The 56229-nt window shown below is 73.3% G+C and carries 51 protein-coding genes; 20 read left to right on the top strand and 31 right to left on the bottom strand.

Features of this window, described 5'->3' with window-relative positions; genetic code table 11:
• The first annotated feature begins 109 nt into the window (after positions 1-109).
• From ACZ7GJ_RS35975 to ACZ7GJ_RS35965, 3 genes are all read left to right on the top strand, one after another.
• The gene (locus tag ACZ7GJ_RS35975) at positions 110-571 is read left to right on the top strand and encodes a hypothetical protein (RefSeq protein WP_470757930.1); all 462 of its coding nucleotides are present in this window, start codon (positions 110-112) and stop codon (positions 569-571) included.
• A 74-nt stretch (positions 572-645) separates the two neighbouring features.
• Entirely contained in the window at positions 646-1479 is an 834-nt protein-coding gene (locus ACZ7GJ_RS35970) for a MerR family transcriptional regulator (protein WP_470757929.1), read from the top strand.
• 67 nt (positions 1480-1546) lie between these two features.
• Positions 1547-2092, top strand: coding sequence for a P-loop NTPase family protein (locus ACZ7GJ_RS35965; protein WP_470757928.1), 546 nt, complete (start codon positions 1547-1549; stop codon positions 2090-2092).
• Here ACZ7GJ_RS35965 and ACZ7GJ_RS35960 read toward each other — a convergent pair.
• On the bottom strand, positions 2059-2367 hold the full coding sequence (locus ACZ7GJ_RS35960; protein ID WP_470757927.1) for a hypothetical protein: 309 nt from the start codon (positions 2365-2367) through the stop codon (positions 2059-2061). The two genes, ACZ7GJ_RS35965 and ACZ7GJ_RS35960, sit on opposite strands and share 34 nt — an antisense overlap.
• A 117-nt stretch (positions 2368-2484) precedes the next feature.
• Here ACZ7GJ_RS35960 and ACZ7GJ_RS35955 point away from each other — a divergent pair, with 117 nt between their 5' ends.
• The gene (locus ACZ7GJ_RS35955; protein WP_470757926.1) at positions 2485-2943 is read left to right on the top strand and encodes a hypothetical protein; all 459 of its coding nucleotides are present in this window, start codon (positions 2485-2487) and stop codon (positions 2941-2943) included.
• Between the two features lie 116 nt (positions 2944-3059).
• Here ACZ7GJ_RS35955 and ACZ7GJ_RS35950 read toward each other — a convergent pair whose 3' ends face one another.
• A complete protein-coding gene (locus ACZ7GJ_RS35950; protein WP_470757925.1) occupies positions 3060-4052 on the bottom strand; it encodes a helix-turn-helix transcriptional regulator in 993 nt (330 codons plus the stop codon).
• Positions 4053-4166: 114 nt separating this feature from the next.
• Here ACZ7GJ_RS35950 and ACZ7GJ_RS35945 point away from each other — a divergent pair, with 114 nt between their 5' ends.
• Positions 4167-4589 (top strand): DUF3224 domain-containing protein, encoded by a 423-nt coding sequence (locus tag ACZ7GJ_RS35945; protein ID WP_470757924.1) that lies wholly within the window; start codon positions 4167-4169, stop codon positions 4587-4589.
• Between the two features lie 11 nt (positions 4590-4600).
• Here ACZ7GJ_RS35945 and ACZ7GJ_RS35940 read toward each other — a convergent pair whose 3' ends face one another.
• Complete coding sequence (locus ACZ7GJ_RS35940; protein WP_470757922.1) at positions 4601-6568, bottom strand: heavy metal translocating P-type ATPase; 1968 nt, start codon at positions 6566-6568, stop codon at positions 4601-4603.
• A gap of 73 nt (positions 6569-6641) precedes the next feature.
• Between ACZ7GJ_RS35940 and ACZ7GJ_RS35935 the strand changes: the two genes are divergently transcribed.
• A complete protein-coding gene (locus ACZ7GJ_RS35935) occupies positions 6642-6968 on the top strand; it encodes an ArsR/SmtB family transcription factor (protein WP_470757920.1) in 327 nt (108 codons plus the stop codon).
• A gap of 81 nt (positions 6969-7049) precedes the next feature.
• On the opposite strand, the gene ACZ7GJ_RS35930 is transcribed toward ACZ7GJ_RS35935, so the two are convergent.
• Positions 7050-9788, bottom strand: a complete 2739-nt coding sequence (locus tag ACZ7GJ_RS35930; RefSeq protein ID WP_470757918.1) for a DNRLRE domain-containing protein — start codon at positions 9786-9788, stop codon at positions 7050-7052.
• Positions 9789-9992: 204 nt separating this feature from the next.
• On the opposite strand from ACZ7GJ_RS35930, the gene ACZ7GJ_RS35925 reads away from it, so the two are divergent.
• The 5 genes from ACZ7GJ_RS35925 (at position 9993) to ACZ7GJ_RS35905 (ending at position 12511) form a co-directional block, all read left to right on the top strand.
• A complete protein-coding gene (locus ACZ7GJ_RS35925) occupies positions 9993-10418 on the top strand; it encodes a hypothetical protein (protein WP_470757916.1) in 426 nt (141 codons plus the stop codon).
• Complete coding sequence (locus ACZ7GJ_RS35920) at positions 10415-10813, top strand: hypothetical protein (RefSeq protein WP_470757915.1); 399 nt, start codon at positions 10415-10417, stop codon at positions 10811-10813. The genes ACZ7GJ_RS35925 and ACZ7GJ_RS35920 overlap by 4 nt, the downstream gene beginning before the upstream one ends.
• A gap of 179 nt (positions 10814-10992) precedes the next feature.
• Positions 10993-11295, top strand: a complete 303-nt coding sequence (locus tag ACZ7GJ_RS35915; protein WP_470757913.1) for a hypothetical protein — start codon at positions 10993-10995, stop codon at positions 11293-11295.
• 83 nt (positions 11296-11378) lie between these two features.
• Complete coding sequence (locus tag ACZ7GJ_RS35910) at positions 11379-11837, top strand: Crp/Fnr family transcriptional regulator (protein WP_470757911.1); 459 nt, start codon at positions 11379-11381, stop codon at positions 11835-11837.
• Between the two features lie 230 nt (positions 11838-12067).
• Positions 12068-12511, top strand: coding sequence for a subtilase-type protease inhibitor (locus ACZ7GJ_RS35905; RefSeq protein ID WP_470757909.1), 444 nt, complete (start codon positions 12068-12070; stop codon positions 12509-12511).
• A gap of 82 nt (positions 12512-12593) precedes the next feature.
• Here ACZ7GJ_RS35905 and ACZ7GJ_RS35900 read toward each other — a convergent pair whose 3' ends face one another.
• Both ACZ7GJ_RS35900 and ACZ7GJ_RS35895 read right to left on the bottom strand, forming a co-directional pair.
• Positions 12594-13448, bottom strand: coding sequence for a GNAT family N-acetyltransferase (locus ACZ7GJ_RS35900; RefSeq protein ID WP_470757907.1), 855 nt, complete (start codon positions 13446-13448; stop codon positions 12594-12596).
• Between the two features lie 80 nt (positions 13449-13528).
• Positions 13529-13948, bottom strand: a complete 420-nt coding sequence (locus tag ACZ7GJ_RS35895; protein WP_470757905.1) for a hypothetical protein — start codon at positions 13946-13948, stop codon at positions 13529-13531.
• A gap of 126 nt (positions 13949-14074) precedes the next feature.
• Here ACZ7GJ_RS35895 and ACZ7GJ_RS35890 point away from each other — a divergent pair, with 126 nt between their 5' ends.
• Positions 14075-14815, top strand: coding sequence for an SIR2 family NAD-dependent protein deacylase (locus ACZ7GJ_RS35890; RefSeq protein ID WP_470757903.1), 741 nt, complete (start codon positions 14075-14077; stop codon positions 14813-14815).
• Positions 14816-14820: 5 nt separating this feature from the next.
• Here the strand turns inward: ACZ7GJ_RS35890 and ACZ7GJ_RS35885 are convergent, their stop codons facing one another.
• The 9 genes from ACZ7GJ_RS35885 to ACZ7GJ_RS35845 form a co-directional block, all read right to left on the bottom strand.
• Positions 14821-15303, bottom strand: coding sequence for a VOC family protein (locus ACZ7GJ_RS35885; RefSeq protein ID WP_470757901.1), 483 nt, complete (start codon positions 15301-15303; stop codon positions 14821-14823).
• A 117-nt stretch (positions 15304-15420) separates the two neighbouring features.
• On the bottom strand, positions 15421-18996 hold the full coding sequence (locus ACZ7GJ_RS35880; protein ID WP_470757899.1) for a bifunctional glycosyltransferase/CDP-glycerol:glycerophosphate glycerophosphotransferase: 3576 nt from the start codon (positions 18994-18996) through the stop codon (positions 15421-15423).
• Between the two features lie 217 nt (positions 18997-19213).
• A complete protein-coding gene (locus tag ACZ7GJ_RS35875) occupies positions 19214-19588 on the bottom strand; it encodes a hypothetical protein (RefSeq protein WP_470757897.1) in 375 nt (124 codons plus the stop codon).
• A 79-nt stretch (positions 19589-19667) separates the two neighbouring features.
• The gene (locus ACZ7GJ_RS35870) at positions 19668-20087 is read right to left on the bottom strand and encodes a roadblock/LC7 domain-containing protein (RefSeq protein ID WP_470757895.1); all 420 of its coding nucleotides are present in this window, start codon (positions 20085-20087) and stop codon (positions 19668-19670) included.
• A gap of 71 nt (positions 20088-20158) precedes the next feature.
• Complete coding sequence (locus tag ACZ7GJ_RS35865; protein ID WP_470757893.1) at positions 20159-20947, bottom strand: transcriptional regulator; 789 nt, start codon at positions 20945-20947, stop codon at positions 20159-20161.
• Positions 20944-21357: a hypothetical protein gene (locus tag ACZ7GJ_RS35860; protein ID WP_470757891.1), complete on the bottom strand. Its 414-nt coding sequence runs from the start codon at positions 21355-21357 to the stop codon at positions 20944-20946. The genes ACZ7GJ_RS35865 and ACZ7GJ_RS35860 overlap by 4 nt, the downstream gene beginning before the upstream one ends.
• Positions 21358-21517: 160 nt before the next feature.
• On the bottom strand, positions 21518-21772 hold the full coding sequence (locus tag ACZ7GJ_RS35855) for a helix-turn-helix domain-containing protein (protein WP_470757890.1): 255 nt from the start codon (positions 21770-21772) through the stop codon (positions 21518-21520).
• 116 nt (positions 21773-21888) lie between these two features.
• On the bottom strand, positions 21889-22500 hold the full coding sequence (locus tag ACZ7GJ_RS35850) for a DUF6461 domain-containing protein (protein ID WP_470757931.1): 612 nt from the start codon (positions 22498-22500) through the stop codon (positions 21889-21891).
• 54 nt (positions 22501-22554) lie between these two features.
• Positions 22555-23118, bottom strand: a complete 564-nt coding sequence (locus ACZ7GJ_RS35845; RefSeq protein WP_470757888.1) for a TetR/AcrR family transcriptional regulator — start codon at positions 23116-23118, stop codon at positions 22555-22557.
• A gap of 129 nt (positions 23119-23247) precedes the next feature.
• Between ACZ7GJ_RS35845 and ACZ7GJ_RS35840 the strand changes: the two genes are divergently transcribed.
• Complete coding sequence (locus ACZ7GJ_RS35840; protein WP_470757886.1) at positions 23248-24522, top strand: helix-turn-helix domain-containing protein; 1275 nt, start codon at positions 23248-23250, stop codon at positions 24520-24522.
• Here the strand turns inward: ACZ7GJ_RS35840 and ACZ7GJ_RS35835 are convergent.
• The 4 genes from ACZ7GJ_RS35835 to ACZ7GJ_RS35820 form a co-directional block, all read right to left on the bottom strand.
• The gene (locus ACZ7GJ_RS35835) at positions 24425-26380 is read right to left on the bottom strand and encodes an APC family permease (protein ID WP_470757884.1); all 1956 of its coding nucleotides are present in this window, start codon (positions 26378-26380) and stop codon (positions 24425-24427) included. The two genes, ACZ7GJ_RS35840 and ACZ7GJ_RS35835, sit on opposite strands and share 98 nt — an antisense overlap.
• Positions 26381-27928 (bottom strand): helix-turn-helix domain-containing protein, encoded by a 1548-nt coding sequence (locus ACZ7GJ_RS35830; RefSeq protein WP_470757882.1) that lies wholly within the window; start codon positions 27926-27928, stop codon positions 26381-26383.
• 200 nt (positions 27929-28128) lie between these two features.
• Positions 28129-28584, bottom strand: a complete 456-nt coding sequence (locus ACZ7GJ_RS35825; protein ID WP_365916128.1) for a (2Fe-2S)-binding protein — start codon at positions 28582-28584, stop codon at positions 28129-28131.
• Positions 28585-28599: 15 nt separating this feature from the next.
• Positions 28600-30810, bottom strand: coding sequence for a xanthine dehydrogenase family protein molybdopterin-binding subunit (locus ACZ7GJ_RS35820; RefSeq protein ID WP_470757880.1), 2211 nt, complete (start codon positions 30808-30810; stop codon positions 28600-28602).
• 524 nt (positions 30811-31334) lie between these two features.
• Between ACZ7GJ_RS35820 and ACZ7GJ_RS35815 the strand changes: the two genes are divergently transcribed.
• Entirely contained in the window at positions 31335-32759 is a 1425-nt protein-coding gene (locus tag ACZ7GJ_RS35815) for a PP2C family protein-serine/threonine phosphatase (protein WP_470757878.1), read from the top strand.
• Positions 32760-32863: 104 nt separating this feature from the next.
• Here the strand turns inward: ACZ7GJ_RS35815 and ACZ7GJ_RS35810 are convergent, their stop codons facing one another.
• Entirely contained in the window at positions 32864-34354 is a 1491-nt protein-coding gene (locus ACZ7GJ_RS35810) for a DNA-binding protein NsdB (RefSeq protein ID WP_470757876.1), read from the bottom strand.
• Between the two features lie 231 nt (positions 34355-34585).
• Between ACZ7GJ_RS35810 and ACZ7GJ_RS35805 the strand changes: the two genes are divergently transcribed.
• Positions 34586-35710 carry an aminoglycoside phosphotransferase family protein gene (locus tag ACZ7GJ_RS35805; RefSeq protein ID WP_470757874.1) on the top strand — a complete coding sequence of 375 codons (1125 nt, stop codon included), beginning with the start codon at positions 34586-34588 and terminating at the stop codon, positions 35708-35710.
• 180 nt (positions 35711-35890) lie between these two features.
• A complete protein-coding gene (gene kstD, locus ACZ7GJ_RS35800; protein ID WP_470757872.1) occupies positions 35891-37690 on the top strand; it encodes a 3-oxosteroid 1-dehydrogenase in 1800 nt (599 codons plus the stop codon).
• Between the two features lie 17 nt (positions 37691-37707).
• Here kstD and ACZ7GJ_RS35795 read toward each other — a convergent pair whose 3' ends face one another.
• The 10 genes from ACZ7GJ_RS35795 to ACZ7GJ_RS35750 form a co-directional block, all read right to left on the bottom strand.
• Complete coding sequence (locus ACZ7GJ_RS35795) at positions 37708-38208, bottom strand: hypothetical protein (protein WP_150520950.1); 501 nt, start codon at positions 38206-38208, stop codon at positions 37708-37710.
• A 70-nt stretch (positions 38209-38278) separates the two neighbouring features.
• Complete coding sequence (locus tag ACZ7GJ_RS35790) at positions 38279-39112, bottom strand: maleylpyruvate isomerase family mycothiol-dependent enzyme (protein ID WP_470757870.1); 834 nt, start codon at positions 39110-39112, stop codon at positions 38279-38281.
• Between the two features lie 26 nt (positions 39113-39138).
• A complete protein-coding gene (locus tag ACZ7GJ_RS35785) occupies positions 39139-42000 on the bottom strand; it encodes an ATP-binding protein (RefSeq protein ID WP_470757868.1) in 2862 nt (953 codons plus the stop codon).
• A gap of 137 nt (positions 42001-42137) precedes the next feature.
• Positions 42138-42554, bottom strand: coding sequence for an ACT domain-containing protein (locus tag ACZ7GJ_RS35780; RefSeq protein ID WP_470757866.1), 417 nt, complete (start codon positions 42552-42554; stop codon positions 42138-42140).
• A gap of 59 nt (positions 42555-42613) precedes the next feature.
• Positions 42614-43084 carry a hypothetical protein gene (locus ACZ7GJ_RS35775; RefSeq protein WP_470757864.1) on the bottom strand — a complete coding sequence of 157 codons (471 nt, stop codon included), beginning with the start codon at positions 43082-43084 and terminating at the stop codon, positions 42614-42616.
• Positions 43085-43207: 123 nt separating this feature from the next.
• Positions 43208-43447, bottom strand: coding sequence for a DUF397 domain-containing protein (locus ACZ7GJ_RS35770; RefSeq protein WP_470757862.1), 240 nt, complete (start codon positions 43445-43447; stop codon positions 43208-43210).
• A gap of 121 nt (positions 43448-43568) precedes the next feature.
• On the bottom strand, positions 43569-44744 hold the full coding sequence (locus ACZ7GJ_RS35765; RefSeq protein ID WP_470757860.1) for a thiolase domain-containing protein: 1176 nt from the start codon (positions 44742-44744) through the stop codon (positions 43569-43571).
• Complete coding sequence (locus ACZ7GJ_RS35760) at positions 44741-45817, bottom strand: thiolase domain-containing protein (RefSeq protein ID WP_470757858.1); 1077 nt, start codon at positions 45815-45817, stop codon at positions 44741-44743. Before ACZ7GJ_RS35760 ends, ACZ7GJ_RS35765 begins: the two co-directional genes overlap by 4 nt.
• A complete protein-coding gene (locus ACZ7GJ_RS35755) occupies positions 45817-46776 on the bottom strand; it encodes a Zn-ribbon domain-containing OB-fold protein (RefSeq protein ID WP_470757856.1) in 960 nt (319 codons plus the stop codon). The genes ACZ7GJ_RS35760 and ACZ7GJ_RS35755 overlap by 1 nt, the downstream gene beginning before the upstream one ends.
• Positions 46777-46945: 169 nt before the next feature.
• Positions 46946-47746 (bottom strand): crotonase/enoyl-CoA hydratase family protein, encoded by an 801-nt coding sequence (locus tag ACZ7GJ_RS35750; RefSeq protein WP_470757854.1) that lies wholly within the window; start codon positions 47744-47746, stop codon positions 46946-46948.
• A 187-nt stretch (positions 47747-47933) separates the two neighbouring features.
• On the opposite strand from ACZ7GJ_RS35750, the gene ACZ7GJ_RS35745 reads away from it, so the two are divergent.
• The 4 genes from ACZ7GJ_RS35745 to ACZ7GJ_RS35730 all read left to right on the top strand — a co-directional run bounded on the left by ACZ7GJ_RS35745 (position 47934) and on the right by ACZ7GJ_RS35730 (position 54822).
• Entirely contained in the window at positions 47934-49565 is a 1632-nt protein-coding gene (locus ACZ7GJ_RS35745) for an acyl-CoA synthetase (protein ID WP_470757852.1), read from the top strand.
• Between the two features lie 210 nt (positions 49566-49775).
• A complete protein-coding gene (gene paaK / locus ACZ7GJ_RS35740; protein WP_470757850.1) occupies positions 49776-51074 on the top strand; it encodes a phenylacetate--CoA ligase PaaK in 1299 nt (432 codons plus the stop codon).
• A 71-nt stretch (positions 51075-51145) separates the two neighbouring features.
• A complete protein-coding gene (locus tag ACZ7GJ_RS35735; protein WP_470757848.1) occupies positions 51146-52000 on the top strand; it encodes a YhjD/YihY/BrkB family envelope integrity protein in 855 nt (284 codons plus the stop codon).
• A gap of 389 nt (positions 52001-52389) precedes the next feature.
• Complete coding sequence (locus ACZ7GJ_RS35730) at positions 52390-54822, top strand: penicillin acylase family protein (RefSeq protein ID WP_470757846.1); 2433 nt, start codon at positions 52390-52392, stop codon at positions 54820-54822.
• A 66-nt stretch (positions 54823-54888) separates the two neighbouring features.
• Here the strand turns inward: ACZ7GJ_RS35730 and ACZ7GJ_RS35725 are convergent, their stop codons facing one another.
• Complete coding sequence (locus ACZ7GJ_RS35725) at positions 54889-56031, bottom strand: calcium:cation antiporter (RefSeq protein WP_470757844.1); 1143 nt, start codon at positions 56029-56031, stop codon at positions 54889-54891.
• Between the last annotated feature and the right edge of the window lie 198 nt (positions 56032-56229).

Here is a 56229-nt window from a genome sequence, read left to right as displayed (position 1 = left end):
TCCCCCCCCCCCCCCCCCCCCCCCCCCCCCCCCCCCCCCCCCCCCCCCCCCCCCCCCCCCCCCCCCCCCCCCCCCCCCGACCGGTCCGCCCGTACGGCATGGTGGTCGGATGCAGTTGCGCCGGGCCGTGCCCCTCTCCCTCGTCGCGCTCCTCGCGAGCGCCGGCTGCGTTTCGGTCGGCCCGCAGTCGCAGTCTCCCGCCGCCCCCACGCGCGGCCCCGTACCGCGGGCCGGCTCCGCCGAGGCACCCGCGCCGGGGGACGGACCGGCGGCGCTGCCCCTCGGCCGACTGCCGGCGGCCCCGGCCGGGACGGAGCCGGCGGCCGAGGCGAAGCTGGGGACCGGGGCGGAGCCGGCGGCCGACGTGCCCGCCGCGAGGGCGCCCCGGCCGCGTGCCGGACGTCCCGCGAAGCCGGCCGCGCCCCGGCGGGCGCACCCGCCCAAGACCCCGCCCGCCCGCCCCGGCCGCCCGCCGGCCCCGCAGCCGCGCGTGGACGAGCTCTGCGCGGCGGCGGAGGGCGCCGTACCGCCGTCGATCGTGGACCTGTGCATCCGCCAGTTCGGGCGCTGACCTGCGGGAAAGGCCCCATAGGCTGACGGGGGCTTGACTCTCACACTGTGTCAGGGCCTGCACTGGAGGACGTCATGTTCATCATCGGAGACTTCGCCAAGCACGGCCGGGTATCGGTCCGCATGCTGCGTCACTACGACGCGCTCGGACTGCTGCGCCCGGCCCGTGTCGACCCCGCCAGCGGCTACCGCTACTACGAGGCCGAACAGCTCGCCCGCCTCAACCGTGTCATCGCGCTCAAGGAACTCGGCTTCAGCCTGGACCAGGTGGGGTCGATCCTCGACGAGCGGGTGGGCGCGGAGGAGTTGCGCGGCATGCTGCGGCTGCGGCAGGCGGAACTGGAGTCGGCCATGGCCGCCGCGGCGGCCCGGCTGACCCAGGTCGAGACGAGGCTCCGGATCATCGAGAGCGAGGGCACCATGCCTGCTGAGGACATCGTCGTGAAGAGCCTTCCCCCGGTCCGGCTGGCCGAGCTGACCGGAGTCGCCGGGAGTTACGAGCCGCAGGACATCGGCCCGGTCATCGGGCCGCTGTACGACGAGCTGTGCCGCCGCATCGAGGCCGCCGGGGTGGCCCCGACCGGACCGGGCATCGCGTACTACGAGGACGCGGCGGGAGCCGAGCCGGGGTCGGTCCTCGTGCACGCCGGGCTGCCGGTCGCGGACGCCGTACGGGCCGAGTCGCTGGGCGGCGGCGTACGGATCGTCGAGCTGCCCGGGGTCGAGCGGGCCGCGACGGTCGTGCACCGGGGCTCGATGGACTCCGTACTGCCGACCGCCCAAGCCCTCGCGCACTGGATCGACGCGAACGGGGAGCGCTCGGCCGGGTACGCCCGCGAGCTGACCCTGGCCTGCCCGGAGGACCGGGACCAGTGGGTGACGGAGCTCCAGGAGCCGCTCGCCCGCTGAGTTCCGCCGGGTTCCGCGGGGTTCCGCCGAGTTCCGCGGGCGTCGGCCGGCCTCGTAGGATCCGCGGATGCAGCGGGTACTGGTGGTCGGGATCAGCGGAGCCGGGAAGTCCACCCTGGCCCGGGCGTTGGGACGGCGGCTCCGGCTGCCGTACCACGAGATGGACGCCCTCCATTTCACCGGGCCGGGGTGGGCCGTCAACCCGACCTACGCCGAGGACACGGCGCGGATCGCCGGGGCCGACCGGTGGATCCTCGACTCCTTCGGCGCCCCGGCCGTCCGCGACCTGCTGTGGGAGCGCGCCGACACGGTGGTCTGGCTGGACCACCCGCGGCGCGTCGTCATGCGCCGGGTACTGCTCCGCTCGCTGCGCCGGAGCCTGACGCGGGAGCGGCTGTTCGGCGGGAACCGGGAGTCATGGCGGGAGTGGCTGCGCGCCGACCACCCCGTGTGGTGGGCCTGGACGCGGTACGGGTCCCGGCGCGCGGAGATCGCACGGCGGGCCGGGGACGCGCGGTTCGCTCCGCTGACGGTGGTCCGCCTGCGTTCCCCGGGAGCGGCCGACGCCTGGCTCCGGTCTCAGGAGCCGGCGGTGCGGCGGCCGCACACGTAGGCGCAGCGCTGGGCCGTACCGCGGCGGGCCGTGCGCAGCCGGCGCACGGTGGCGTGGCCGCGGCGGCGCCACTCGGCGCGGGGCAGCCCCGCGCGCTGGCCGCCCCCGGTGATCAGGGCGTTGACGGGCGCGTACGGGTCCGCGGCCATCGTCTTCGCGAGCAGGACGCCGACCACGAGCGGGACCAGGGCCACGGCCAGCGCCGAGCCGGCGGTGGTCACGTGCTGCATGCGCGGGCGAGGTGCGGGTGCGGTGCGCACGGCGTCGGAAGTCATGTCCCCATTCGAGCAGCGGCGGCGCGGCGGGGAATCGGGGCGGATACTCAGGCCGTTGGGCGTGGAGTACTCAGACGCGGATCGGGCGGGGACGACAGCGACGGCGAGGTGGCAGCGGTGGCGACGGCACCCGGGCAGGGCTTCGAACCGGCGACGGGTGACGGCCCCGAGCCGCCGGGGTCAGGGCGGGCGGCGGAGCTGCGCACGGCCTACGAGGGGCTGTTGCAGATCCGTCGCCTGGTCAACGCCGGGGCGGACACCCGGGTTCCCGCGCCGTGGGAGTTGCTGCGGATGCCGCGTGCGGTGGCGCTCGTCCTGGAGGCGGCGGGTCTGCCCCCGTCGGCGGTGGACGCGGAGGGCCGCCGGACCCGGACGGGCTACCGGGTGACGGCGAGCCCGTCGGGGGACGGCCGGGTCGAGGTCACCTGGCTCGGCCCGCCGGGCGGCGGCGCGGCCGCGGAGGAGCAGGACCGCCTGACCGCCTGCGCCGCGGCGCTCGAACCACTGGGCTGGGTCTGCCTCCTGTACCGCGGCCCCCGCCGCCGCCGCTTCCTGGAGGTGGAACCGCCCCGCTGACGCCCCGGGCCTCAATTGAACGGGCAATGACAAGCGTCATGGCGGACACCTTCGTTGAACCTCGGGTGGTCGGGCGGCGCCCGTCCGGTGGAACACCGCCCCGGCCCGCGACACCGCTACCGGGTGGTGTCGCGGGCCGGGCCGCGGTAGCGCTCCGCGAGCACTCCCACCGCCTCCGCGAGGGCCGTGCGCAGCTCCGGCGGGTCGAGGACCTCCGCCTCCGTGCCCAGGCGGAGGAGGTCGCAGACCGCGACGTCCTGGGACTCGACGGAGAGTTCCACCCGTACCCAGCCCTCCGCGTCCGTCGGCCCGGCGCCCGCGAGGGCCCGTACGCCCACCGCCCCGAACTGCATCGGCAGCAGGCGCAGGGCGCGCGGGGAGAGGCGTACGACGGCCGTCTGGTGGTGGCGCGCCGCCTCCAGCCGCCGGGCGGACTCCTCCCAGTACGCGGCGAGCGAGAACCCGTCGGGCCGTTCGAAGCCCTCCGCGAGCGCTTCGACGCCCAGGAACCGCCCCACCCGGTACGTACGGACCGCCTCCTGCGCGGCGGGCCGGGCCACGAGGTACCAGATGCCGCCCTTGAGGACGAGGCCGAGCGGGCACAGCTCACGGTGCACCTCGCCGTTCCACCGGCGGTAGTGGGTGCGGAGCCTGCGCTGGTCCCAGACGGCCCGGGCCACCTGCGCGAGGTACGGAACGGGGTCGGCCTCCCGGAACCAGGCGGTGGCGTCCAGGTGGAAGCGGTCCTGGAGCTGCCGGGCCCGGTCGGCGAGTTCCGCGGGCAGCGCGGCCTGGAGCTTGAGCTGGGCGGCGGCCAGGTCGCCGCCGAGGCCGAGGTCCGCGGCGGGTCCCGGGGCGCCGGCGAGGAAGAGGGAGCCTGCCTGGGCGTCGGTGAGGCCGGTGAGACGGGTGCGGTAACCGTCCATCAGCCGGTACCCGCCGGCCGGTCCGCGGTCGGCGTGGACCGGAACCCCGGAGGCGCCGAGGGCTTCGACGTCCCGGTAGACGGTGCGGACGGACACCTCCAGCTCGGCGGCGAGCTCGGGGGCGGTCATCCGGCCGCGGTTCTGCAGCAGCAGGAGCAGGGAGAGGAGCCGGTCGGCGCGCATGGCGCCATTGTGCGGGGTCGCCCGCCGGTACCTGACAGCAGGTGTCAGGTATGCCGGACAGGGTGTTCCCGGGCGGGGCGGACAGCCACCCCGCCGCGAACCAGGAGGCCCACGATGCCCAGTCCCGCAAACCCCGCGAACCCCGCCGGCGGCCGTTTCACGTACAGCAACTGGGAGGAGCGGCCGGTCGGCCCCGCCGAGGGCTTCCCGCGCCTGGCCCGCGCCACGGTCACGAACGCCTTCGCCGGGGTCGTCACGGCCCCCGCGACGACCTGCGACTACACGATCACCTACTGCGCCCGGAACGTCGGGTCCTTCGCCGGGATGGAGCTGCTGTCCGGCAGCGTCGACGGCCGCAAGGGCACCTTCGTACTGGAGGAGCGCGGGACCTTCGACGCCTCCGGCACCGACTGCCGCTTCGAGGTGGTGCCCGGTTCCGGCACCGGAGACCTGACGGGCCTTTCGGGATCCGGTTCCTTCAGGGCCCGTCACGGCGAAGCCTCCGTCGAGTACGCCTTCACGTACGAACTGCGCTGAGTGCCCCCGGCTCAGTCCGGGTGGCGCAGCAGCCGCAGGGCGTTGGCGACGACCAGGAGGGTCGAGCCCTCGTGGACCAGGACCGCCGGGCCGATGCCCAGGCCGAGGACGGTGGCCGGGACGAGGACGGCGACGATGCCGAGGCTCAGCCAGAGGTTCTGGCGGATCACCCGGCTCGCGCGGCGGCTGAGGCCGGTGATGAAGGGGAGGCGGCGCAGGTCGTCGGACATCAGGGCGATGTCCGCCGTCTCCAGGGCCACCGCCGAGCCGGCCGCGCCCATCGCCACGCCGACGGTGGCTCCTGCCATGGCCGGGGCGTCGTTGACCCCGTCGCCGATCATGGCCGTACGGGCGGTGCGGCGCAGCCGGGTCACCTCGGCGACCTTGTCCTGCGGCATGAGGCCGCCGCGGACCTCGTCCATGCCGACGGCACGGCCGACCGCGTCGGCGACGCGCTGGTCGTCGCCGGACAGCATCACGGTCCGGGCCACACCGAGCCGGCGCAGGGCCGCCACGGTGTCCGCGGCCTCCGGGCGCGGGGCGTCCATCAGGCCCAGGGTGCCGAGCCAGCGGTCGCCGCGGCGCACGAGCATGGTGGTGCGGCCGGTGCGCGCGAGTTCTTCCGTACGGTCGCGCAGTGCGGCCGGGACGGGCGGTCCCGCGAGGGAGTCGGCGTAGGACAGGCTGCCGATGTGGACGCTCTCCCCGTCGACTTCGGCGAGGATCCCGCGGCCGATGACGGCCCGCAGGTTCCCGGCCTCCGGCGTCGGGGCGCCCGCCAGGAGCCCGGCGCCGTCGCGGACCACGGCCTGCGCGAGCGGGTGGTCGCTGAGCCGCTGCGCGGCGACGGCGGTGCTCAGCAGTTCCTCGCGTCCGCTGCCGTCGGCCGGCTCGATCTCGGTGAGGCGCGGGCGCCCCTCGGTCAGGGTGCCCGTCTTGTCGAAGGCGACGGTCCGCAGGCGGCCGAACTCCTCCAGCGGCGCCCCGCCCTTGACCAGCACTCCCCCGCGGGCGGCGCGGCCCACCGCGCTGAGTACGGCGGCCGGGGTGGCGATGGCGAGGGCGCACGGGCTGGCGGCCACGAGGACGGCCATGGCGCGGTAGAAGGTGTCGGTGAAGGGCTCGCCGGTGAGCGCGCCGAAGGCGAGCAGGGCGGCGGCGAGCACGAGCACACCCGGTACGAAGAACTTCTGGAAGCGGTCGGTGAACCGCTGGGTCGGCGAGGTGCGCTCCTCGGCGTCCTGGACCATCCGGACCACCCTGGCCAGCGTGTTGTCCCCGGCGAGCCGCGTGACGACCACGTCGAGGGCGCCGGCGCCGTTGACGGTGCCGGCATAGACCCGGCTGCCCGGGTCCACGCCCGCCGGGTCCGCGAGGGCGGCGGCCGGGTCCGCGACCGGCGTCTTGTCGGCGGGCACGCTCTCGCCGGTGATGGGGGCCTGGTCCACGCTGCTGCCGCCCTCGGTGACGAATCCGTCGGCCGGGACGCGGGCGTGCGGGCGGACCAGCACGGTGTCGCCCACGGTCAGCTGCTCGACGGGCACCTCGGCCGGGGCTCCGGAGCCGCGCCGCACGAGTGCGGTGCGCGGGGCCAGCTCGGCGAGGGCCTCGATGGAGCGCCGGGCGCGGCCCATCGCGTACCCCTCCAGGGCATGGCCGAGGCTGAACAGGACGAGGAGTACGGCGCCCTCCTCCCAGCGGCCGATCGCGGCGGCGCCGGCCGCGGCGACGAGCATCAGGAAGTCGACCTGGAAGCGTCCCCGGCGCACGGTGGCGACGGCCTCGCGGAGGGTGAAGAACCCGCCGAAGGCGTACGCCGCCATGAAGAGGGCCTGCGGGACGGGCCCGCCGCGGCCGGTCAGCTGGAGGGTCAGACCCGTGAGGTAGACGGTGAGGGCGAGCAGGGCGCTGACCAGCTCCGCGCGCTCGCCGAGGATTCCGCTGGGGCGGCCGCCTTCGCGGCCCTTCTCCGTAGCCATGACATCAATATATCAGCATGTTGAAATATATGAACCTGTACACGTCCTGATCTGCTGACTTATGGTGGTGACCATGGATTCCCAGGCCGCCCAGCCGCCCCTTCTCGACGAAACCGAGGCGACCGCCGTCGCGGAGGTCATGCAGGGCCTCGCCTCGCCCGCCCGGATCCGCATCCTGGCGCGCCTGCTGCACGGCCCCTGTTCGGTCGGCGTGTTGGCCGAGGCCCTCGGCCTGGGCCAGCCCACGGTCTCCAACCACCTGCGGCTGCTGCGCCACCTCGACCTCGTGATCGGCCGCCGCGACGGGCGGAGCGTGGTCTACGCACTGCACGACGCGCACGTCACCGCCCTGCTGCGGCAGGTGCTGGCGCACGTCCACCACGGGCCGGACCAGACGTAGGAGGGGCGCGGACCATGGTGGTCCGCGCCCCTCCGGCCGTCCGGCCGCTATGGCCCTCCGGCCCTCATGACTCGTCGGCCCTTACGGCGCCCCGAAGGTCAGGGTCAGCTTCGGCGTCCCCTCCCCCGCCTGGGCCTCCGAGGACCACAGCCACAGGGCATCCGTACCGGCGCCGGTCAGCGCCAGGCCGTAGCTCCCGCCGAGCGCCGCCGCGACCGTGCCCGCGTTCAGCCCCGCGGTGTGCACCGCCGAGCCGTCGGGGATCCCGGCGAAGCTGCCGAGGGCCGGGCCGCCCAGCCCCGGGCGGTTGTTGTACGTCGTACCGGCCTCGGTCCACGATCCGGTGATCGGGACCACCGAGACCGTGTCCGCCGTACCGGCGCCGCTCATGGTGCTGGTCTTCACGCTGAGCGCGGCCGACTTGAGCACCGTGCCGGCCGGCGCGGCGGGCAGGTTGAAGCGCAGGTAGCTCGCGTACAGCGCGGTGCCGCGGACCGCCAGCGAGCTGGAGGTCCCGTAGTTGCCGTCGGGGGCGCCCGCGTTGGCGTACGTGTCCTCCGCGGCGGTCACCTGGACGACCGAGTCGGCCGGGGCGGAGGCCAGGGCGTAGTGGTTCTGCACCTGGCCCGCGCTCAGGACGGTCGGGTAGACGGCGCTCTCGTCGAGCTGGCCCGCCCAGAACTCGCTGGTCGGGCGGTCCGGCCAGCCGCCGAGGCTGTCGCCGCCGGCGTGCCAGAACCCGGCGAAGTTCTCGTGCGCGGCGACGTTCAGGGTGCCCTTCTGGGCTCCGTCCACATACAGGGTCATACCGCCGGGGCCCTGGGTGGCGACGACGTGGTGCCACTTGTTGTCGTTGTAGCGGGCGGTGCCGGCGGTGGTGATGGTGCGGGGGGAGCCCGTGTAGACGCCGTAGACCAGCCGGCCGTCATTGGTCATGTAGATGTGCTTGTCGAACTGACTGCTGTTGCGGGCCTGGTTGTTCCCGAAGCCGAAGAGCTTTCCGCCTCGGGTGGTGCTCGTCTTGAACCAGGTCTCGATGCTGTAGGCGCTGCCCACGGTCTGCCGGTTGTCCGCGTAGACCCGGGTGTCCGTGCCGTTGAAGCCGATCGCCGTGCTCGCGCCGGAGACCGCGGCGGGCGTCTGGCGCAGGGCGGGGGCGTTCAGGTGCACGCCGCTCTCGCTGCCGCCGCCCGAGGAGTCCGCGACGAAGGGCAGGGCCGACTCGTCGTAGCGCCAGAAGAGCTGGGCGCCGTCCGAGCGGACCGCGTTCGGGTACGCGTCCGCCGAGTTCGGCACGGTCACGCTCGCCGTACCGGACAGGGCGCTCGTGTTGCCGGCCGCGTCCGTCGCCGTCACGCGGTACGTGTACGACTGGCCGGGCGAGGCGGTCGTGTCGGTCCAGGAGGCCTGCGGGCGCCGGAAGAACAGCGAGTCCGCGGTGACCGTGCCGATCGGCGTGGCCGAGCCGTTGCGGTAGATCCGGTACGTCAGGGCGCTGTCGTCGAGGTCGAGGCTGGTGCGCCAGCGCACCTGCACCTCGCCCGGCTTGAAACTGACGGCGCTCGCGACCGGCACGGTCGGTGCTCCCGTGTCACCGGTGGACGCGAACCGCGTCAGGCTCTGCTGCGCCGCCCCGTTGACGGTGGTGAACTCGCCGCCGACCCACAGGTACTGGACGCCGCCCTTGGAGCCGACGGCCATCACGCGCGGGCCGATGCCCTCGCCGATGCCGTCGTTGGTGTCGGGGGCCCAGCCGAGCTTGCCGGTCCCCGTCGTCGGCTGGGCGAGCAGGTGGTGGCGCTGGCCGTCCGGGAACTCGCCGACGCTGGAGCAGTCGTGCGCGTGCGAGGCGCTGTACAGCACGCTCTGGTACGGGAGCACGGCCTGGGTGGCGCCGAGGCAGGTGTCGCGCCACCGCTGGTTCAGGTCGCTGAGGTCGAGGGCGATCCGGCCGTCGAAGACGCCGCCGCCCGTGCCCTCGTTCGCGGTGTAGAAGCCCGTCGCGTCGGTCGCGATGTCCTTGACCACAGAGTTGGTCTCGATGAATCCCGGGTACGCCTTGGTGAGCGCGCCGCTCGTCGCGTTCACGACGGCCAGGGCGTGGGTGTTCGTACCGTTGACGGTGAAGAAGTCGCCGCCGAGTACGACGCTGCTGCCGTCGGGGGTGACCTCGACGGCGCGGCCCGGCTCGTCGGCGTTGGCCGTGAAGGGCTTGAGCGCCCCGTCGGTGGCGTCGACCGCAGCGAACCGCTCGCGCTGCTGGCCGGCGACGGTGAGGAAGTCGCCGCCGGCGTAGACGGTGTCACCGGTGACGGCGAGGGCGCGCACCGTGGCGGCGAAGGCGGGGCGGAAGCCCTGCTTCACGGTGCAGGTGGCCACGTCGATGGCGGCGAGGCTGGAGACCGGGGTGCCGTTGACGGCGCCGAAGTAGCCGCCCGCGTACAGGGTCTTCTTGTCCGGCGAGAGGGTGAGGGCGCGGACGGTGGCGGTGCCGCCGCCGACCGTGAAGGACAGCTGGCAGGAGGTCGGGGCGCCGGTCGCGGCGTCGAGGGCCGCGAAGTTCACCGCCGAGCGCTCGCTGCCGCCTCCGCCCGCGGGAGGACGTACGACGGAGAAGGTGCCGCCCACGAAGACCTGGCCGCCGGCCTCGGCGAGGGCCCAGACGACACCGTTGGGCTGCCAGGTCGACAGCGCGTCGGCGGTGAAGGCCACGGGCGGGGTGACGGCCGCCGCCTGCGGGACGAGGCCGAGGCCGATGACGGTGCCGGTTCCGGCCAAAGACAGGGCGAGAGCGGCCGCCAGCCCTCTGGATCTACGCATGAACCCCCCAGTTCGGTGTGTGTACTGGCGCACCCTAGGCCGAATCCCCGGCCCGTTCATCACACTTGACCTATCAGATGCCAAATTGCGCCACGGAGCCGCCGAGTGGCCGGTTTCCGAGGTGGCGCGGCTCGGGGCGTTGTCAGTGGTGGTTGTTAGCGTCGTGGGTGAATGATCCATACGACGGTTCGTGCAGGGGGAGACATGAAGTTCGTACGCGTGGCCGCGCTGGCGGCCTCGACCGTGGCCATGACCGCGGCGCTGGCCGGGGGCGGGGGCGTCGCACAGGCCTCGGACGGCGGGGCTCTGCTGCCGCATCCCGGGCCCGACGGGGTGGTCTGGCTGCCCGAGCGGACCGGCTCGGGAGGCGTGGTGAGCGCGGGGCTGAACGGGCACCTGGACACCGCGCTCACCGTCGCCTGCGAGGGCGGCGGAAGCATCGAGGTGACCTTCGAGGCCCACAACCTCCCGGAGTACACGCCGGTCACCTTCGCGCTGGACTGCCCGGCCGGCACCCCGGCCGAGCGCACCGTGCAGCTCGGGTCCGGCCTGTCCGGGTCGTTCGGGGTGCAGGTGACCGCCTCGGACCCCGGCATACGCTGGGGCCTGGTCCTGGCCCAGCCCGAATGACGGCGCCGGTCCCGCTGACCTTCGCGGCATGGCGCGACGGCCCGCCCAAGCGGTATGTGACCCTCGCGGAACTACTGCTCCGGCTGGGCGAGTTCGCGCTGGACCTGACCTGGGCGGTCGAGGTCTACGAAGAGGGGATCCACCCGGAGCTGGAGCGGGCGGCGGCCCTGGGCCGCATCGGGACGCTGGAACTCCTCGCCCTCGTCGCCCCCGCCCGGCAGCTGATCGACGGGGACTACGACGGGTACGACGCCGACGGCCGACTCGTGCTGGAGCTGCAGGAGTTCGACGCCACGAGCTGGGACCTGCGGACCGCGGAGCCGCTGGTACTGGACGCGGTCCGGCGGTGGTTCCCGGATGCCGAGCCGAGCCCGGCGGGGGCCTGGGACGAGTAGCGGCGCCCCCTGCCCGGCAGGGACCGGCGGAGCAGGGCGCGCCGGTCCCTGCCGGGCGGGCCACCCAGCCGGCCGCCTCCCCGGCCGGCCGGCCGGGGCCACCCTCGGGAAACCGCCCCGGACGGGCGCCCGCCCCTCTACCGTGCCTGTGGGACGGGGACGTATCGGAGGGCGGGGCGATGGACGAAGACGAAGACCTGCGGCTGGCGCGGCTGACTCCGGAGATCTCCCGCCGCACCCTGGTCATGCTGCGGGGGCTCGCCGGCCTGGAGCCCCCTGAGCAGGTGCCCGAGGACGCGATGACCGTGGCCGACGAGATCCTCGCCGAGCACGGCACCGACGGGTTGCGCGTGCTGGTGATGACCCTGGCGGCCTGGGCCACGGCCCAGATCGAGAACGTCGCCGAGCTGAGCCGGCGCAGCCACGAGGCCGTCCTGGACGCCATGGAGCTGGCCTGCCTGGAGGCCGGCGCCGAGGATTGACACCCGGCGCGGTCCGCCACGCACTGGTTCGCCCCGGCGTCGGGGACACTGGGAGTAGCGGGGGGTCCTGAGCGGAGGCCGTCGTGAGCACACCTTCCCCCATCCGGATCGCAGCCGTCCTGTCCACCGAGCACCGTGGACGCCTCATGTCCCAGGCCCGAGAGGTCAATTTCCGCGAGGGCGCGCGGATTTTCGACGAAGGCACCCGGGCGGATTCCTTCTGGATCGTCCGCTCGGGCACGGTGACCCTGGAGATCCCCGTGGCCGGCCGCCGGCCGGCCCCCATCGAGAGCCTGGGCCCCGGTGAGCTGGTCGGCTGGTCCTGGCTGTTCCCCCCGTACGTGTGGCAGTTGGGGGCCGAGGCGATGACCCCGGTCCGCGCGTACGAGTTCGACGGCTCGGCCGTGCGGATGCTCATGGACGCCGACCCCGCCTTCGGGTCCGCCATCGGCCACTGGGTCGGGCGGGTCCTCGCGACGCGGCTCCAGCAGACCCGCACCCGCCTCCTCGACCTCTACGCCCCCCGGGCCGCGGTGGGCTAGGCCGGGGGTCCCGGAGCCTCCTGAGGGTGCGCGCCGAGCCCTTTCCCGGGGGTGTGTTCAGCCGTTTCGCCGGGCCGCTCCCCCACTGGTCAACGCTCCCGCACGGCTGCGGTCTGCGGTCATTCGCTCACGATCGGTGACGAAAAATGGGGGTACGAACGGGCGTTCCGGTTCCGGATGGGCAAGACTCGCGTCCGTTATCCGAAACGACCACGCAAGGAGTGTTCGAAATGCGGTCCATCGCCAGGAGTCTGGGACTCACTTCCGCCGCAATGGGGCTCGCCGCCCTCACCGCCCTCGTCGGTTCCGGCGCGGCCGACGCCGCGCCGTCCGGCACGGAGTCCCTGTACGCCCCGTCCGTGCTCGTGCTCAGCCTCACGGACGGGGCGGACGCCGACAACGGCACGGTGCGGCGCGCCGTCACCCTGGTCTGCGCGCCCCGGCCGGGCGGCACGCACCCGTCCCCGGCCGCCGCATGCGCCGAATTACGAGCGCACGGGCCCGACCTCGACGCCCTGGCGGAGCCGCGCTCCGACGCGGCGTGTACCAGGGAGTGGAACCCGGTCACCGTGGCGGCCGACGGGGTGTGGCAGGGCCGCCGGCTGAACTACACGTACACCTTCGCCAACCCGTGCGGCATGCGGAACAGCAGCGGCGTACTGTTCGGGATCTGAACCGCCCGCCGAGCCGCCGACCCGGCCGGGCGGCGCCGTGCGACCGCCGTCCGGCCCTCCCGCCCCCGCGAGGGGGCGGGCGTCAGCCCAGCTCCAGGCTGGTGACCCCGTACAGGCCCGCGAGGTCCAGCTCCGGGGCCGGGCCGGTGTACATCCGGGCGGCCTCGAAGGTCGGGACCAGCCCCAGGCCGGTGAAGAGGGCCGCGGCCCGCGGATGGGCGTCGGGCACATCGACGGCGACCACCCCGTCCGGCGCGTGCCGCGCGAGCCCCCGCAGCAGGGCGGCCGCGACCTCGGGGGTGTCGGCGTAGAGCGGGCCGATCCGGGAGGCGGCGCTGCACGGCCGGATGACGCCGAGGCCCTCGATCCGCCCGTCCCGTACGGCGGCCAGGGCGGTCCGCCCGGGCAGGCCGACCCAGGCGGACAGGAACGCGTCGCGCGACTCGGGGAAGAACCGCCGGTCGTAGGCGGCGAGTTGCCCGAAGGGCAGCGAGGCGGCGTCCACGATACCGACGCCGCCCCCGTCTCCGTCCCCGTGCGCCTCGCCGGGGGCTCCCTCGTAGCGGACGTTGTTCCAGGCCGGAAGGAATCCGGACTTGCGGTAGTTGGCCTGCTGTTCGACCACCCCGTCCAGTCCCACGAGCCGGCCGTCGAGCCGCTCCATGCCCGCGTTCCACAGCCGGATCCCGTAGCCCTGGCCCCGGACGGCCGGGCGGGCGATGTAGAACCCGATGAAGCCGAAACCGGTCCCGTACCGCACCGCGGAGATGCAGGCCACCGGCTCGCCGTCGAGCCGGCCGACGAGGAAGCCGGCCGGGTCGGCCACCATGAACGCGAACCGGTCGGAATCTCCCGGGTTCCAGCCCTCCTCGTCGGCCCAGGCGCGGAACAGTCCCATGTCGGCGGCGCTCGCGCCGGTGATCTCGAATCCCGTCATGTCCGGTGTTGTACCAGATGTGACGGGACCCGCACAGCGGGGCCTGATCAGCCGTCAACAGGACGTGGCACGGCCGGTTTTCAGGGTGCGCAGATCACGTCATCGATCGCGATGGGGCTTGAGTCGAGGCGCACGTACGCCGTGAAGGTCCGCACGTCGCCCGAGCCCCAGTGGGTGGTGACGGTGGCCGACCCGACGCCCGCGACCTCCTGGACGGTGATCGGGCCGATGTCGACGCGCTGCGGCTCGTTCTGGGCGCAGAGCAGCACGTCGTACTCCGGGGTGCGCTCCTGCTTCTCCTTGAGCTGCGTGGAGACGTGTCGGTCGCGGTGGTGGCGGGAGGGGCCGTGGTGACCGTAGAAGGTGGTGAGGAACCGGCTGATCTGCGGGGCCGTGTGCTGGGCCGGAACGGGGTGGGCGAGAGCGGTGGCGGGCGTCGGGGCCAGCAGCGCGACCAGGGTCGGCACGAGGACGCCAAGGCTGTAGGGCATGAGCTTCATGTCCGGTCTGTACCCGCCCGCCCGGCCCTCGGGGGAGGTGCGCCGCGGAGATCACTCCTGTGGGGGGCGGCATTCACCGCAGTAATGCGGTCGCGGGCACGCACAACCGTTCCCTAGGCTCCCCGCATGGGAAAGCCGCTTGTCGCAGTGTTCAGCGGGGCCGGGATGTCCACCGATTCCGGGATTCCGGACTACCGCGGGCCGCAGGGGCTGTGGCGGCGGGAGCCGGACGCCGAGAAGCTCGTGACGTACGAGTACTACATGGCCGATCCCGAGATCCGCCGCCGCTCCTGGCTGATGCGGGCGGAGATCGGCGCGCTCGGGGCGCAGCCGAACGCCGCGCACCGGGCCGTCGCCGCACTGGAGGCGGCCGGGACCCCGGTGCGGGTGATCACACAGAACGTGGACGGGCTGCACCAGCTCGCCGGGATGCCCGCGCGCAAGGTGTTCGAGCTGCACGGCACCGCCCGGGCCGTGGTCTGCACGCGCTGCCCCGCCCGGTCGGAGATGGACGCGGCACTGGCCCGGGTCGCCGCCGGGGAGCCGGATCCCGCCTGCCTGGCGTGCGGCGGGATCCTCAAGGCGGCGACGGTGATGTTCGGCGAGCGGCTCGACACGCAGGTGCTGGCACAGGCCGTGGCCGTCGCGAAGGGGTGCAGCGTCTTCATCGCCGTCGGGTCGACGCTCCAGGTGCAGCCGGCGGCCTCGCTGGCCGGGATGGCCGCGGAGGCCGGGGCCCGCCTGATCATCGTGAACGCCGAGGAGACCCCGTACGACTCCCTCGCGGACGAGCTGATCCGCGAGCCGATCGGGACGGCGCTCCCGGCCCTGTTGACCCGGATCACCGACCTGTCCGGACAGCAGTAGGCGGGCTACGAGCCGTCGGCCGCCCGTCGCATCGCCGCCACGTCCAGCTTCTTCATCTCCATCATGGCGGCGGTCGCGCGGGCGGCCCTGCCCGGGTCGGGGTCCGAGATCAGGTCAATGGCCTCGGTGGGGACGACCTGCCAGGACAGGCCGAACTTGTCCTTGAGCCAGCCGCAGACGGACTCCTGGCCGCCGTCCTTGGTCAGCACCTCCCAGTAGTGGTCCACCTCCGCCTGGTCGGCGCAGTGGATCTGGAAGGAGACCGCTTCGGTGAAGGGGAACTGCGGGCCGCCGTTGAGGCCGATGAAGTTCTGTCCGTTGACCTCGAACTCGACGACCATCACGTCACCGGCCCGGCCGGGGCCCGCCTCGCCGTAGCGGCCGATCCGGCCGAGCTTGCCGTCCTTGAAGACGGACAGGTAGAAGTCCGCGGCGGCTTCCGCGTTGCCGTCGAACCACAGGCAGGTGGTGAAGGGCTTGCTGGTCATGACTGTCTCCAGGGTGTGCGTCGAAACCGTCTCGCACATACAGACCGGCCCCGGCACCGAAATTCATCGGTGGGGCCGGGGCCGGTCCGTGTCCGTCCTGGAATGCACCCGTCGGGGCTACATTTCGAGCATGCGGTCGACGACCCGCTCCGTCGCGCGGCCGTCGTCCAGGTCGCAGAACTCCTCGCGGAACGCCGCCCTCGCCTGCGCGTACTGCGCTCCCACCGCGTCCGCGTTCCGCACGGCCGCGATCAGGGCGGCCGAGTCGGACAGCAGCGGGCCGGGGGCCTTCTCCTCCAGGTCGAAGGTGAAGCCGCGCAGCGTGTCGCGGTAGTGCTTCAGGTCGTACGTGTAGAGCAGGATCGGCCGGTCGGTGAGCGCGAAGTCGAAGATCGCGGAGGAGTAGTCCGAGATCAGTACGTCCGCGACCAGCAGCAGGTCCGTGGTGTCGGGCCAGCGCGACACGTCCACGACGAAACCGTCCCGGACCCCGTCGCGGACCTGCTCGTTCACCTTGTGGTGGCCGCGGATCAGCAGGACGTGGTCCTCGCCGAGCTCGCGCCGGGCCTCGTCCAGATCGATCCGCAGGTCGAGCTTGTAGGCGCCGCCGAGCCAGGCCAGCCGGTTCTCCCGCCAGGTGGGCAGGTACAGGACGACCTTCTTGCCCTCGGGCAGGCCGAGCCGGCGCCGGACCTCCGCGATCCGCTGCGCGTCGGGCCGTACGAGCGCGTCCGTGCGTGGGCTGCCGGCCTCGATGACCTCGCCGTCGTAGCCCAGGGCGCGCTTGAGGATCGGCGTGGCGTACGAGCTGGGCGAGGCGAGCAGCGACCACTGGGCGCTGTCGTGCTCCAGCCCGGCCAGCACCTCGGGGCTCGTGTAGTAGGTGTGGTTGAAGTCGTGGCCGATCTGCTTCAGCGGGGTGCCGTGCCAGGTCTGTACGACGATCTGGCCGGGCCGGCGCAGGAAGGGCATCGGCACGCTGTCGTTGACCACGTAGTACCGGGCGCGGGCCAGCACCTCCCAGGCCTCCAGGCTGCCGTACTGCACGGCGCGGGCGGTCGCCGGGACCTCGGCGCGGCCGTCGCGGACCAGCCAGACGTGGTCCAGCTGCACGCCTCGGCGCACCAGCTCCTCGTGGATGGCGCGGGGCGAGTCGCCGGCGCCGTTCCCCTTGAAGGCGTCGTAGACGACCATGTCCTTGACCGGCAGGGCCCGCTGCGCCGGGTAGGTCACGTCGCGGGCGACGCGCTGTGCGTAGCGCGAGCGGTCGTGCGGGCTGAGCAGCGGGTCGGCGACGAGCGCCATCCGGTCGTGCAGCCTGGCCTCGACGCGCATGCGGCGGCCCTGCGCGGTGAAGGCGTGGGGGCCGGAGGTGAGCACGGGGGCCACGAGCTGGACGGGCGCGCCCCGGCCCACGCCGAGCAGCCCGGCGGTGGTCCCGCCCTGGGCGGTGGGGCGCAGCGTGGCCCACCAGCGGCCGTGCGGGAGGGTGGTGCGGCCGGCGTACGGCTCGGGGAGCACGGGCTCGAAGGAGGCTTCGAAGCGGTCGCCGTCGCGGGTGACGGGGTAGCCGAACTCCATCCCGTACATGTTGTGCAGGACCAGCTCGTACGGCTCGTCGGCGGGCGCGGCGAACCGGCCCCGCAGGGTCAGGGTGCCGTCCTGCGCGGAGATCTCGTCGACCAGCGGGGGCGAGGCCTGGACGGAGAGGACCAGGTGGCCGCCGGGGCCGCGCTTGGCGAAGACCGTACGGTCGGCGTCGTCACCGGGGACCGGCAGGACCAGTCCGGTGAAGCCGCCGCGCTCGTCGTGCGCGAGGGGGTGGCGCTTGCCGTCGGCCCGGACCACGCTGAGGTTCCAGGGCTCGGGGCTCCACTCGCCGGCCTGGTCGTCGGTGTCCGGTACGGCGCCCAGCTCGTCGAGGGAGAGCCGCACGGTGAAGGGGATCCGGCCGCCGGGGCCGCCGGGGCTGGCGGGCGCGGTGTCCAGGGGGACGGTGATGACGGCGCCGGATCCGGCGTGCTCCGCGCGCAGGCAGGCGCCCTCGCCGACCTCGGCGGCGAGCTCGCCCACCAGCTCGACGGTGTCCGCGCCGACGGGCCGTACGTCCAGGGCCCGGGCGCGGACGATCTCCACCTGCACGGTGAGCGCGCCCACGGCGGTGGGCAGGATGCGCACGTCGGGGGCCACCCAGTGCGGGTGCGGGGTCAGGCCGCTGTCGTGTTCGCCGCCCTTGAGGCGGGCCCGGTGCAGGCCGCCGGCGCCGGTGACGGCGATGGAGGTCGTCCATACGCCCTCGCGCCACTTGCCGCCCGACTGGAAGACCGTGGGGTCCACGACCGCGGTGAAGCCGGCCCAGTCGGCGTGCCGCAGTGCGAGGTGCGGGGCTTCCACGGTGGCCATGGGGGAGGCGACCGTGCGGGTGCTGACGACGGTGCGGCGGCGCTTGCCGTTCTCGCGGAAGATCAGCATCTTGCGGGAGCCCAGGCGGCTCTCGGCGCCCATGTGTCCGGGCAGGGCGTAGCCGCGCAGCAGCAGCTTGCCGTCGCTCCAGACGGCCTGTTCGAGGCGGCTGACGACGCGGCGCTCGCGCGGTCCGAGGGTGAGGACCTTGGCCGGGACGGGCGGGCGGCCGTGCAGGAAGGGGTAGTCGGCCTGGGGGCGGGCCAGTCCCTTGACCGGCACGCTGTAGGTGAAGTCCTTCTGGTGCTTCTGGAGGGCGATGAACTCCTCGACGCGGCCTTCCCGTGCGAGGTACGCCTTGAGGCGGTCGGCGACGGTGAGGTCGGACCAGGGGTCGGTGCCGATCTCCCGGATGAGCTGGCCGGCCTCCTTGACGAAGGCGGCGCGGAACTCCGGTCCGGCCTCGGGCACGTACTTGTAGATGAGCGGGAGTTCCTCGCTCAGCACGTTGCGGTCGTATTCGCGCAGGTAGCGGGTGTACTTCTCGCCCGGCTTGCCCTGGAGGGCCGCGCGCACCAGGCGTACGGACTCCACGCGGTCGGTGAGGGAGACCGGGTCGGTGGCGCGCTGGGTGATGGAGCGCTCGCCGGTCTCGCGGACGCGCCAGTGGTAGACGACGTCGCCGATGATGTCGACGCTGGTGGCGAAGTAGTGCGCGGGGATGCTGACGGGGGCGTCCTCGTAGAGGATGCCCTCCGGGTACTGGAAGCCGTGCTCTTCCCAGAAGGTGCGCCGGTAGACCTTGTTCCACGCGGTGCGGTCCGTGACGAGCGCCGGGAACTTGGAGATGTGGGTCTTCAGCTGGGTCCGGGCGAAGGCGATGCGGTGGCCCCAGGACTGCTGCATGCCGACGGAGCGGAAGCGCTTGACGTTGCCGGCGGAGAAGTCCGAGCCGGTCTCGTCGAGGGTGGCGACCAGCTTGGCGTACGCGTCCGGCGGCATGGTGTCGTCACTGTCGACGAAGGCCAGGAATTCGCTGCCCTCGCAGATGTGCCGGACGCCCACGTTGCGGGCGGCGCCCAGTCCGGCGTTCTCCTGCAGGACCACTCGGAAGCGGCTGTCCCGCGCGGCGAACGCCTTGGCTATCACCGCACTGCCGTCCGTCGACCCGTCGTCGACGATCACGACCTCGAAATCTTCGAAGGTCTGCGCGGCGATGGACTCCAGGCACTCATCGAGGTAGAGCTCGACGTTGTAGACGGGGACGACGATGCTCAGGCGCGGGGGCATGGGTGGCGGGTTCTCCAGCGTTTTTTGCTTTGTCGATGATCAGCCGATTACAGCATCCTACTCTGTAACAGGATGATAAATTCCGGTCATCTCGGACATCTCACCAACGGCTGCCGGGGCGGACGGCAAAGAATTCAACCGCCCGCCACCCAGCCGTCGAAAGTCGGCGCGGGCCCGCCGGCCGCGCCCGCCGGTGGACCGTCCGGCCGGACTCCGGTCAGACCTCCAGTTCGGCTTCGATCTTCTTCAGCTGGTGCCGCGCCATCGCCAGGTTGGCCCGCCCCTTGTCGAGCGCGAGGTAGAGGAAGAAGCCCGTGGCCCCGCGGCCCTTCAGCAGCCGGATCAGGTGGTACTGGCTGCCGAGCGTGATCAGGATGTCCTCGATCTCGTCGTTGAGGCCGAGCATCTCCATCGTGCGGACCTTGGCGCGCACCACGTCGGTGTTGCCCGCGGCCGCGACCGCGAGGTCGAGGTCCTTGCCGCCGCCGAGGGTGCCGAGGGCCATGCCGCTGCCGTAGTCGACCAGGGCGGCGCCGAGCGCGCCGTCGATGGTGGTGGTGGCTTCCTTGAGCGCGGTCTCCACGTTGGCCATGAGTGACTCCTCTTTTCCGGTTCTGCTGTCCTGTGATTTCGGTACGGTCGGTGGTCTACGGGCCCGGCCCCGCGCGGCTTCAGCCCTGCGGGGCCGCGGCGCTCCGGCGCCCGAGGCTGTGATCGATGAGCTCGGATATCCGCAGGCTGGAGCGGCGGGCCTCCAGGTGGAGGCGGCCGACGTTGACGCGCGGCTCCGCCATCAGCGTCAGGACGGCCGCCTCGCCCGCCGCGTAGGTGGCGACGTAGCCGAGCTCGCCGCGCACCAGCAGTTCGCGGAATACGCCCTGGCCGGTGCTGTCGCTGAGCCGCTGCGCCACCCCGAGGGCGGCCGCGGTCAGGGCGGCGACGGACTCGGCCTCGGCGGCGGCGCTGTCCTGGGCGAGCACCAGCCCGTCGGCGCTCGCGGCGAGGGCGCCGGTCAGCTGGGGGACGCGGGCCCGCAGCCGCCGGAGCTCGGCGAGTATCTCGGCTTCCGCTTCGGCGGGCACCGTACTCATGTCGGCCTTTCTCCTTTCGGGCTGCCTCCGCTCGGAGCGGTCGGCGCGCAGGGCCGGTCGCAGCGGGAGCCTCACAGGCTTGCCTCCAGTGCGTCGCGTAACCGGCGGAGCAGCGCCACGTCCGGGGATTGGGCCTGGGTCATCCAGTCGGGCAGGGGTGTTTCGGCAGGCGCCGCTGCGGGCGCGTGCGGGGTCTCGACGAGTCCCGCCGCCGCGAGGCGCCGTACGTCGAGCAGGGTGTGGAAGGCCGGCCGGCCCAGCACCCAGGCGAGGTCCGCGGGGGTGCGTACGCCGTCGGCCCGGGCGAGCAGGATGCGCTGACGGGCGGTCACGGTCTGGCCCGGGGCCGCGGCCCGGGGCACCACGGGGGCGGTGTCCAGCAGCGGGTACGGCCAGACGGCGTCGAGCAGCTCCCGGCGGCGCCGGGTCTCGCGCTCGACGGCGGCCGCCGGGACGGAGCGGACGGAGCCGATCCAGTGGGTGGCACCGCGGCGGAACCGGGAGGGACCGCTGCCCGGGGAGAGCGCGAAGAAGGCGGCGTCGAAGATCGCGGCGAGATGGCAGATCTCCAGTTCACCGCCGGCCATGCCTCCGCTGTCGACGAGGAAGCGGGCGACCTGGCGCCGGGCGCCGGCCTGGTTGACGGCTTCCTTCCAGCGCTCGGGGGCGAGGGCGCCGCCGGTGGTCAGCAGGACGTCGAGGCCCGGGGTGGCCGGGCTCTCCGCGTGCACGACGCGGCCGTTCTCCAGGAACAGGGTGCCGCGGTCGCGGAGCAGGGCGCCGGTGGCGCGCTCCGCGGCGAGCCGGGTGAGGAGCGGCGAGACGGCGACAGCACCCGGGCCGGGGCCGGCGCCGGTCATCTGAGCACCAGCCCTTCGGCGAGGGTCCGGAGTCTGTGCCGGGCCAGGGCGAGGTTACCGTCCGCGCGGTCGAGCCACAGGTGCAGGAAGACGCTGCTGTCGAAGCTCGTCTCGACGAAGCGGAGCACGTGGTAGCCGGTGCGGGTGGTGACGATCAGGTCCTCGACGGGCAGCCCCGCTCCCGCTGCGCCGTCACCGCTCGCCGGGCCTGCCTCCGCCGGGGCGAACGACTCGTACTCGGCGGCCGCCCGGGCCAGCTCGGCGGTCTCGGCGGCGGTGGTCTCGTGGTCCCCCACCGGCGAGTCCCCGGCGGTGCCGAGGGCCAGACCGCTGCTCCAGTCGACGAGCGCGGCCCCCCGCGCCCCTGGCAGGGCCATGGCTTCGAGCAGGCATTCGTCGATCCCGGGCACGCGGGCTCCCCTCCCGGCCGGACGTGCGTGGTGCACAGTCGTACGGCGCGACAGGAGGGAACTTACTCAAGTTCCACAGTGCGAAAGGGCGTTCTGGCATTTTCCGCTGGAACATGCGCGGTAGCACGTGACAGCTTGGCCGGAACACGTCGGAATTTGATCACGAAGCGAGCGGAAGATCGTCCGCGAGCCGGAACGCCCCGCCCTCGCGCTGGACATAGCCCTCGTGGCTGAGGGTGCGGAGCAGGTGGTAGACGGTCGGCAGCGGGATGCCGGTGATCCGGGCGAGCCGCTTGGCCGTGGCCCCGCCCTCCGCGTACATCGCCTCCACGAGGCGCAGCGCCCGCTGCACGGAGCCGATCAGAGTGGGATTGCTGTCCTTCTGGCTGTGGTCCTGACTGTGGTCGCTGCCCATGAGTAGTCCCCCTGCTCAAGTACGAAGCCTGGCATAGCCATCAAAGTCGCTCACTGGCCGCAAAACCAAGCTGACTCGCGTAAACCTGAGCATAAGATCACCGCATGCCGCCCCGGTTACTGGGTACAGGTCACGAACGCCGGGAGCGGGGTCTCCTCGATGAGGTGGCGCGGCAGGGACAGGCCGAAGCGGTTTTCGACCACGCCCAGGGTGAGGCGGTCGCGGTCCCCGTCCTGTTCGCCGTCGGGCCGGGTGTGGGAACCGTCGGGGGTGAGGATCCTCGCCGCGACCAGCTCCGGGAGGAGGAAGTCCGGCTGGTGGCCGCCGCGCCAGCACTCCTCGCCGAGGCCGAAGCAGCAGACCAGCTCGCCGTCCCGGGCGTACGCGAACTGCTTGGGCGGATGGTCCGGCTGCGGGTCGAGGTGGACGGCCTCGACGCCCGACCGGGAGACCTCAGCCAGCCGCTCCGCCCCGGCCGGCATGCCGTGCTCGACGGCGAAGGACCAGCCGCCCCAGCTGCCGACCCGGGCCACGCCGTCCCCGTCGACCGTCTCGGTGACCATGCTCCACGCGTCCACCGCGCCCAGCGGCCCGGGGTGGATACCGGGTACCGCGCCGAGCCGCGCGGCGAGTTCGTCGGGGCCGATGCCCCGGGCGAAGGTAAGGCTGACGTACCAGCCGTCCCAGTCCGCCAGCCATTGGATGCCGCCCCCGGCGATGTCCGCCATCTCCACGGTCCCCTCCCGCGCGTCGTGCCGGTACTCCCCCCTCCGGCACGATAGTCAGTCGGCGGGGCTCTCCGGGAGGAGGCGCTCGACCATCGCTCCAATGAGCCCCTCCACCGGGTAGGGCTCCAGCAGGGCGGGCGCCGTCAGGTCGTCCACGATCAGGCCCAGCATCGCCAGGTAGAGCAGCACCACGCCCTGCCGGTCCCCGGGCAGCCCGTTCTCCAGGTGCCAGGTGACGTTCGCCTCCAGCTCGGCGCCCTGGAACCCGGCCAGCTCCGCCTGGAGTTCGGGCCTGCGAGTGGCTTCCAGCCGCAGCTCCAGCATGGCGATGTGCACACTCCGCTCGCGCCGCATCCGCTGCACGAGCTGGCCGAGCAGCACCTTGGTGTCCAGCGGGCCGGTCAGGTCGTCCGGGTCGGGGATCAGCCGTTCGCGGGTGCGGTGCAGGATCTGCACGAGCAGCTGGGCGCGGTTGGCGAAGTAGTTGGAGGCGGTGCCGGTCGGCACTCCCGCCTCGGCGTCCACCGCGCGCAGGGTCAGCCCGCGCGAGCCCTCGCGTGCCAGCACTTCGATGGCGGCGTCGAGCAGCGCGGCGCGGCGCTCGGGGTTCTGGCGCATGGGTGGTCCCTGAGGATCTGGGTGGCACGGCATCGTGAGCACTGCATATGCAGTGCTTCGCACACGCTAGCGGAAGCGAATCGTCCCGGCCCTCCCCACCGCGCCCTCCCCCGTGCCACCCTGCCCGTCATGGAGCGGATCATCGAGGAGATACGCGAGGACCTGTCCCGCCGGATCGCCGTGACGGCGGACCGGCTCACCGACCGGACGCTGGCCGAGGATCCCGCCTACGCCGCCCTGCTGGGCCGGGCCGAGCTGCACGAGCGGATCCACCACGCGCTGCGGCAGGCCGTCGAGGCCCTGGTCCGCAGCGAGCGCGGACTGCCGGTGGAGCTCGCCGAGGCCCGCGCCACCGGCTCGCTCCGCGCCGAGCAGGGGTTGCCGCTCGCCTCCCTGCTGCGGGTCTACCGGCTGGGCGGGCGGCTGCTCTGGCAGACCCTGACCGAGGCCGTCGCCGCGCACGACCGGGCGGCGCTGCCCCGGCTGCTGCCGGGCGCGGCCGCGCTGTGGGACGTACTGGACCAGGTCACGGACGCCGCGGCCGAGGCGTACCGCCGGGTGGCGCAGGTGCGCGGGGACGCGGAGCGGGAGCGCCGTGCGGCCCTGCTCGACGCGCTGCTCGCAGGCGGCGGCGCGGGGGCGGTGGACGCGGCGCAGGCGTCGGACGCGGCGGTCCGGCTCGGGCTGCCGGAGCGCGGCCGCTTCGCGGTCGTGGTCCTCGCCCCGGACGACCGGGGCGAGGCCCGCGGGGACCCCGGTGGGCTGCCCGCGCCCTCGGCCCCGCGCGTGCTGTGGCGGATCCGCGCCGACGGGGAGGCCGGCCTCGTGGAGCTGGGCCACCACCCGCTGGAATCCGTACGCGCGCTCCTCGCGCCCCTCGGCGTACGCGCCGGGGTGAGCCCCGTCGTGCGGACGCCGGGCGAGCTGGCCGGGGCGCACCGGCTGGCGGCGCTCGCCCTGCGCAGCGCCCCCGCGCCCGAGGGGCCGCGTACCGCCCTGCTGGACGAGCGGCTGCCGGCCGCGCTGGTCGCCGCCGAGGCCGAACTCGCGGACCGGCTGCGCCAGGTGGTGCTGGGCCCGGTGCTGGCGCTGCCGGCCGACGACTGCCTGGTGCTGCTGACCACCCTGGGCACCTGGCTGACCTGCCACGGCTCGACGACTTACGCCGCCCAGCGGCTGTACTGCCACCGCAACACCGTCTCCAACCGGCTGCGCCGCCTGGAGCAGCTCACCGGCCGCACCCTCTCCGATCCCGCGCACGTGGTGGAGCTGGCGCTGGCCCACACCGCCGTAGTCCAGCAGCGGGCTACCGCTCCGCGGCCGTCCCCGCGGGCTCCGCGGCCTCCCCTGGCTTCGCCGACTCCAGCAGGTACGGCACGTCGATCACCGCGACTCCCGGGGTGAACAGCAGCCTCGCCTTCAGCCGCAGCGCGTTCTGGTTGTGCAGGGGCTGCTCCCACCAGTGGCCCACCACGTACTCCGGGATGACCACCGACAGCATGTCCGTGCCCTCCTCGGCCGCCTGCTCCTCGACGTAGGCGAGCACCGGCCCGACCACCTCGCGGTACGGGGAGTGCAGCACCTTCAGTGCGACCCCCGGGTCGTGCTCCGCCCAGGCCCCGCGCAGCCGCTCGGCGTCCTCCTCGTCGGCGGCGACCGACAGGGCGGTCAGCGTGTCGGGCCGCAGCCCCTGCGCGTAGCCGAGGGCCTTGAGCGTCGGCGCGTGGACGGAGGCGACGAGTACGACGACGTGGTGGCGGGAGGGTTTGCGGGGTTTGACCCCGGGTGCGACGGCCACTTGCTCGGCGACGGTGTCGTAGTGCCGGCGGACGCCCTTCATGCCGAGGAACAGCAGCGGCATCGCGATGACGACCAGCCAGGCGCCGTGCGTGAACTTGGTGATCAGGACGATGACCAGGACCACGGAGGTCATGACCGCGCCGACGGCGTTGATGGCGCGCCTGCGGTGGATGTGGATCCGCTCGGCGGCCGGGGTGGCGGGCGAGGCGAGTTCTTGCTTCCAGTGCCGGACCATGCCGGCCTGGGAGAGGGTGAAGGAGACGAAGACGCCGATGATGTAGAGCTGGATGAGGCGGGTCAGCTCGGCGTCGAAGGCGACGATCAGGGCGATGGCGGCGAGTGCCAGCAGGACGACGCCGTTGGAGTAGACGAGCCGGTCGCCGCGGTTGAAGAGCTGGCGGGGCGCGTACCGGTCCTTGGCGAGGATCGAGGCGAGCATCGGGAAGCCGTTGAAGGCGGTGTTCGCGGCGAGGACCAGCACGCTCGCGGTGACGGCCTGGAGCAGGTAGAAGAGGAAGTGCCAGCTGCCGAAGGTGGCGCGGCCGATCTGCGCGAGGGCGGTGGAGGTCGGCGTACCGGGGGCCAGGCCCAGTTCGGTGGGGCTCGCGGCCACGTGGACCTCGTACACCATGGCGAGGATGGTGATCCCGCTGAACATGGTGACCGCCAGGGCGCCCATCACGGCCAGCGTGGTCGCCGCGTTCTTGCTCTTGGGCTTCTGGAAGGCGGGGACCCCGTTGCTGATGGCCTCGACGCCTGTCAGCGCCGTACAGCCGGAGGCGAAGGCGCGCAGGGCGAGGAGCACCAGCGCGAGTCCGGTGTAGGTGCCGGCCTCGGTGATGGGCAGGTCCGCGGACTCGGCGCGGATGGTGGCGCCGGTGGCGATCCGGACGGCGGCGATCGCGAACATCAGGTAGATGACGAGGACGAAGCCGTAGGTGGGGATGGCGAAGACCCGTCCCGACTCCCGTACGCCGCGCAGGTTCACCAGGGTGAGCAGCACCACGAAGCCCACCGACAGGGCGACTTCGTGGTCGGTGAGCGAGGGGATGGCGGAGGTGATGGCGGCGACGCCGGAGACCACGGAGACGGCGACGGTCATGACGTAGTCGACGAGCAGGGCGCTCGCGGCGGTCAGGGCCGCGGTCTCGCCGAGGTTCTTGGAGCTGACGATGTACGCGCCGCCGCCGCCGGGATAGGCGTGGCAGGTCTGCCGGTACGAGGCGACGACCACCACCAGCAGGAAGACGATGGCGGCGGCCGCGTACCAGGCGAGGTGGAGGAGGGCGACGCCGCCGAGGGCCAGGATCAGCAGGATCTCCTCGGTGGCGTAGGCCACGGAGGAGAGCGGGTCGCTGCAGAAGATCGGGAGCGCGAGCCGTTTGGGCAACAGGGTCTCGCCCAGCCGGGCGGTGTCGAGCGGTTCACCGACCAGCACCCGTTTCAGATTGATACGCCTCATTCAGGCATGATCGTCCATATTAGTCCCGATTCCGAGTTCCTCGGCCCGGTGGGCCAGCCACAAGTCGTAGCGGGCGCTCGGCGACTGCAGGAGCGAGCGCTCCAGCAGGACCTCGATCCGGCTCAGCCGCTTGCGGGTGCCGGGCACCGAGATGCCGAGGGCGGCCGCCGCCGGGATCAGGTGCGCGTCGTGCTCCAGCCAGACCCGTACGGTCTCGCGCGCACCCGGCGGCGCGTCCGGCCCGGCCAGCGGCGCCAGATGGGCGCGGGCCCACGCCGCGAGCGCAGGATCGCGCAGTACGTCGTCCAGCGCGCCCGCGGCCGACGCGCCGCCGAAGGACGGCCCGCAGGACGGCGGCCCGGCGGCAGACGGTCCGGTAGCGGGCGGCCCGCCCGGGGTCAGGCGCAGCGCGAGGGAGAGTGCGGCTTGGTCGGCGAGGCGGCCGAGGTCGAGGCCGAGGACGGCTTCGACCAGGCGGAGCCGGGTCGCCAGGGTGTTGCGGTGGATCTTCAACAGCCGGGTGGCGTGCGAGGTGAAGCCGAGCCAGGCCTGGGCGGTGGCCCGCAACTCCTGCGGGCCGGGGTCCTGGGGGCGCCGGGGCTCGTACGCGTGCAGCGGCGCGAGCAGCGCCCCGGCCCAGCCGGCCCCGGCCCGGTGCGCGGCCAGCTCCAGTTCGGGGCCCGGTCCGAAGCGGGCATGGCGGCGGTCGCGGCCGCGCGCGACGGCCAGCGCGTGGAAGGCCTGGGCGTAGGCCTCCGGGGCCTCGCGCAGGCAGCTCTCCGCGCTGACCCCGACCACGCAGTCGCGGGCCACGCCCACCAGCGCCGCGGCCAGCGGGTCGTGATCGGCCGAGGTCGCGGCGAGGTCCGTCGGCACCAGCACGATGAGGTGGCGGACGTAGACCGGGCACCGCACGATCCAGGCGCGCCCGCCCGTCAGCTCCTCGATCAGCCGGGTGACCGCGGCCCGCTGCCCGGTCCGGCACTCCACCACGTACATCCGCATCGGGTCCGGCAGCGACGGCCCGAGCGTCTCGGCGATCTGCCGGGCGGTGGAGAGCCGGCCGTTCATCATCAGGTGCAGCACGGCCTCGCGGGCCTTCGACTCGGCGAGCCCCGCCCGTTCCTCGCGCCGCCCGGCCTCTTCCGCGCCCAGCACCAGGGCCAGCGGTACGGCCGCGTCGGCGAGCAGCGCGGGCACCCCCGCGTGGTGCGGCAGTTCCAGTACGGCGGCCAGTGCGCGCCTCTCGTCCAGCGCGAACAGCAGCGCGGCCGAACCGTCGTCCTGCAGTACGGCCGACCGTACGCCGCGGGCCGACAGTTCGGCGGCCGCGCGCACCGCGAGCTCCGGACCGCGCGGGTTCCCGGTGTCCACCACGCCAGCCCAGCCGCCGGTCCGGGCGGCGAGCCACTCCAGCAGCGCGGCCGAACCGCCGGTGTGGGCGAGGCGGTGCAGCCTGAGGATGTCGTCGGAACGGGACCAGGGCGCGGGCGGCGGTACGGGGCGGTGCGGGATGGGACGCTCCCTTCGGCACGGGCGGCGCCGCATTCAACCACCCGACGCACACTGTGCGCTGTGATACCCGTCTCGCCGGCTCACTGGGCGGGGCGAATCCTGCGGACGGCCGGTCGGCGCACTAGTTTCGACCTCAGCGGCGGGGCCCCGGCGCCGGCCGCTTCGACGGCGCACGGGGGAAGCACCGGGGCCCGGCCGCCTTGCCGCGACCGCCTTGCCGGACCGCCGTGCGCTCACATCTTGGCGGCGGCGCTGCGGATGGCCTCGCGGATGCGGAAGTAGGTGCCGCAGCGGCAGATGTTGGCGATGGCGTCGATGTCCGCGTCGGTGGGCTCGCTGGTCCTCTGGAGCAGGGCGACGGCGGCCATGATCTGGCCGGGCTGGCAGAAGCCGCACTGGGCGACGTCCTGTTCGAGCCAGGCCTCCTGCACGGGGTGCAGGTCGTCACCGTTCGCCAGCCCCTCGATGGTGGTGACCGACTTCCCGGCGCAGGCGGAGACGGGCACCACGCACGGGCGGATGTCCGTACCGTCGAGGTGGCTGGTGCAGGCCTTGCAGACGTCCACCCCGCAGCCGTACTTGGGGCCGGTGACACCCAGCATGTCGCGGAGCACCCACAGCAGGGGCAGGTTGTCGGGCGCGTCCACGGTGACGCTCTGCCCGTTGACGGTGAAGGTGTGCGAGGGCACGGCGTACTCCAGCGGTTAGCGCGGGTAGGGGGTGAAGTCGACGTCGAAGTCGAGGGGGAAGCTGCGCGGCTTGGAGCCGGTGGCCCGGGCCCAGGCGTTGGCGATGGCGCCCACGGCGGCGGGGACCCCGAGCTCGCCCGCACCGCCCGGCTCGGTGCCGGTCGCCGGGAGCACGAAGACCCGGACGTCGAGCGGGGTGTCCCGCTGCTGGGCCCAGTGGAACTGGCTGTAACTGCCCTCCAGGGGCAGTCCCTTGTCGAGGTGCAGCCCGGCCCGCAGGGTGGTGGAGATGGCGTCGGTGAGGCCGCCGATCATCTGGGCCTCCAGACCGCGCGGGTTGACGGGCAGGCCGACGTCCACGGCGATGACGGCCTTGGTGACGCGGACGTGCTCCGGGTCGCGGGTGTCGATCTCGACCAGGCAGGCGGTGCGGGACTTGTACTCCTCGTGGAAGGCGATGCCCTGCGCGCAGCCGGCCGGCAGGCTCCGCCCCCACTGCCCCTCCGTCGCCGCCTTGTCGAGCACGGCGCGCTGGGCGGCGGTCTTCAGGAAGGCCCGCCGGAAGGCGTACGGGTCCTTGCCGGTCCGCGCGGCGAGCTCGTCGACCACGATCTCCTCGGCGCCCCGGGTGTTGGCTGAGTACACCGAGCGCCAGGAGCCGGTGGGGATGCCGGTCGGCACCTCCGAGAGCAGCTGGGTGGTGAGTCCGAAGTTGTACGGGGACTTGATGGTGGTGAGGAACAGGGTCTGGGCGAGGGTGGCGTTCCCGATGCCGAGCGGCAGGCTCGCGGCGGTGGCGGTGATGATCTCGCCGAGGCCGTGCCGGAAATCGGTTTCGGCGGCGGCGACCCGGTGCTCGAAGCTCAGTACCTCGCCGAGTGCGTAGGTGGCGCGGATCTTGTGGTGGGTGGCGGGGCGCATCCGGCCGTGCCGGGTGTCGTCCACGCGGGTCCACATCAGGCGGACCGGGCGGCGGCAGGCCTTGGAGACCCGGGCGGCCTCCAGGGCGGCGTCGAAGAACAGCCGCCGCCCGAAGGAGCCGCCGGCCTGCACCACGTGCACGGTGACCTTGTCGAGCGGCAGCCCGAGTTCGGCGGCGATGGTCTCCCGGGCCACGATCGGAGACTTCAGCCCGGACCAGATCTCGGCGCGGTCGTCCCGGACGTCGGCCACCGCCGAGTTGGTCTCCATCGGGGCGTGGCTGACGAAGGCGAAGTCGAACTCGGCGTCCACGTACGGGGTGAGCAGCGGCGGCACCAGCAGCGGCGGGGTCGCGGCGCGCAGCTTCGTACGGATCTCCGCGTCGGAGAGCCGGTCGGCGGGGCCGGGGCCCCAGGTGACCTGGAGAGCGGCCTTGGCGTCGAGGGCCTGGCCGAAGGTCTCGGCGACGACGGCGACCCCGGTCGGGATGGTGACCACGTGCAGGACGCCCGGCATGGCGCGGACGGCGGCGAGGTTGTCGACCGAGCGGACGGTGCCGCCGAGGGAGGGCGGGCGGCGCACCACGCAGGGCTTGGCGCCGGGGACGTCGAGGTCGAGGGTGTAGCGCTGGGCGCCGGTGACCATGGCGCGGGCGTCGATCCGGCTGGTCGGCTTACCGACGAGGGCGTGCTTCGCCGGCGCCTTTGGGGTGGCGCCGAGTACGACCAGCGCCGGGTCTGCGGCGGCCGCGGCGAGGGAGCCGTAGTCCGCGATGCGGCCGTCGGGGGCGCGGACGGATCCCCCGGCGGTGGTGAGGGCGCCCGCCGAGAGGCCCCAGCGGTGGGCGGCGGCCGCGACCAGGCGGGCCCGGGCCGTGGCGGCGTTCTGCCGGACCGGTCCGTAGAGGGAGCGTATGGAGTTGGAGGAGCCGGTGAGCTGGTTGAACAGCAACTCGGGCCGGGCGTCGTCCAGTTCCACCCGTACGCGGTCGAGGGGCGCGTCCATCTCCTCGGCGACGAGCATCGCGACCGCCGTGGTGAGGCCCTGTCCGACCTCCTCGCGGGGCAGCCGGAAGCGGATGGTGCCGTCGGCCTCGACGGCGAGCGCCAGCAGGGCGGAGGTGGGCGCGCCCGCCAGGATGAACAGGTCTCCCAGGTCCACCAGGTCGGCGATGGCCGGCAGGGTCGGGATGGCGGCGCGGGCGGACTGCGGAGCGAGGGCGTCGGCCCCGGCGCGGGTCACGAGGGCGAGGGTCGGCGCCGCGACGAGGTAGGTGAGGAAGGAACGGCGGCTCTGCCCGGTCATGTCTGCGTGTCCCCACCCTGCCCGGGCCCGCTGGCGCGGACCTCCCCCGAATCGTTACCGACACGTAGGGTAGCGATCCGCACGGGGAGTGGGAAGGCGGGAGCGGAGTCCTTCGTTCGGGGGGTCGGGGCGCCGCCGTGTTGATCCGGGTCTCGCACGAACGGAGGGGGACACACGTCTCGTACACCTCGGTCGTACGATCGACCGGTCCCGGACGGAGGGCCGCTTTCCGGCCGGGGGTGCGGCCCGGGCGCAAGGGGGGTGGCGCACGGGGTGGCGAGAACTCCCCCGGTAGTCCGTCGATGCGCCACAACCCGGACGCCGCAAGGGCCCTGCGGGCGTGTCGGCAGGCCTGGCCGGAAATATTCGTACGCCCGAGGAGGCCCGGAAGGCCTTAGGCATATGCCTCAAGCAAGAACGTTGCGGATGTTGCCAAACGCCTTACAGGCCGTCGCTGCCTGTGCAACAGTCGTTACCGGTCCTTCCTTCAGACTTGGCCGTGCCGCGCCTGTATCGGAGTTCTCATGCCGTCCCACCTGTTCGCGGACCGTCCCGCGCAGCCGCCCGAGCCGGGGTCGGTGGACGCGCTGATCTCTCAGACCCGGCGGCTGCGGGGAGACGTGGACGCGGTCCGCCGCGACACCGTCGTGGACGACGACGACGCCCAGGGCCGCTGGCAGCGCGCGCTGTGCGATCTCGCCGTCCACCACCTCGACGACCTGGGCGAGCACCTCGGCCAGCTCAAGGAGGGCCTGCCGCCCGCACCCGAGGTAGTCGAACTCCCGCAGGCCGCGCCCGAGTCCGGCGCCGAGTCCCAGCAGACCCGGGTCGGCAGCGCCGAGTGGAACCTGCTGACCGACGAGGTCAGCTGGTCCGAGGAGCTCTTCCAGATCTTCGGGCGCTCGCCGGAGGCCGGTGCGCTGCCCCTCGACGAACTGGGGTCGACCCTGTTCTCCGAGGACCAGCCGCTCCTGACCGCGATGGTCACCGCATGCCTGGTGGACGGCAAGCCGATAGACGGCGAGTTCCGCATCGTCCGGGCCGACGGCCGGGTCCGGACGCTGCACATGAGGGGCGAGCCGGTACTCGACTCCGACGGCTGCACGGCCTCCATGTGGGCCGTACTGCGTGATGTGAGTGAGCTGCGCCGGAGCCAGCGGGCGGTGCGTGAGTCCCGTGACTCGCTCCAGCGCCGCCGGGAGATCGCGCAGACCGAGCGCCGGCTCGCGGTCGAGCTGCAGGAAGCCGTGCTCCCCCCGTGGCGCGGCTCCCTGCGGTTCCCGCACGACAACAGCGGCTCGCTGGACGTGGCCGCGCACTACCTGCCCTCCGCGACCAGCGCGCTGATCGGCGGGGACTGGTACGACGCACTGCAACTCCCCGACGGGCGCTCACTCCTGACGGTCGGTGACCTGACGGGCCACGGGGTGACCGCCACCTCCGGGATGGCGATGATGCTCGGCGCACTGCGCGGGATGGCCATGGCCGGGATCGAACCGGGTCCGCTGATGGGCTGGCTCAACCAGTTGCTGGAGACCTCCGTACAGCCGGCTCTGGGCTCGGCGGTTTGCTGTCGCTACGATCCGGTGCACCGGGTCCTGTCCTGGGCGCAGGCCGGCCATCCGGCCCCGCTCCTCTTCCGCCGCGGTGCGGGCAGGTCGCTGCTGCCGCCCGAGGGCGTGCTGCTGGGGGCGACCTCCGGGGCCGCGTACGGGCAGGCCGAGGAGCGGCTGGAGGTCGGCGACGTACTCGTGCTGCACACCGACGGACTGACGCCGCGCAGCATCGAGTTCAGCCGGGCGGACGGGACCGATCGGCTCCTGGCGCTCGCACCGCGGTTCGCCACGGCCCGGTCGGCCCAGGAGTGCGTCCGCCTGGTGATCGGGGAGTTCGGCGAGGGCGAGCGCGAGGACGACGCCTGCGTACTGGTGGCGCGGATCGGCTCCTAGCCGCCGTACGGTGCTTCGTCCTTCGGGGCCGCGCCGGAAGGCGCGGCCTTGTCGTCTCCGTGCGGGTGCGCATGGCCGGTTCGGGGGTCGGACCCGTCGCGTTCCTAGACGGGGCGCGGCGCCGCCGGGCTGGTCGGCAGGGCCACTTTGATCTCCTCGCGCAGCTCTTGGATGCTCGCGTAGCCCGCGTACTGGCCGGTGAGCCGGTACATCTCGCGCAGCCGGTCCCATGTGCGGTGCGAGGAGGTCTCGTTCATCGACACCAGCGCGAGACGGGCGTAGCGGTCGGCCTGTTCCGGGTCGTCGGCGATGAAGCAGGCCGAGGCCATGGAGATGTAGTCGAAGATCTGCGAGCGCTGGTGCCCCTGGGCGCGCAGCCGCAGGGCCTCCTTGGCGTGCCGCTGGGCGATCGGTGCGGCCGACGGGTCGTGGTCGGCGAGGGTGCGGAAGGCCAGCGCCTGCATTCCGTGCAGGTCGGCCTCGTCGAAGTTCTGCATCCAGGAGGGCGGCGGCACGTCCCCCTTGTCGGAGACGAACAGGTCCTCGGCCTCGCCCAGCGTGCGGCGCATGGCCTGACCCTTGCCCAGCGCGGCCTGCGCCCACGCCTCGATGGTGTGCAGCATGGCCCGGGTGCGGGGCAGGGTCTGCTCGCCGGAGCCGGACTGCGCCAGCTTCATCAGGTCCAGGGCCTCGTGCGGCTTGCCCAGGTGGACCATCTGGCGGGCGGCCCGGGACAGTGCCTCCCCGGCGCGCGGCCGGTCGCCGCCCTCTCGGGCCGCGTGCGCGGCGATGACGAAGTACTTCTGCGCGGTCGGCTCCAGGCCGACGTCGTGCGACATCCAACCGGCCAGGACCGCCAGGTTGGCCGCCACCCCCCACAGCCGCCGCTGGAGGTGGTCGGGATGGTGGTACGCGAGCATGCCGCCCACCTCGTTGAGCTGCCCGACCACGGCCTTGCGCTGGAGTCCGCCCCCTCTGGAGGCGTCCCAGGCGCGGAAGACCTCCACCGAGTGCTCAAGCGCCTCGATCTCCTGGGAGCCGATGGGCGCCGCCTCGTAGCGGTCGTAGCCCGCGGGCTCGGCCTGGAAGGAGTCGCCGAAGCGTGGGGGTTCCACGGCGGAGGTGGGGGTGGGGTCGGTGTGGAGCCAGTCGTACATGGCGTTGGTGAGGGCTGAGCCTGCGGTGAGCACGGCACCCGCGCCCATCAGACCGCGACGGTTGAGCATGAGGTCCATTCCCGTGAATTCGGTGAGGACCGCGGCTGTGCGTTCGGGCGCCCAGGGCATTCCGTCGGGGTTCTCCTTCGCCCCGTCCGGCTGCCGTTTCGAGGTGCGCCGCTGCCGTACGAACCCGAGGTCCTCAATGGTCACGACACGACCGAGCCGCTCGGTGAACAGTGCTGCCAATACCGTGGGCACCGGTTCGCGCGGGGTCTCCCCCATGTCGATCCAGCGCCGCACCCGCGAGGTGTCGGTGGCCAGCTGGTGGTGGCCCATGGCGGCCGCCTGCCGGTTGACCATCCTCGCCAGTTCGCCCTTCGACCAGCCGGCCAGGCCGAACAAGTCGTTCAGACGGGTGTTTGGTCCTTTGCTCACGTCAAGCCCCCAGGTTCTCGGCTGAGTTGACAGTAGCCCCCCGTCAGATGCCGAGCGACTATTCGCCAGGGTTCGCCAGGGTCCGCTCGATGGTCCGCCACCCACGGCGGGGTGTCAGGTAGGAATGCGCCTCCCCGACCCGGTCACCGTGCGGAACTCCCCAGGGTGAAGCACGGGATCCGGCGGGGCGGCGTACGCAACTCGTCGGCGCACGAAGGGATCCGTAACGCCATGTACGCAGCAACGACCTCCGTGTCCGCCCCGGTCCGGCCGCACCGCACGCTCCAGGCGGGCGGCGGCCCCTACCTCGAACCCGGCCGTCCCGCGGCAGCGGCGCCGGGCGCCGTACGGGCGCGGCGGATGCAGGGTGCCGGATCGCAGACGCCCAGCGGAAGAATCGACCTGTCGGGGCCGCAGGGCGCGCAGTTGCGCACCGCGCTCGCCTCGGTGCAGCGGATCTGCCCGGAGTTCGCGCCCGTGCAGGTGCTGCGGCGCAGCGGCCGCTCGGTCCTGCTGGTGGGGACGACCGGCCGGATGACCGCCGTGGCGAAGGTTTTACTGGACCACTCGCCCGAGTGGCGCGAGCGGTACCGGCACGAAATAGCGACGTACCGGGCGTTCGTCCGTCACCGCCCGCCGGTCCGGGTGCCGCGGCTCATCGCCGCCGATCCCGAGAACTGCACGCTGGTGGTCGAGCGGATGGCGGGCCGAGTCGCGGCACTGCAGAGGCACCCGGTGGAGGCCCCGCCGCGGGCCGATCTGCGGGCGGCACTGGGCGCGGTGCGCCAGGTGAACGCCTGGCGGCCGGCGGAGGAGTTGTTCGGGCATCCGCTGAACTACGGGCGCCGGATCGCCCGCGACTACGAGCTGGGACTGCTGACCGACCGGGATCTCGGCGACCTGCAGAAGCTGCTGCACGGCGTGAAGCTCTCCGGTACCCCGTGGCAGTTCAACCACGGTGACGCGCTGCTGTCGAACCTGCTGCTGTCCCCGGCGGGTCCGGTGCTGCTCGACTGGGAGCACGCCGGCTGGTACCTGCCGGGCTACGACCTCGCCACCCTGTGGACGGTCCTGGGCGACGCCCCGACCGCCCGTGCGCAGATCAGCCGCCTGGCCCAGGCGGCCGGTCCGGCCGCGCGGGACGCCTTCCTGGTCAACCTGATGCTGGTGCTGACCCGGGAGATCCGGATGTCCGAGACGGCGGTGCAGCGCTCGATGCTGGCGACCGCCCCGACCCAGCCGCTGCCGGCGGGCGCGCTGTCCTCCGGTGAGGAGCAGCGGCTGCTGCTGCGCCGCCTGCACGACGACGCGGGCATGGCCCGCAGGGCCGTCCGCGCGGCGGTGGGCACGCGCTGATCCCGCCCTTGGCGGGCGCCCGCTGAGTCCCCCCACGGAAGTCCCGCGGCCATCCGGCCGCGGGACTTCGGCGTATGCCTTGACTTCACATGATCCCCCGAAGACCTTTTCTGACTCGGCATCAGAACGCTGGAGCCGCCTGACCCGTCCCCGTCCTCCCCACATCGCTGGAGCCTGCCCATGACCGCGAGACCCGTCTCCGCCGCGAGTTCCGAACCGCGTTCCGCCCTCCCCTCCCGCCGGACGGTCCTCGCCGGGGCGGGGGCCGGGGCGCTGGCCGCCACCGTCCTGCCGTCCGCCGCGGCGCGGGCCGCCGGTGCGGCCGCGGCCCTCGGCGAGTACGACGTCGTCGTGGTGGGCTCCGGGGCGGCCGGGATGACCGCCGCGCTCACCGCCGCCAAGCGGGGCCTCAGTGTGCTGGTGGTCGAGAAGGCCCCCACCTTCGGCGGATCGGCCGCCCGCTCGGGCGCCGGGATCTGGCTGCCGAACAACTCCGTGATCCTGGCCGCGGGGGTGCCCGACACCCCCGCGAAGGCGGCGACGTACCTCTCGGCCGTCGTGGGTCCCGGCGTACCGGCGGACCGGCAGGCGGCCTTCCTCGCCAACGGGCCGCGGATGCTGGACTTCGTGATGGCCAACAGCCCGCTGCGCTTCCGGTTCATGGACGGCTACAGCGACTACTACCCGAACCTGCCGGGCGGGCTGCCCGGCGGCCGGTCCATCGAGCCCGACCAGATCGACGGCCACATCCTCGGCGGCGAACTCGCCCACCTGAACCCGGCGTACATGCCGGTGCCCGCCGGAATGGTGGTGTTCAGCCAGGACTACAAGTGGCTCAACCTCGCGGCCGTCAACGCCAAGGGGCTCGCGGTGTCCACCGAGTGCCTGGCGCGCGGCACGAAGGCCGCACTGTGCGGGCAGAAGCCGCTGACGATGGGCCAGGCCCTGGCGACCGGGCTGCGCGCCGGGTTGATGCAGGCCGGGGTTCCGGTGTGGCTGAACAGCCCGCTCGTGGACCTCGTCCAGGAGGGCGGCGCGGTCACGGGCGTCGTGGTGGAGAAGGAGGGCGTACGGGGCGTCGTGCGGGCCCGCAAGGGTGTCGTCGTCGGCTCGGGCGGCTTCGAGCACAACGCGGAGATGCGGGCCCAGTACCAGCAGCAGCCGATCGGCACCCAGTGGTCGGTGGGCGCCAAGGAGAACACGGGCGACGGCATCCGGGCGGGGCAACGGGCCGGGGCCGCACTGGCGTTGATGGAAGACGCATGGTGGGGCCCGTCGATCCCGCTGCCCGGCGAGCCGTACTTCTGCCTGGCCGAGCGGACCCTGCCGGGCGGCCTGATCGTCAACGGGGCGGGCGCGCGGTTCGTCAACGAGGCCGCCCCGTACAGCGACGTGGTGCACGTGATGTACGAGAAGGACCGGGGCGCGACCGGCTCGCACATCCCGGCGTGGCTGATCGTGGATCAGAACTACCGCAACAAGTACCTGTTCAAGGACATCCTGCCGACGATCGTCTTCCCGGACTCGTGGTACGAGGCGGGTGCGGCGAAGAAGGCCTGGACGTGGGACGCGCTGGCGGGCCAGATCGGGGTACCGGCGGGCGCCCTGCGCGCGACGCTGGGCCGGTTCAACGCGCAGGCGTGGAACGGCACCGACCCCGACTTCCACCGGGGCGACACGGCGTACGACCACTACTACACGGACCCGGGGGTGACGCCGAACTCGTGCTTGGCACCGATCTGGGCGCCGCCGTTCTACGCGTTCAAGATCGTGCCGGGTGACCTGGGCACCAAGGGCGGCATCGTGACGGACGCGCGGGCGCGGGCGCTACGGGCCGACGGCTCGGTGATCCGCGGCCTGTGGGCGGCGGGCAACGCGAGCGCGGCGGTGATGGGCCACAGCTACGCGGGGGCCGGATCCACGATCGGCCCCGCGATGACGTTCGGCTACGTGGCGGCGAACGACATCGCGGACGCGTGACGTCTGGGGGGTGAGGCTCAGCCCTGCTGGAAGAGCTCGGCGGGCAGCGGCTTCAGGAGCGCGTACAGATCATCGGTGATCGGGCGGTCCCAGCTGGCGATGGTGACCAGCACGTTGTCGCTGCGGTCGAACTGGACGCAGGAGATCCGGGACTCCGACAGCTTGATCTTCCGGACGATGAGGAGGTTGTCGCCCTGCATGACGGGGCAGTCCTCGGCACCGGTGACCTCGACGTCCTCGTCGTTCTCGAGGGCGTCGAGGAGCTGGGCCACCTCGAAGGGCACCTGGCCCTCGGAGAGGTCGCGGGCCGGGGAGCCCTCGGGGAGGTTGCCGATGATCATCGCGGGGCCGCGTCCGCCGAACAGGTCGTAGCGGAGGAAGACACCCTGGCAGCTGCCGTCGGGCGCGGGCAGCAGCCCGGCCCCGAGATTGCCCGGCCAGTCCCCCGGGTCCATGGCCAGGACGTCGAAGTCCGGGCCGGCGGGTGTGGCGGCGCGGTGGCGGCGGAGGAAGGACATGCCGCCATGGTACGTGTCCCCCCACCGTTCCCGGCCCCTGACCCCTCACCGCGGCTCGCGTGCGGCCCCGCTAGACGGGCGGGACGAGGGTGAACCAGCGGGGCAGGAGCGACGCGTCGCCCCGGACGGTGAGGGCCGTCGGCGGGATCCGCTGCCAGAGGAAGAGCAGCAGGTCCGAGGCGGTGCCCGAGGCCTCGACGGGCACCGGGGAGGCCGGGTCCGGGTCCAGGAGCACCGCGTCCGGGGTGAACTCCACGGTCCAGCTCCCGGGGCCGTCCGTACGGCGGAAGCGGTAGCGCTCCCCCGAGCCGGGCGGGGCCGAGGTCCAGGCGCGCCGTGCCGGGGCCATGACCTCGAAGGTCTGCGGGACCGCGTCGGAGGCGACCGCCGGGTCGAGGGGCTGCGGGCCGCCGGTCACCGACTCGGCGTCCCAGCGGTGCACCGCCAGTTCGATCAGCTGCATCCGCATCCAGAAGCCGGAGGTCCGTTCCGCCGACCAGGTCCACACCGGCGTGTCCGGCCCGAGCTCGCCCAGCAGCGCCGCCAGGTCCCTGGCGCCCTGCGCGAACCAGTCGGTCAGCGTCCCCGGCACCGGCCCGTGGTTCGGGGCGCGGTCCGGCATCGGCCAGGCAGCCCGCTCCGCCGGGTCGGCCGGGAGCCCGTACAGGGCGGGGTCCGTGGCGTCGGGTGCCTCGGTCAGCCGCCCCCGCAGGATGTGTGACAGGTACCGGTGTACGCCGCCCAGGTGCGCGACGAGGTCGGAGACCGTCCACCCCGGGCAGGACGGCACGAGCGGCGCCGGCCCGCCGGCGGCTTCGGCCACGGCCCGCCGGACCGCCTTCTCGAACGCCGCCGTCTCCGTCCGGAAGCGGGCGAGCCGCGCGATGTGGTCCATGCCGGTCATGCCTGCCCCCGGCGCGGCCCGGTGTATCACCTTGAGCTACGGGCGAACGCCTCCAGCGCGTCGCGCAGCCCGGGCCGGTCCGTACCGAGTTTGCGGTAGATCCAGGAGAGGTCCTCGGCGGGCACCGTCGGATCGCCGTCGACCGTCCGCCGTGCCAGCAGGACCTCCTCTTCCGTGAGGCCGTCCTGCCAGGTGAGCCCGCACACGATCGAGTCCACGCGCGTGAGCAGGGTGGCCGCCAGAGCATCCGCCCCGCACTCGCGGGCCGCCACCATCGCCCAGGTCAGTAGGTCCTGGTCGCCCAGTTCCGTGCCCAGCGCGTTCAGGGCGACCGCCAGCTCGTACCCCGCGGGTGACGCGGCCAGCAGGGACACCGCCTCCGTCAGGAGCGCCACCCGCTCCTGCGGCGGCGCGACCTCCGCCGCGACCCTCAGCGCCTGGCCGATACCCGACGGGGCGCCGAAGGCCCGGGCCCGCCGGACCGCGTCGGCGGCCAGGGCCCGCGCCCGCGCCGGGTCCTCGGACGCGACCGCCCGCGCCAGGTGCAGCTGCCAGGGGCACCAGGACGGGTTCTGGATCCCGCGGCGCGTCAACCGCCGGTCCGCCGACTCCAGTTCGGTGACCGCGGCCTTCACCTGGCCGCGCGCCAGGAGCAGTTCGGCGTACACCGTCTGGGAGTCGGGGAAGACGACCGCCGCCGGGAAGGGCTCCCCGTACTCGTGCTCCCGCGCCAGTTCCCACGCCTCGTCCACCCGGCCCCGCGCCAGCAGGGTGGTGACCAGGATGGCGATGGCGTACCAGTGCACGGGCGTACGCCGGCCGACGCGCTCGGCCAGCCGCAGCCCGGCCCGCACCAGTTCCTCGGCCTCCGCCAGGCGCCCGCGCCGGTAGCGGATGTAGGCGCGCAGGCTGTACGCGAAGGACAGGTGCGCCCCGTGCCAGCCCTGGCGCTCGAACTCGGCGGTGCCCGCCTCGAACAGCTCCTCGGCGCGGCCCGGCCGGTCGGCGTACATGTGCACCATCGCGGCGAGCACCGGCACTTCGAAGCCCCGGTCCTCGTACGCCCAGCTGAAGCCGGTGGCGAGCGCCCGGCCCGCGTGGTGCAGGACCACGTCCACCGGCTCCCCGCGCAGGCAGGCGTCCCAGGCACGGAGCCCGATGACGTACCGCTCGGTGAGGTCGCGCCCGGTGAGCCGGTCGGCGAGCCGGGCCAGGCGCCGCGAGCGGGCCGGGGAGTCGGGCTCGGCGGCGTTGAAGGCGTCCCACATGAACTGCTCGGACTGCAGCCGCAGCCGGGCGCGTACGTCCGGGGTGTGGGGGATCTCCCGGGCGAGGGCTTCGGAGGCGTCGGCGAGGCGGTCGCTGTGCGCGAGCACCTGCGCGAGGCGGATCACGATGCCCTGGCGCAGGGCGGGGTCGTCGGAGGGTTCGGCGAGCGCGGCCCGCAGGTGGTTCACGGTGTTGGCGGGCTCGGTGAGCAGCGAGGCGCAGCCGAGCTCGTACAGCACGGCCGCGCGTTCGTCGAAGTCCGGGGGTTCGCGCAGGGCGCGGGCGAGCTGGCGGCGGGCGGCTTCGGGGGCGCCTGCGCGGAGGTTCTCGCCGGCGGCCTCGCGCAGGGTGCGCACCACCCACGGGTCGCTTTCGGGGTGGGTCTCCAGCAGGTGCCGGGCGGCCGCGGAGGGGCCGAGTCCGGCGTCGACGACAGCCGCGGCGGCCTTGCCGTGCAGGGCGACGCGCAGGGCGTCGGGGATGGCCCGGTAGATGGCGGTGGCGATGAGGGGGTGGACGAACTCCAGCCCGGTGCCGGTGTCGTCGCGTTCACCGGACCCGGACCCCGGTCCCGATCCCGAGGCGGCCCCGGCCCCGGACAGGATGCGGGCGTCGCGCAGCCGTGCGGTGGCGTCGACGGCCTCCTCGGCGCCGAGTCCGGCGACCCGGGCGGCGAGGTCCTGCGGGATGGCGGTGCCGAGGACGGCGCAGGCCCAGGCGAAGCGGACGGTGGAGGGGCCGAGGCTGTGCAGGCGGGCGACGAGGCCGCTGCCGCGCTGGGCGGCGACGAGGTCGCGCAGCAGCGGGGCGCTGGCCTCCACCGGCTCCAGCCCCTTGTCCCGTACCTTCGCGGTGAGTTCGACAGCCTCGAAGGGGTTGCCGGTGGTGACGGCCCAGGCCTCCCGGCAGAAGGCGTCGTCGGCGTGTTCGCCGACGGCTTCGCGGACCAGGGTGGAGACGGCGTCCTCGGTGAGCGGCGCCAGGGTCAGCGGCCGGTGTCCCGCGCGGCCGGGCAGGGTACGGAAGGCCTCGGCGTGCGCGGGCAGTTCGTCGGGGCGGTAGGCGACGACGAGGAGCAGCGGCAGGTGTTCGGCGCGCGGGGCGAAGGCGGCGAGCCATTCGAGCGATTCGGGGTCGGCCCAGTGGGCGTCGTCGAGGACGAGGGTGACGGGGGCGCGCTGCACGATGAGGTGGGTGAGGACCCAGTCGAGTCCGTCGCGCAGGCCCTGGGGGTCGGGCGGGGCTCCCTGTTCGGGTGCGCACAGGCCGAGGGCGGGGCCGACGATCGCGTACCAGCTGCCGAGTGCGGCGCGCAGTTCCTCTTCCGAGGTGCCGGCCAGCTGCGGCTGGATGAGCTGGCGGGCGACGTGGAAGGGCTGGCTCTGCTCCTGTTCGCCGCCCCGGGCGGCGAGGACGGTGCAGGCCTTGGCGTGGGAGCGGCGGCGGACTTCGGCGAGGAGGGTGGTCTTGCCGAGTCCGGCCGGCCCGGAGAAGGCCAGCAGGGCTCCGTCGGCGTCGGGCCCGGGTCCGGTGAGCTGCTCCAGGGCCTCGTCGACGGTGGCGAGTTCCGTCTCGCGTTCGAACATCGTGCGCCGTATGCGGGTCCGGCGTTCCGTCATGGCTGGTACCCCCCAGACCTGTTCGGGGGATCAGCGTACGCCCGCGCACCGTGCGCCGGAGCCCGGTGCGGGGAAACAATCCGATCTTCTTTTCGCGGGTGCCGCGCCGCCGTTACGGGGAGCCGCGCGGGCGGTGGTCAGCCCTGCACGGAGCGGGCCGCGAGGGCTTCCAGGACGGCCACGGCCTCGGCGGCCCGGTCGGCGGCGACGAACAGGTGGTCGTGGTGGTAGCCGGCGATGACGTTGCAGCTCAGGCCGTGTGCGCCGAGTTCGGTGGCGAAGGCGGCGGTGAGGCCGACGGCGTCCAGGGCGGAGTGGATCCGCAGGGTGATCCAGCCGGCGGTGTACTCGTACGCGAGCCCGGCGGCGTCGGCGTCCTCCTGGCGCAGGACGAGGGTGAGCCCCTCGCGTTCCTGGACGGTCGCGACGGGGGTGATCCCGTCGAGTCCGGCGGGCACGGTGGTGCCGGGGACGGTGCAGAACACGTACAGCCCGTCGTTCAGTTCGGGGCGCATGCCGCTCAGCAGTTTCCGCAGGTCGCTCTCTCCGCTCATGCGGCCACTCTACCCATCGTCCCCATTTGACCGATTCCGCACCCTCGGCGAGGCCCGGCTCAGTCGCCCTCGTAGATCCGGCGGTGCCACCAGGGGAGCGGACGGCCGCGCCAGTCGGTCCACCGGCGGGCGGGCGGATCCGGGTCCTCGAAGGTGCGTCGGAGGAGTTGCGTGTCCAGGCCGTGCAGTACGCGGCCCAGCGCGGTCCGGGCGGCGGGCGGCAAGGTGCGGGTGAGCTCGGCCAGTTCGTCCCGTACGACCGCGACGTCTTCGCGGTCGCAGCCCGGGCAGCCCGAGCACGGGGAGGGGACCATGAGCAGTCGCACGCCGGGGCGGCGCAGGAAGGTCCGGTACCTCGTCAGCAGTTCGGCGACCTCGTCGGCCCGGCCGGCCAGGGTCCAGTAGACCTCCGCGGCGGCTGCGGGCGGCAGCCGGTCCACGGGCGGCGTGCCCCACGCCCAGGCGGGTGGCCGCCGGTCCTCGTACGTTCCACGTTCGGCGCGCAGAGCGCCGGGCCGTCTACGCGGCATCGCCCTTTCGGCGGATGATCGTCATGGACCCATCCTGCCTGGGCGCTCCGCCCGGGGCAAGGCAATTGCGCGGTCGGCCCACCGGGGCCGCGGCTCCGTGCCCCGGTGGCGCCGTCCGTGCGGCTACGTCAGGTCGAACTCCCCGCCCCGCGCGTTCAGGACGAACTTGCGCCACTCGTCCGGCGCGAAGATCAGCGAAGGGCTTTCGGGGCGTTCGCTGTTGCGCATCGCGATGAACCCCTCGACGAAGGCGATCTGTACGTCGCCCCCTCCCCGGCTGCTGGACTGCCAGTCCGCCCCGCTGAGATCGAGGTCCGGCTTGCCCCAGCCGGCCAGGGCCTGCGAAGTCGTGCTCTCGGCCACGTGCGTGCTCCTCCCGGTACGTCGTCCCCGGGCAAGATTAACCATCGCGGGGGGTGCCGCACAGGCCACGGTGAGTCACTCGTGGTCGATCCGGCACCCTTGCGCGCAGGCCCGCCTCCCCTCAGGAGGTCGGCTCCTGCGCTCCCACGAGCCACATGGCGAAGAACTGCGCGCCTCCGCCGTACGCGTGTCCCATCGCCCGGCGGGCGTCCGGAACCTGGTGCTCGCCCGCCTGGCCCCGGACCTGGAGCGCCGCCTCCGCGAAGCGGATCATGCCGGAGGCGCCGATCGGGTTGGTGGACAGGACGCCTCCCGAGGGGTTCACCGGGAGGTCCCCGTCGAGTTCGGTGACCCCGGCCTCGGTGAGCTTCCAGCCCTCGCCCTCCTCCGCGAAGCCGAGGTTCTCCAGCCACATCGGCTCGTACCAGGAGAACGGCACGTACATCTCGACCGCGTCGATCTCCCGGCGCGGATCGGTGATCCCCGCCTGCCGGTAGACGTCGGCCGCGCAGTCCTTGCCGGCCTGCGGGGACACGAAGTCCTTGCCCGCGAACAGCGTCGGCTCGCTGCGCATCGCCCCGCCGTGCACCCAGGCCGGCGGCCGCGGCGAACGGGCCGCACCCGCCCGGTCGGTGAGGATCATCGCGCACGCGCCGTCGGAGGAAGGACAGGTCTCGGAGTACCTGATCGGGTCCCACAGCATCGGCGAGGCCTGGACCTTCTCCAGGGTGATGTCGTGCTCGTGCAGGTGCGCGTACGGGTTCTTCAGCGCGTTGCGGCGGTCTTTGTAGGCCACGAGCGAGCCGACCGCGTCGGGCGCGCCGGTGCGCCGCATGTACGCGCGTACGTGCGGGGCGAAGAAGCCGCCCGCGCCCGCCAGCAGCGGCTGCTGGAAGGGGACGGGCAGGGACAGGCCCCACATGGCGTTGGACTCGGACTGCTTCTCGAAGGCGAGGGTGAGGACCGTGCGGTGGACGCGCGCCGCGACCAGGTTGGAGGCGACCAGCGCGGTGGAGCCGCCCACCGAACCGGCCGTGTGGACGCGGAGCATGGGCTTGCCGACCGCCCCGAGGGCGTCCGCCAGGTACAGCTCCGGCATCATCACGCCCTCGAAGAAGTCGGGGGCCTTGCCGATGACGACCGCGTCGATGTCCGCCCAGGTCAGCTCGGCGTCCGCGAGGGCGCGCGCCGCGGCCTCCCGGACCAGTCCGGCGATGGAGACGTCGTGGCGGGCGGCGACGTGCTTGGTCTGGCCGATCCCGACGATCGCGACCGGCTCCTTGCCCGACGTGCTCATGCGGGGTCCCCTTCCAGGACGGCGACCAGGTTCTGCTGGAGGCAGGGGCCGGAGGTGGCGTGCGCGACGGCCCGGTCGGACTCGCCGCGGTGGATCCGGGCGGCCGCCTCGCCGATCCGGATCAGGCCGGCGGCCATGACCGGATTGGCGGCGAGGGCCCCGCCGGAGGGATTGACGCTCACGCCCTCGCCGAGCCCGAGGGCCTTGCGGAGCACGACCTCCTGGGAGGAGAACGGCGCGTGCAGTTCGGCCGTGTCGATGGGCCGCCCGGCCTCTTCGAACACCCCGGCCTGTGCGGCGGCGATCCGGGTGGACGGGGAGTCGGTGAGGTCGCGCAGGCCCAGGCTGTGCGCCTCGATGCGGTGGTCGATCCCGGTGATCCAGGCGGGCCGCTCGCACAGCCGCCGCGCCACGTCACCCGCGGCGAGGATCACGGCGGCCACGCCGTCGCCGACGGGCGGGCAGTCGCCGGTGCGCAGCGGCCGGACCTGGTAGCCGCCCTGCGGGACCTCCCCGCTGAGCTGGGCGTGCGGGTTGGCCGCGGCGGCGGACCGGCTGCGCGCGCCGATGGCGGCGAGGGCGGGCTCGTCGGTCTCCCCCGCGTCGATGAGCGCCTGCGCCTGGAGGGCGGCGAGGGCCACCGAGTCGGGCCACAGCGGAGCCACGTAGTAGGGGTCGAGCTGCCGGGTCAGGACGTCCCGCACGGAGCCCGGGGAGGACTTCCCGTAGGAGTAGACGAGCGCGGTGTCGGCCTCGCCGGTCTGGATCTTGACCCAGGCCTCGTAGAGGGCCCAGGCGCCGTCCATCTCGACGTGGGACTCGGAGATGGGCGGCCAGGCGCCGACGCCGTCGAGGGTCATGGTGAAGGAGAAGGCCCGGCCGGCCAGGTAGTCGCTGGAGCCGGAGCAGGTGAAGCCGATCTCCGTGGCCTTCAGGCCGGTCTGCGCCAGCACCTGGTGCAGGACCGGCATGACCATCTCGACTTCGCTGAGCTCGTCGGTGCGGCGCAGGTGGTCGCTCTGCGCGAACGCGACGACGGCCACCTCGCGTGCGTGCCTGCTCGTCCTGGGCATCAGATGAGCTCCTTGTACGCGTCGTAGTCCGCGTCCGGTTCGCCGGTGGGGCGGTAGTGGTCGGGGTAGCGGCCGCCTTCGCTCCACACGGGCTCGACGCGCAGGCCCATGCGGACCTGGTCGTACGGGATGCCGCCGATGCGGCCGTGGAGGGCGAGGCCGGCGCCGTCGAGGGCGATGTGGGCGTAGACGTACGGCACCTCGATGTCGAGGTTGCGGGCCTTGATGTTGACGATGCAGAAGGTGGTGACGGTGCCGGCCGGGCCGACCTCGACCTGGTCGGTGGTGGCGACCCCGCAGGTGGGGCACGCGCCGCGCGGGGGGACGTACACCTTCTGGCAGGAGGGGCAGCGCTCGCCGACGGTCTTCTGCTCGGAGAGGGCGTTGATGTACGCGGTCTGGGCGCGGCCGGGGCTGTAGGTGTAGTCGAGGCGGGCCTCGGCGACGATGCCGGTGACGGGGTCGGCGAAGGCGCCGTCGTGCGGGGCCGGCCCGGCGGCGGCCGGTCCCTCGTGCGGCTCGAAGCAGGCGATGTCGGTGATCGCGCCGGTGCGGTCGGCGGCCCAGCGGATCCGTACGCGCATGCCGGTGCGCACGGCGTCGGGGCCGGGGGCGTCGAGGGCGTGCAGGATCGCGGTGTCGGCGCCGTCGAGGCGTACGAGGACCCAGGCGAAGGGGCCGGTGAGGGGCTGGTTGGGGCGCGGGACGTCGTTCCAGGCCCAGGTGGTGACGGTGCCGGCGGGCGCGACCTCGACGAGCTCGCGGATCTCCTCGGCGGTGACGGGGTCGTACTCGACGGGAGGCACCATCACCTGGCCGTCGCTGGTCCTCACGCCGAGTACGACGCCTTCGCGCAGGCCGGTGAGGAAGGCGGACTGGACGGGTCCGAGGGAGCGGGTGAACGGGAACTCGACGATGAGGGGCGCGCGGAGCACCTCGGGCGGCGACGCGGCGGTCATGGGCGACTCTCCGATGTTCGGGAACGGCACGTTTCAACGAGGACACAGGGCCGGCTCCAGCCCCGCCGGCGTTTGAGGCGCGGGGTCCGGGGCGGGGCCCCGGTCGTGAGCCGCGCCCGGCGGCACGGCATCAGCCCGCGGCCGGCAGCCGCGGCGCGCGGGACACCCCCTACTCCCGGCGGTACAGCGGGGGCCGCTTCTCCGCGAAGGCGCGCGCGCCTTCCTTGGCGTCCGCCGTGTCGAAGACCGGCCAGCCGCGCAGCAGTTCCGCCGCCAGCCCCTCGGTCTCCGTCAGCTCCGCGGCCTCGTACACCGAGGCCTTGACGGCCTCCACGGCCAGCGGCCCGCACGCGTTGATCTGCTCGGCGGTCTCCAGCGCGGCCTCCAGGGCGGTGCCCTGGGGCACCACCCGCCCCACGAGGCCGATCCGCGCCGCCTCCTCGGCCGAGTACGGGCGCCCGGTCAGCAGCATCTCCAGCGCGTGCGTGCGCGGGATCTGCCGCGGCAGGCGCACCGTGGAGCCGCCGATGGGGAACAGGCCCCGCTTGACCTCGAACAGCCCGAAGGTGGCCCCCTCCCCCGCCACCCGGATGTCCGTGCCCTGGAGGATCTCCGTCCCGCCGGCCACGCAGTACCCCTCGACCGCCGCGATCACCGGCTTGCGCGGCCGGTGGTGGCGGAGCATGGCCTTCCAGTGCAGGTCGGGGTCGGCCTTGAGCCGGTCCCGGTACTGGTCGCCCGCCATGCCCTTGCCGGCCAGCGCCTTCAGGTCCATTCCGGCGCAGAAGTCCCCGCCCGCGCCGGTCAGGACCACCGAGCGGATCGTGTCGTCGGCGTCCGCCTCCAGCCATCCGTCGTACAGACCGACCAGCAGCGGCAGCGAGAGCGCGTTCTTCGCCTCGGGCCTGTTCATGGTCAGCACCAGCGTGGCGCCGTGGCGTTCCACGGTCAGGTGTTCCGTCCCACCCATTGCCGTCCTCCCGTCTCAAGACCTAGAACAGGTTGCAGTAGGTGCGGGTGCAGTTCAATAGTTTTCTGACACCCAGTCAGATTTATTGGACGGTGCCCTTCCCACTTGGGATCGGCGGCGCTCTAATGACCGCCGAGCAGACCAGCCATGGGCCCAGCCATGGGAGCTTCCAGGGTCAGGAGGACCGGTGGAGTACAACCTTGCCGACCTGTTCGAGTCGGTCGTGGACGTGGTTCCGGACCGTGAGGCCCTCGTGTACGTGGACCACCCCGGGACGGGCGCCGAGAGCCGGCTCACGTACGCGGAGCTGGACGCGGCGGCGAACCGCATCGCGCACCACCTGCTGGACAGCGGGCTGAAGGCCGGCGAGCACCTGGGCCTGCACCTCTACAACGGCGTCGAGTACCTGCAGACGGTGCTGGCCTGCCTGAAGGCCCGCCTGGTGCCGGTGAACGTGAACTACCGGTACGTGGAGGAGGAGCTGGTCTACCTCTACAACGACGCCGACCTCGCGGCGCTGGTCTTCGAGGGCGAGTTCACGGAGCGGGTGGCCGCCGCGCTGCCCCAGACGAGCGGGCTGCGGCACCTGATCCGGGTCGGGGCCGCCCCCGAGGGCGCCCCGGAGCCGTCGATCGCGCCGGTCGCGTACGCCGATGCGGAGGCGTCCGGATCTCCGGAGCGGGGCTTCCCGCCCCGGTCGCCCGACGATCTGTTCATCATCTACACCGGCGGCACCACCGGCATGCCCAAGGGCGTGATGTGGCGCGCCGAGGACCTCTTCTTCGCGGGGCTCTTCGGCGGCGAGCCGTCGGGCGAGCCGGTGAAGCGGCCCGAGGAGCTGGCGGAGCGGGTCGCCGCGCGCGGCGCCGGGCTCACCTTCTTCCCCGCTCCCCCGCTGATGCACGGCACGTCCACGCTGACCTCGTTCATCGCCTTCAACTACGGGCAGCGCGTGGTCATCCACCGCAAGTACGCGCCCGAAGAGGTGCTCCGTACGATCGAGAAGGAGAAGGTCTCCAGCGTGTCGCTGGTCGGCGACGCGATGCTGCGCCCGCTCATCGACGCCCTGAACGGCCCGCTCAAGGGGACGGACCTGTCGTCCCTGTTCAGCGTCTCCTCGTCGGGGGCGATCATGTCGGAGACGGTGCGGGCCGAGTTCCAGCGGCTCGTGCCGAACGTGATGCTCCTGAACAACTTCGGATCCTCCGAATCCGGCTCCAACGGCAGGGCGACCAACGACTCCGGTCCGGAGAAGGGCTTCCGGCTGGAGGTCAACGACCGTACGCAGGTGGTCGACCCGGTGACGCACGAGCCGGTGCCGGTGGGCGAACCGGGACGACTCGCGCAGCGCGGCCACGTCCCGCTCGGCTACTACAACGACCCGGCCAAGACCGCCGAGACCTTCTTCCAGAAGGGCACGGAGCGCTGGGTCCTGCTCGGCGACATGGCCACCGTCGACGAGCAGGGCATCGTGACGGTGCTGGGGCGCGGATCGCAGTGCATCAACACGGGCGGCGAGAAGGTCTATCCGGAGGAGGTCGAGCAGGCGCTGAAGTCCCACCCGGACGTGTACGACGCCCTGGTCGCGGGTGTTCCGGACGCCACCTGGGGCAATCACGTGGCCGCGGTGGTCCAGATCCGCGCGGGTGCCCCGGAACCGACCCTGGACGAGATCCAGACCCACTGCCGCACCAAGCTCGCGGGCTACAAGATCCCGCGTCAGCTGGTCATCACCCCCGCCATCCAGCGTTCCCCGAGCGGCAAGGCGGACTACCGCTGGGCGAAGGACGTGGCGGCGGAGGCGGACGCGGGCCGCTGACGCCCGCCGATACGGGCGGCCGCGGCCGGAGGCACCTCCGGCGGCGGCCGCTGTTTGCGTGCGTCCGTACGGCCGTGGGCCCGTGGGTCCGTGGGCCCGTCCGCCGAGGCCGGCAAATCAAGCGATCACTCGTTCGAGTCATTGATTTAGCCGTCGGGGTGGGGCAATCTACCGAATGATCGGTCGGTTTGTTCACGGTGAGGTGACGGCATGACGGGCTACGCGGATCTCCACGACGAGGGCGAGCGGCTGAGCGCCGACGAGCTCGCGGCGCTCCAGCTGACGCGGCTGCGCGCCACCCTGCACCGCGCCTACGACCGGGTGCCCTACTACCGGCAGGCCTTCGACAAGGCCGGCCTGCATCCCGACGACTGCCGCTCCCTCGCCGATCTCGCCCTGTTCCCCTTCACGACCAAGGCCGACCTGCGCGACCAGTACCCCTTCGGGATGTTCGCCGTCCCCCGCTCCGAGGTGCGCCGGATCCACGCCTCCAGCGGTACCACCGGCAGACCCACCGTCGTCGGGTACTCCGAGGCCGACCTGTCCATGTGGGCCGATGTCGTCGCCCGGTCGATCCGCGCGGCCGGCGGCAGACCCGGCCAGATCGTGCACATCGCCTACGGGTACGGCCTCTTCACCGGCGGCCTGGGCGCGCACTACGGCGCGGAGCGCCTCGGCTGCACGGTCGTGCCCGCGTCGGGCGGGATGACCGATCGGCAGGTCCGGCTGATCCAGGACTTCCGGCCGGAGGTGATCATGGTGACCCCCTCCTACATGCTGACCCTGCTGGACGAGATGGAGCGCCAGGGCATAGACCCCCGCTCCACCTCGCTGCGCACGGGGATCTTCGGCGCGGAGCCGTGGACCGAGGAGATGCGCCGTGAGATCGAGGAGCGGCTCGGCATCGACGCGGTGGACATATACGGTCTGTCCGAGGTCATCGGACCCGGCGTGGCGCAGGAATTCGCCGCGACCAAGGACGGGCTGCACATCTGGGAGGACCATTTCCTGCCCGAGGTGGTGGACCCGCTGACCGGCGCGGTGCTGCCGGAGGGCGAGCCCGGGGAGCTGGTGTTCACCTCGCTGACCAAAGAGGCCATGCCCGTCATCCGCTACCGCACCCGGGATCTGACCCGGCTGCTGCCCGGTACTGCCCGGCCGGCCTTCCGCCGGATGGAGAAGATCACCGGCCGTAGCGACGACATGATCATCCTGCGAGGGGTGAACGTCTACCCCACCCAGATCGAGGAAGTGCTCCTGCGGACCCCCGGGCTGGCCCCCCACTTCCAACTGCGGCTGACCAGGGAAGGCCGGATGGACGCCTTGACGGTCCGGGTGGAGGCGCGCCGGGAGTGCGAGGCGGCCCGGCGGGAGGCCGCGGCGGAAGCCGTGGTCCGGGCCGTGAAGGAGGGGGTCGGGGTGTCCGTCCGGGTGGAGGTGGTGGATCCGGAGACGCTGGAGCGCTCGGTGGGCAAGATCAAGCGGCTGGTGGACCTCCGGGCGGGCTGAAACCACCCCTTCGGGCCCACTTCGGGGTGCCTCCCGGGAGCCGGTGGGCGCGTCCGGGTAGGTGATGTGGCGTGACCTCGATCTTCCGGCGCGCCCACGACCGGCTCCAGGCCTCCCCGGCCGGGCTGGCCTGGAGCCGTGGCCGGGAGATGGAACTGATGCACCGGGCGATGGGCTTCGCGGCCCTCGGCTTCCTCACCCTGGTGCCCCTGCTCGTGGTCGTGGCGGCCGCCGCACCCGGCAGCGGTTCCGGCTTCGGCCGGTGGCTCGGCCAGGCGCTCGGGGTGACGCAGTCCTCCCGGGAGCGCGTCGAGATGCTGTTCGGCGCCGCCGATCTCGCGCTCGAACGGACCACGGCCTTCGGTCTGGCCGCGCTGGCCGTCTTCGGCCTGACCTTCGGTTCCGCGGTGCAGACGGGGTACGAGAAGGTCTGGGACCTCCCGACGGCCCGCTGGCACACCATGTGGCGCCATGTCGTCTGGCTCGCCCTGCTGGTCTGCTACCTCGCGCTGCTCGTCGCCATCCCCGCCCCCTCGAACGATGCGATCGGCACGATCCTCGGCACCACCGGCGACATCATCGGCACGTGCCTGTTCTTCTGGAGCTCCCAGCGCCTGCTCCTCGGCGGCCGGGTCCGCTGGCGCGCCCTGCTCCCGGGGGCGGCGGCGACGAGCCTCGGACTCCTGGGCCTGCGGATCTTCTCGCAGCTCGTGTTCTCCCCGCTGATCGCCTCCAACGCCGTGACCTACGGCCCCTTCGGCACCCTCCTGGTCGTCCAGTCCTGGCTGGTCGGAGTCGGCTTCGTGGTCTACGGCGGCGCGCTGATCGGCCGGCTGGTGCACGAACACCTCACCCTCCGCCGCCTCCACCGAGACGGCCTACTACCCCCCGAGGGCCCCGCCCCTCACGCTCCGGGCCCGAGCTGACCGAACCGCTCCACCAAAGGCGGGCGATCACGCACCGGCGTCACTACCGGCCGACACCGCGACCGCGCCGGCCCGCCCTGCCCTGCTGGGCGCTCCGGCCACCGCGCACCGGTGGCGGCGGCTGCCGCCCGCGGTCGACGGCACGGACACGTCGTCGCCGAGGCCATGGGCCGCTTCGGCCCCGGCGTCGGGCCGTGCTCGGCTACCGGGTTCGCCCGGGAGGGCGTCGGCCGGGGCGCGGGCGGGGGCCGGGGGCCCGGTGTCGGGTTTCGGGGATACCTAACGGGATGTTGACAGATCCTCCGGTGGCCTGCGTGAGTGTGGGGGCATGGTCGAACCGCCTGCCTCACGGGCAACCCGCCCCGCCCGCAGGCCACTTGGGAGGCACGTTGCAACTCCGCACCCGCCCGGCCCTCCGTCGCGCCGCCCTCATCGGGGCCGCGCTGCTCGCCGCCACCGCGGCGATACCCCAGGCCGAGGCCGCTTCAGACGGGGACCGCGGCCCGTCCGGCGGCGGACTGTCCGCCGTCATCCGCTACACCGAGAACGGCATCCCGCACATCCTGGCCCGGGACTACGCCCGGCTCGGCTTCGGCACCGGCTGGGCCCAGGCCGCCGATCAGGTCTGCGTGCTCGCCGACGGGTTCCTGACCGTCTCCGGGGAGCGCTCACGCTGGTTCGGGCCCGACGCGGCGCCCGACGGTTCGCTCTCCTCCGCCGCCCGGAACCTCTCCAGCGACCTGTACTTCAAGGGCGTCCGCGAGTCCGGCGCCGTCGAGAGCCTCCTCGCCACACCCGCACCGGCCGGCCCGAGCGGGGACCTCAAGGAGCTGATGCGCGGCTGGGCCGCCGGCTACAACGCCTGGCTCGCCCAGAACAAGATCACCGACCCGGCCTGCAAGGGCGCCAAGTGGGTCCGCCCGGTCACCGCCACCGACGTGGCGGCCCGCGGGTTCGCCGTCTCGGTGCTCGGCGGCCAGGGCCGCGGCATCGACGGCATCACCGCTGCGCAGCCGCCCGGCACGGCGGCCGTCGCCCCCGGCGGCAAGGACGTCGACCCCGCCGCGGCGGCCGAGGCGGCCCGGGAGTTCTTCGACACCACCCGCTACGACATGGGCTCCAACGCGGTCGCCTTCGGCGGCTCCACGACCGCGAGCGGCAGCGGGCTGCTGCTCGGCAACCCGCACTACCCCTGGCAGGGCGGGCGCCGGTTCTGGCAGTCCCAGCAGACCATCCCCGGCGAGCTGAACGTCTCGGGCGGCTCCCTGCTGGGCACGACCGTGGTCAACATCGGCTTCAACGACAAGGTCGCCTGGAGCCACACGGTCGCCACCGGCACCCCCGTCAACCTGCACCAGCTCACCCTCGACCCGGCCGACCCGACCGCCTACCTGGTGGACGGCAAGGCCGAGCGGATGACCGAGCGGAAGGTCAGCGTCCAGGTGGCGGGCGGCGGCGCCCCCGTCACCCGCAGCCAGTGGTGGACCCGCTTCGGGCCCGTCATCACGGGCCTCGGTCCGGGCCTGCCGCTGCCCTGGACGGCGACCACGGCGTACGCGCTGAACGACCCCAACGCGCTGAACCTGCGCGGCTCCGACACGGCACTCGCCATGGGCAAGGCCCGCTCGGTGGCGGGGATCCAGGACGCGCTGAAGCGCACGCAGGGGCTGCCCTGGGTCAACACGGTCGCCGCGGACTCGGCCGGCGGCACCCTGTTCACCCAGTCCCAGGTGCTCCCCCGGATCACCGACGAGCTCGTCGCCCGCTGCTCGACCCCGGTCGGCAGGGCGACGTACCCGTCCTCGGGGCTCGCGGTGCTCGACGGTTCGCGCGGGGACTGCGCGCTGGGCGCAGACCCGGACGCCGTACAGCCGGGCGTGTTCGGCCCGGGGAAGGCGCCGACCCTGCGGGACGCCCCGTACGCCGAGAACTCCAACGACAGTGCCTGGCTGGCCAATGCCGACCGGCCGCTGACGGGGTACGAGCGGATCTGGGGCAATGCCGGCACCCCGCGCTCGCTGCGTACCAGGGGAGCGCTCGAAGACGTGTCGGCGATGGCCGCGAAGGGCCGGCTGACCGTGGCGGACCTGCAGAAGCAGCAGTTCGCGAACCGCGCCCCGGCCGGTGACCTGGCGGCGGCCGACGCGGCCACGGCCTGTGCGGCCCTGCCGGGCGGCACGGCGACGGCGAGCGACGCGAGCGTGGTGGACGTCTCCGCGGCCTGCGGGGTGCTGGCGGGCTGGGACCGTACGACGGACAGCGCCAGCCGCGGCGCCCTGCTCTTCGACCGGTTCTGGCGCAGGCTGACCTCCGGCACGGCGGCCAAGGACCTGTGGCTGGTGCCGTTCTCGGCGGCCGATCCGGTACGCACTCCCCGTACGCTCAACCAGGCGGCGCCCGGCATCGGCCGGGCCCTCGCGGACGCGGTCCTGGAACTCAGGGCGGCGGGGATCGCGCTGGACGCCCCGCTCGGCGAGCACCAGTTCGTGGTGCGCGGCGGGCAGCGGCTGCCGGTGGGCGGCGGTACGGAGGCGCTGGGCGTCTGGAACAAGATCGAGGCGCCGTGGAACGCGGCAGCCGGCGGCTACCCGGAGGTCCTGCACGGCTCCAGCCACGTCCAGGCGGTCGGCTGGGACGGCGGCCACTGTCCGGTGGCGCGCACGCTGCTGACGTACAGCCAGTCCTCGAACCCGGACTCGCCCCACTACGCCGACCAGACCCGGCTGTTCTCCCAGGAGCGCTGGGTCACGGCGCGGTTCTGCGAGCGGGACATCCTCAACTCGCCGCAGCTGAAGGTGGTCTGGCCGCGCGAGCGGCGCTGACCCGGTCCCCCGGGCCCCCGCCAGGAACCGCGGCGGGGGCCCGGGGCCCCGGAGGCCCCGTGCGTCTCAGGGGCTCACCGCCAGGAAGAGGTACGCGGCCAGCAGGACGATGTGCACGCCGCCCTGGAGCAGCGTGGCACGGCCCGGGACGATGGTGAGGGCGCTGACCACCACGGTCAGGGCGAGCAGCACCATGTGGATCGGGCCGAGGCCGAGGAGCAGCGGGCCGGAGAGCCAGACCGAGGCCAGCGCGATGGCCGGAATGGTCAGGCCGATGCTCGCGATGGCGGAGCCGTAGGCCAGGTTGAGGCTGGTCTGGACGCGGTCGCGGCGCGCGGCCCGGACGGCGGCGAGGGTCTCGGGGGCCAGGACGAGCAGGGCGATGATCACACCGACGACGGCGTTGGGCAGGCCCGCGTCGGCGACGCCCTGCTCGATGGTCGGGGAGACGGCCTTGGCGTTGCCGACGACCGCCACCAGCGCGACGAGCAGCAGTCCGAGGCTGATCAGCGCGGCCCGGGCGGTGGGCGGCGCGGCATGTTCGTCCTCCTCGCCCGCGGCGGCGGCAGCGGCGGCCCTGGCGGCCTCCTCGCGGCGCCGCGAGGTGTCCACGGGCAGGAAGTAGTCCCGGTGGCGCACGGTCTGCACGGCGATGAACAGTCCGTAGAGGGCGAGTGAGGCGGTCGCCGCGAAGGCGAGCTGGGCGGTGGAGAATTCGGGGCCGGGCTTCGTCGTGGTGAACGTGGGCAGCACCAGGCTGAGTACGGCGAGGGTCGCGACGGTGGCGAGGGCCGCCCCGGAGCCTTCGGCGTTGAAGACGGCGACGCGGTTGCGCAGGGCTCCGACGAGCAGGGACAGGCCGACGATGCCGTTGCAGGTGATCATCACGGCGGCGAAGACGGTGTCGCGGGCCAGGGAGGAGGTCTTGTCGCCGCCGTCGGCCATCAGAGTGACGATGAGGGCCACTTCGATGACGGTGACGGCGACGGCGAGCACGAGGGAGCCGAAGGGTTCGCCGACCCGGTGCGCGACGACCTCGGCGTGGTGGACGGCGGCCAGGACCGCACCGGCGAGGCAGAGCGCGACGATCCCCACGGCGAACCCGGGCAGGTCCCGCCCCCAACTGAGGACCAGCGCGAGGAGGGAGAGGACCGGGACCACCACGGTCCAGTCGGTGATGGGGGATGTGCGTGCTGTTGCCGTAATCATGCCCCCAACCTGCCACGACGACCGGACTCGGGGCGAACGGCGCGAACCGTGGCAGGTCGGTCAGTACGCCGGACGGCCGCCGTGACGTGCGCCGGCCGCGGCGCCCCGGAGTCGGGGTGCCGCGGCCGGCGCGGGGACCGAGGGTGTCGGGGGCGGGGGTGGCAGGAAGGGAGGAGGAACCCCGTGTAGCTAACCACT

This window comes from Streptomyces sp. NPDC037242 (assembly GCF_055604165.1).
The sequence above is the reverse complement of the archived record's forward strand: the minus strand, read 5'-3'. Positions and strand labels throughout refer to the sequence as shown.

Coding starts and splice junctions, on each gene's coding strand:
- ACZ7GJ_RS35840 (WP_470757886.1), top strand. CDS start 23,248: ATGGAGCGGATCATCGAGGAGATACGCGAGGACCTGTCCCGCCGGATC.
- ACZ7GJ_RS35965 (WP_470757928.1), top strand. CDS start 1,547: ATGCAGCGGGTACTGGTGGTCGGGATCAGCGGAGCCGGGAAGTCCACC.
- ACZ7GJ_RS35930 (WP_470757918.1), bottom strand. CDS start 9,788: ATGCGTAGATCCAGAGGGCTGGCGGCCGCTCTCGCCCTGTCTTTGGCC.
- ACZ7GJ_RS35895 (WP_470757905.1), bottom strand. CDS start 13,948: ATGAAGCTCATGCCCTACAGCCTTGGCGTCCTCGTGCCGACCCTGGTC.
- ACZ7GJ_RS35725 (WP_470757844.1), bottom strand. CDS start 56,031: ATGATTACGGCAACAGCACGCACATCCCCCATCACCGACTGGACCGTG.
- ACZ7GJ_RS35850 (WP_470757931.1), bottom strand. CDS start 22,500: ATGGCGGACATCGCCGGGGGCGGCATCCAATGGCTGGCGGACTGGGAC.
- ACZ7GJ_RS35755 (WP_470757856.1), bottom strand. CDS start 46,776: ATGACCGCCGCGTCGCCGCCCGAGGTGCTCCGCGCGCCCCTCATCGTC.
- ACZ7GJ_RS35820 (WP_470757880.1), bottom strand. CDS start 30,810: ATGACCGGGCAGAGCCGCCGTTCCTTCCTCACCTACCTCGTCGCGGCG.
- ACZ7GJ_RS35855 (WP_470757890.1), bottom strand. CDS start 21,772: ATGGGCAGCGACCACAGTCAGGACCACAGCCAGAAGGACAGCAATCCC.
- ACZ7GJ_RS35950 (WP_470757925.1), bottom strand. CDS start 4,052: ATGCGCGCCGACCGGCTCCTCTCCCTGCTCCTGCTGCTGCAGAACCGC.
- ACZ7GJ_RS35920 (WP_470757915.1), top strand. CDS start 10,415: ATGACGGCGCCGGTCCCGCTGACCTTCGCGGCATGGCGCGACGGCCCG.
- ACZ7GJ_RS35775 (WP_470757864.1), bottom strand. CDS start 43,084: ATGCCGCGTAGACGGCCCGGCGCTCTGCGCGCCGAACGTGGAACGTAC.
- ACZ7GJ_RS35805 (WP_470757874.1), top strand. CDS start 34,586: ATGTACGCAGCAACGACCTCCGTGTCCGCCCCGGTCCGGCCGCACCGC.
- ACZ7GJ_RS35750 (WP_470757854.1), bottom strand. CDS start 47,746: ATGGGTGGGACGGAACACCTGACCGTGGAACGCCACGGCGCCACGCTG.
- ACZ7GJ_RS35780 (WP_470757866.1), bottom strand. CDS start 42,554: ATGAGCGGAGAGAGCGACCTGCGGAAACTGCTGAGCGGCATGCGCCCC.
- paaK (WP_470757850.1), top strand. CDS start 49,776: ATGACGGGCTACGCGGATCTCCACGACGAGGGCGAGCGGCTGAGCGCC.
- ACZ7GJ_RS35880 (WP_470757899.1), bottom strand. CDS start 18,996: ATGCCCCCGCGCCTGAGCATCGTCGTCCCCGTCTACAACGTCGAGCTC.
- ACZ7GJ_RS35760 (WP_470757858.1), bottom strand. CDS start 45,817: ATGCCCAGGACGAGCAGGCACGCACGCGAGGTGGCCGTCGTCGCGTTC.
- ACZ7GJ_RS35890 (WP_470757903.1), top strand. CDS start 14,075: ATGGGAAAGCCGCTTGTCGCAGTGTTCAGCGGGGCCGGGATGTCCACC.
- ACZ7GJ_RS35900 (WP_470757907.1), bottom strand. CDS start 13,448: ATGACGGGATTCGAGATCACCGGCGCGAGCGCCGCCGACATGGGACTG.
- ACZ7GJ_RS35765 (WP_470757860.1), bottom strand. CDS start 44,744: ATGAGCACGTCGGGCAAGGAGCCGGTCGCGATCGTCGGGATCGGCCAG.
- ACZ7GJ_RS35870 (WP_470757895.1), bottom strand. CDS start 20,087: ATGAGTACGGTGCCCGCCGAAGCGGAAGCCGAGATACTCGCCGAGCTC.
- ACZ7GJ_RS35790 (WP_470757870.1), bottom strand. CDS start 39,112: ATGACCGGCATGGACCACATCGCGCGGCTCGCCCGCTTCCGGACGGAG.
- ACZ7GJ_RS35830 (WP_470757882.1), bottom strand. CDS start 27,928: ATGCGGCGCCGCCCGTGCCGAAGGGAGCGTCCCATCCCGCACCGCCCC.
- ACZ7GJ_RS35795 (WP_150520950.1), bottom strand. CDS start 38,208: ATGTCCTTCCTCCGCCGCCACCGCGCCGCCACACCCGCCGGCCCGGAC.
- ACZ7GJ_RS35815 (WP_470757878.1), top strand. CDS start 31,335: ATGCCGTCCCACCTGTTCGCGGACCGTCCCGCGCAGCCGCCCGAGCCG.
- ACZ7GJ_RS35785 (WP_470757868.1), bottom strand. CDS start 42,000: ATGACGGAACGCCGGACCCGCATACGGCGCACGATGTTCGAACGCGAG.
- ACZ7GJ_RS35925 (WP_470757916.1), top strand. CDS start 9,993: ATGAAGTTCGTACGCGTGGCCGCGCTGGCGGCCTCGACCGTGGCCATG.
- ACZ7GJ_RS35945 (WP_470757924.1), top strand. CDS start 4,167: ATGCCCAGTCCCGCAAACCCCGCGAACCCCGCCGGCGGCCGTTTCACG.
- ACZ7GJ_RS35975 (WP_470757930.1), top strand. CDS start 110: ATGCAGTTGCGCCGGGCCGTGCCCCTCTCCCTCGTCGCGCTCCTCGCG.
- ACZ7GJ_RS35885 (WP_470757901.1), bottom strand. CDS start 15,303: ATGACCAGCAAGCCCTTCACCACCTGCCTGTGGTTCGACGGCAACGCG.
- ACZ7GJ_RS35935 (WP_470757920.1), top strand. CDS start 6,642: ATGGATTCCCAGGCCGCCCAGCCGCCCCTTCTCGACGAAACCGAGGCG.
- ACZ7GJ_RS35845 (WP_470757888.1), bottom strand. CDS start 23,118: ATGCGCCAGAACCCCGAGCGCCGCGCCGCGCTGCTCGACGCCGCCATC.
- ACZ7GJ_RS35905 (WP_470757909.1), top strand. CDS start 12,068: ATGCGGTCCATCGCCAGGAGTCTGGGACTCACTTCCGCCGCAATGGGG.
- ACZ7GJ_RS35865 (WP_470757893.1), bottom strand. CDS start 20,947: ATGACCGGCGCCGGCCCCGGCCCGGGTGCTGTCGCCGTCTCGCCGCTC.
- ACZ7GJ_RS35940 (WP_470757922.1), bottom strand. CDS start 6,568: ATGGCTACGGAGAAGGGCCGCGAAGGCGGCCGCCCCAGCGGAATCCTC.
- ACZ7GJ_RS35970 (WP_470757929.1), top strand. CDS start 646: ATGTTCATCATCGGAGACTTCGCCAAGCACGGCCGGGTATCGGTCCGC.
- ACZ7GJ_RS35875 (WP_470757897.1), bottom strand. CDS start 19,588: ATGGCCAACGTGGAGACCGCGCTCAAGGAAGCCACCACCACCATCGAC.
- ACZ7GJ_RS35835 (WP_470757884.1), bottom strand. CDS start 26,380: ATGAGGCGTATCAATCTGAAACGGGTGCTGGTCGGTGAACCGCTCGAC.
- ACZ7GJ_RS35915 (WP_470757913.1), top strand. CDS start 10,993: ATGGACGAAGACGAAGACCTGCGGCTGGCGCGGCTGACTCCGGAGATC.
- kstD (WP_470757872.1), top strand. CDS start 35,891: ATGACCGCGAGACCCGTCTCCGCCGCGAGTTCCGAACCGCGTTCCGCC.
- ACZ7GJ_RS35960 (WP_470757927.1), bottom strand. CDS start 2,367: ATGACTTCCGACGCCGTGCGCACCGCACCCGCACCTCGCCCGCGCATG.